At 54.0% G+C, this 57,671-nt stretch carries 51 protein-coding genes and 1 riboswitch (2 of these 52 only partly in view); of the genes, 34 read left to right on the forward strand and 17 right to left on the reverse strand.

Annotated elements, in window-relative coordinates; genetic code table 11:
* Positions 1-272: the final stretch of a WD40 repeat domain-containing protein gene (locus HRQ63_RS22715; RefSeq protein ID WP_172247441.1), read on the forward strand. The gene continues 349 nt to the left of window position 1, outside the view; only the last 272 of its 621 coding nucleotides appear in the window; its start codon lies beyond the left edge, outside the window; the stop codon is at positions 270-272.
* 364 nt (positions 273-636) lie between these two features.
* Here HRQ63_RS22715 and HRQ63_RS22720 read toward each other — a convergent pair whose 3' ends face one another.
* Complete coding sequence (locus HRQ63_RS22720) at positions 637-2,082, reverse strand: sensor histidine kinase (protein ID WP_172247442.1); 1,446 nt, start codon at positions 2,080-2,082, stop codon at positions 637-639.
* A complete protein-coding gene (locus HRQ63_RS22725; protein ID WP_172247443.1) occupies positions 2,066-3,559 on the reverse strand; it encodes a hypothetical protein in 1,494 nt (497 codons plus the stop codon). Before HRQ63_RS22725 ends, HRQ63_RS22720 begins: the two co-directional genes overlap by 17 nt.
* Positions 3,560-4,174: 615 nt before the next feature.
* Between HRQ63_RS22725 and HRQ63_RS22730 the strand changes: the two genes are divergently transcribed.
* The 4 genes from HRQ63_RS22730 to HRQ63_RS22745 all read left to right on the forward strand — a co-directional run bounded on the left by HRQ63_RS22730 (position 4,175) and on the right by HRQ63_RS22745 (position 7,984).
* Entirely contained in the window at positions 4,175-5,125 is a 951-nt protein-coding gene (locus tag HRQ63_RS22730) for a DUF2262 domain-containing protein (protein WP_172247444.1), read from the forward strand.
* A gap of 104 nt (positions 5,126-5,229) precedes the next feature.
* Positions 5,230-5,694, forward strand: a complete 465-nt coding sequence (locus HRQ63_RS22735; RefSeq protein ID WP_172247445.1) for a hypothetical protein — start codon at positions 5,230-5,232, stop codon at positions 5,692-5,694.
* Between the two features lie 162 nt (positions 5,695-5,856).
* Entirely contained in the window at positions 5,857-7,449 is a 1,593-nt protein-coding gene (locus HRQ63_RS22740) for a glycosyltransferase family 39 protein (protein WP_172247446.1), read from the forward strand.
* A complete protein-coding gene (locus HRQ63_RS22745) occupies positions 7,442-7,984 on the forward strand; it encodes a hypothetical protein (RefSeq protein WP_172247447.1) in 543 nt (180 codons plus the stop codon). The genes HRQ63_RS22740 and HRQ63_RS22745 overlap by 8 nt, the downstream gene beginning before the upstream one ends.
* A 113-nt stretch (positions 7,985-8,097) precedes the next feature.
* Here the strand turns inward: HRQ63_RS22745 and HRQ63_RS22750 are convergent, their stop codons facing one another.
* Entirely contained in the window at positions 8,098-9,090 is a 993-nt protein-coding gene (locus tag HRQ63_RS22750; protein ID WP_172247448.1) for a DUF4003 family protein, read from the reverse strand.
* 181 nt (positions 9,091-9,271) lie between these two features.
* Here HRQ63_RS22750 and HRQ63_RS22755 point away from each other — a divergent pair, with 181 nt between their 5' ends.
* Together HRQ63_RS22755 and HRQ63_RS22760 are read left to right on the forward strand one after the other, a co-directional pair.
* Positions 9,272-10,159 (forward strand): fructose bisphosphate aldolase, encoded by an 888-nt coding sequence (locus HRQ63_RS22755; protein ID WP_172247449.1) that lies wholly within the window; start codon positions 9,272-9,274, stop codon positions 10,157-10,159.
* Positions 10,160-10,497: 338 nt separating this feature from the next.
* Positions 10,498-12,201, forward strand: coding sequence for a bifunctional diguanylate cyclase/phosphodiesterase (locus HRQ63_RS22760; protein WP_172247450.1), 1,704 nt, complete (start codon positions 10,498-10,500; stop codon positions 12,199-12,201).
* A gap of 180 nt (positions 12,202-12,381) precedes the next feature.
* Here the strand turns inward: HRQ63_RS22760 and HRQ63_RS22765 are convergent, their stop codons facing one another.
* The gene (locus HRQ63_RS22765; protein ID WP_172247451.1) at positions 12,382-12,909 is read right to left on the reverse strand and encodes a pyridoxamine 5'-phosphate oxidase family protein; all 528 of its coding nucleotides are present in this window, start codon (positions 12,907-12,909) and stop codon (positions 12,382-12,384) included.
* Between the two features lie 241 nt (positions 12,910-13,150).
* Between HRQ63_RS22765 and HRQ63_RS22770 the strand changes: the two genes are divergently transcribed.
* Together HRQ63_RS22770 and HRQ63_RS22775 are read left to right on the forward strand one after the other, a co-directional pair.
* Positions 13,151-14,047: an SDR family oxidoreductase gene (locus HRQ63_RS22770; protein WP_172247452.1), complete on the forward strand. Its 897-nt coding sequence runs from the start codon at positions 13,151-13,153 to the stop codon at positions 14,045-14,047.
* A gap of 133 nt (positions 14,048-14,180) precedes the next feature.
* On the forward strand, positions 14,181-14,753 hold the full coding sequence (locus tag HRQ63_RS22775; protein ID WP_172247453.1) for a hypothetical protein: 573 nt from the start codon (positions 14,181-14,183) through the stop codon (positions 14,751-14,753).
* Positions 14,754-14,866: 113 nt separating this feature from the next.
* Here the strand turns inward: HRQ63_RS22775 and HRQ63_RS22780 are convergent, their stop codons facing one another.
* The gene (locus tag HRQ63_RS22780; protein ID WP_172247454.1) at positions 14,867-15,322 is read right to left on the reverse strand and encodes a GNAT family N-acetyltransferase; all 456 of its coding nucleotides are present in this window, start codon (positions 15,320-15,322) and stop codon (positions 14,867-14,869) included.
* 329 nt (positions 15,323-15,651) lie between these two features.
* Between HRQ63_RS22780 and HRQ63_RS22785 the strand changes: the two genes are divergently transcribed.
* Positions 15,652-16,680 carry a Gfo/Idh/MocA family oxidoreductase gene (locus tag HRQ63_RS22785; protein ID WP_172247455.1) on the forward strand — a complete coding sequence of 343 codons (1,029 nt, stop codon included), beginning with the start codon at positions 15,652-15,654 and terminating at the stop codon, positions 16,678-16,680.
* Positions 16,677-17,663 (forward strand): Gfo/Idh/MocA family protein, encoded by a 987-nt coding sequence (locus HRQ63_RS22790; RefSeq protein ID WP_172247456.1) that lies wholly within the window; start codon positions 16,677-16,679, stop codon positions 17,661-17,663. Before HRQ63_RS22785 ends, HRQ63_RS22790 begins: the two co-directional genes overlap by 4 nt.
* 6 nt (positions 17,664-17,669) lie before the next feature.
* On the opposite strand, the gene HRQ63_RS22795 is transcribed toward HRQ63_RS22790, so the two are convergent.
* The gene (locus HRQ63_RS22795; RefSeq protein ID WP_172247457.1) at positions 17,670-18,464 is read right to left on the reverse strand and encodes a MurR/RpiR family transcriptional regulator; all 795 of its coding nucleotides are present in this window, start codon (positions 18,462-18,464) and stop codon (positions 17,670-17,672) included.
* Between the two features lie 282 nt (positions 18,465-18,746).
* Here HRQ63_RS22795 and HRQ63_RS22800 point away from each other — a divergent pair, with 282 nt between their 5' ends.
* The gene (locus HRQ63_RS22800; RefSeq protein WP_172247458.1) at positions 18,747-19,694 is read left to right on the forward strand and encodes a helix-turn-helix transcriptional regulator; all 948 of its coding nucleotides are present in this window, start codon (positions 18,747-18,749) and stop codon (positions 19,692-19,694) included.
* Positions 19,695-19,841: 147 nt separating this feature from the next.
* Positions 19,842-21,356: an alpha-glucosidase/alpha-galactosidase gene (melA, locus tag HRQ63_RS22805; protein ID WP_172247459.1), complete on the forward strand. Its 1,515-nt coding sequence runs from the start codon at positions 19,842-19,844 to the stop codon at positions 21,354-21,356.
* Between the two features lie 386 nt (positions 21,357-21,742).
* Here the strand turns inward: melA and HRQ63_RS22810 are convergent, their stop codons facing one another.
* Positions 21,743-22,462, reverse strand: a complete 720-nt coding sequence (locus tag HRQ63_RS22810; protein ID WP_172247460.1) for a hypothetical protein — start codon at positions 22,460-22,462, stop codon at positions 21,743-21,745.
* 42 nt (positions 22,463-22,504) lie between these two features.
* Entirely contained in the window at positions 22,505-23,221 is a 717-nt protein-coding gene (locus HRQ63_RS22815; RefSeq protein WP_172247461.1) for a hypothetical protein, read from the reverse strand.
* Positions 23,222-23,328: 107 nt separating this feature from the next.
* Here HRQ63_RS22815 and HRQ63_RS22820 point away from each other — a divergent pair, with 107 nt between their 5' ends.
* The 3 genes from HRQ63_RS22820 (at position 23,329) to map (ending at position 27,456) form a co-directional block, all read left to right on the forward strand.
* Positions 23,329-25,338, forward strand: coding sequence for a GTP-binding protein (locus HRQ63_RS22820; RefSeq protein WP_172247462.1), 2,010 nt, complete (start codon positions 23,329-23,331; stop codon positions 25,336-25,338).
* Between the two features lie 339 nt (positions 25,339-25,677).
* Positions 25,678-26,586 carry an arabinan endo-1,5-alpha-L-arabinosidase AbnA gene (abnA, locus tag HRQ63_RS22825; RefSeq protein WP_229714158.1) on the forward strand — a complete coding sequence of 303 codons (909 nt, stop codon included), beginning with the start codon at positions 25,678-25,680 and terminating at the stop codon, positions 26,584-26,586.
* 120 nt (positions 26,587-26,706) lie between these two features.
* Positions 26,707-27,456: a type I methionyl aminopeptidase gene (gene map / locus HRQ63_RS22830; RefSeq protein ID WP_037284366.1), complete on the forward strand. Its 750-nt coding sequence runs from the start codon at positions 26,707-26,709 to the stop codon at positions 27,454-27,456.
* A 176-nt stretch (positions 27,457-27,632) separates the two neighbouring features.
* Here the strand turns inward: map and HRQ63_RS22835 are convergent, their stop codons facing one another.
* Together HRQ63_RS22835 and HRQ63_RS22840 are read right to left on the reverse strand one after the other, a co-directional pair.
* Positions 27,633-28,181 carry a hypothetical protein gene (locus tag HRQ63_RS22835; protein WP_172247464.1) on the reverse strand — a complete coding sequence of 183 codons (549 nt, stop codon included), beginning with the start codon at positions 28,179-28,181 and terminating at the stop codon, positions 27,633-27,635.
* Positions 28,182-28,407: 226 nt separating this feature from the next.
* Complete coding sequence (locus HRQ63_RS22840; RefSeq protein WP_188525545.1) at positions 28,408-28,761, reverse strand: YtxH domain-containing protein; 354 nt, start codon at positions 28,759-28,761, stop codon at positions 28,408-28,410.
* A gap of 195 nt (positions 28,762-28,956) precedes the next feature.
* Here HRQ63_RS22840 and HRQ63_RS22845 point away from each other — a divergent pair, with 195 nt between their 5' ends.
* The 5 genes from HRQ63_RS22845 to HRQ63_RS26405 all read left to right on the forward strand — a co-directional run bounded on the left by HRQ63_RS22845 (position 28,957) and on the right by HRQ63_RS26405 (position 36,189).
* The gene (locus HRQ63_RS22845) at positions 28,957-32,463 is read left to right on the forward strand and encodes an S-layer homology domain-containing protein (RefSeq protein ID WP_172247465.1); all 3,507 of its coding nucleotides are present in this window, start codon (positions 28,957-28,959) and stop codon (positions 32,461-32,463) included.
* Between the two features lie 145 nt (positions 32,464-32,608).
* Positions 32,609-33,268, forward strand: a complete 660-nt coding sequence (locus tag HRQ63_RS22850) for a M48 family metallopeptidase (RefSeq protein WP_172247466.1) — start codon at positions 32,609-32,611, stop codon at positions 33,266-33,268.
* Position 33,269: 1 nt separating this feature from the next.
* Complete coding sequence (locus tag HRQ63_RS22855; protein WP_172247467.1) at positions 33,270-34,637, forward strand: serine hydrolase domain-containing protein; 1,368 nt, start codon at positions 33,270-33,272, stop codon at positions 34,635-34,637.
* A gap of 149 nt (positions 34,638-34,786) precedes the next feature.
* On the forward strand, positions 34,787-35,599 hold the full coding sequence (locus tag HRQ63_RS22860) for a WD40/YVTN/BNR-like repeat-containing protein (protein ID WP_172247468.1): 813 nt from the start codon (positions 34,787-34,789) through the stop codon (positions 35,597-35,599).
* Positions 35,600-35,964: 365 nt separating this feature from the next.
* Positions 35,965-36,189 (forward strand): MerR family transcriptional regulator, encoded by a 225-nt coding sequence (locus tag HRQ63_RS26405; RefSeq protein WP_172247469.1) that lies wholly within the window; start codon positions 35,965-35,967, stop codon positions 36,187-36,189.
* 89 nt (positions 36,190-36,278) lie between these two features.
* Here HRQ63_RS26405 and HRQ63_RS22870 read toward each other — a convergent pair whose 3' ends face one another.
* Positions 36,279-37,088 carry a polysaccharide deacetylase family protein gene (locus HRQ63_RS22870; RefSeq protein ID WP_172247470.1) on the reverse strand — a complete coding sequence of 270 codons (810 nt, stop codon included), beginning with the start codon at positions 37,086-37,088 and terminating at the stop codon, positions 36,279-36,281.
* Positions 37,089-37,365: 277 nt separating this feature from the next.
* Here HRQ63_RS22870 and HRQ63_RS22875 point away from each other — a divergent pair, with 277 nt between their 5' ends.
* From HRQ63_RS22875 to HRQ63_RS22920, 10 genes are all read left to right on the forward strand, one after another.
* On the forward strand, positions 37,366-37,947 hold the full coding sequence (locus HRQ63_RS22875) for a hypothetical protein (protein WP_172247471.1): 582 nt from the start codon (positions 37,366-37,368) through the stop codon (positions 37,945-37,947).
* Positions 37,948-37,994: 47 nt separating this feature from the next.
* Complete coding sequence (locus tag HRQ63_RS22880) at positions 37,995-38,900, forward strand: ornithine carbamoyltransferase (RefSeq protein WP_172247472.1); 906 nt, start codon at positions 37,995-37,997, stop codon at positions 38,898-38,900.
* Positions 38,897-39,460, forward strand: a complete 564-nt coding sequence (locus HRQ63_RS22885; RefSeq protein WP_172247473.1) for a hypothetical protein — start codon at positions 38,897-38,899, stop codon at positions 39,458-39,460. Before HRQ63_RS22880 ends, HRQ63_RS22885 begins: the two co-directional genes overlap by 4 nt.
* Before the next feature lie 157 nt (positions 39,461-39,617).
* Entirely contained in the window at positions 39,618-40,169 is a 552-nt protein-coding gene (locus tag HRQ63_RS22890; protein WP_172247474.1) for an RNA polymerase sigma factor, read from the forward strand.
* A 5-nt stretch (positions 40,170-40,174) separates the two neighbouring features.
* Positions 40,175-41,545, forward strand: coding sequence for a hypothetical protein (locus HRQ63_RS22895; RefSeq protein ID WP_172247475.1), 1,371 nt, complete (start codon positions 40,175-40,177; stop codon positions 41,543-41,545).
* Positions 41,546-41,652: 107 nt separating this feature from the next.
* Positions 41,653-42,525, forward strand: a complete 873-nt coding sequence (locus HRQ63_RS22900) for a hypothetical protein (RefSeq protein ID WP_172247476.1) — start codon at positions 41,653-41,655, stop codon at positions 42,523-42,525.
* Positions 42,526-42,757: 232 nt separating this feature from the next.
* Entirely contained in the window at positions 42,758-43,063 is a 306-nt protein-coding gene (locus tag HRQ63_RS22905; RefSeq protein ID WP_172247526.1) for a DUF2087 domain-containing protein, read from the forward strand.
* 20 nt (positions 43,064-43,083) lie between these two features.
* Complete coding sequence (locus HRQ63_RS22910; protein WP_172247477.1) at positions 43,084-44,493, forward strand: MFS transporter; 1,410 nt, start codon at positions 43,084-43,086, stop codon at positions 44,491-44,493.
* 165 nt (positions 44,494-44,658) lie between these two features.
* On the forward strand, positions 44,659-45,297 hold the full coding sequence (locus HRQ63_RS22915; RefSeq protein WP_172247478.1) for a histidine phosphatase family protein: 639 nt from the start codon (positions 44,659-44,661) through the stop codon (positions 45,295-45,297).
* 37 nt (positions 45,298-45,334) lie between these two features.
* Complete coding sequence (locus HRQ63_RS22920) at positions 45,335-45,949, forward strand: DUF2087 domain-containing protein (protein WP_172247479.1); 615 nt, start codon at positions 45,335-45,337, stop codon at positions 45,947-45,949.
* A gap of 49 nt (positions 45,950-45,998) precedes the next feature.
* On the opposite strand, the gene HRQ63_RS22925 is transcribed toward HRQ63_RS22920, so the two are convergent.
* The 4 genes from HRQ63_RS22925 to HRQ63_RS22940 all read right to left on the reverse strand — a co-directional run bounded on the left by HRQ63_RS22925 (position 45,999) and on the right by HRQ63_RS22940 (position 51,576).
* Positions 45,999-46,409, reverse strand: a complete 411-nt coding sequence (locus HRQ63_RS22925) for a DoxX family protein (RefSeq protein WP_172247480.1) — start codon at positions 46,407-46,409, stop codon at positions 45,999-46,001.
* Between the two features lie 219 nt (positions 46,410-46,628).
* Positions 46,629-48,323: a cellulase family glycosylhydrolase gene (locus HRQ63_RS22930; protein ID WP_172247481.1), complete on the reverse strand. Its 1,695-nt coding sequence runs from the start codon at positions 48,321-48,323 to the stop codon at positions 46,629-46,631.
* A 271-nt stretch (positions 48,324-48,594) separates the two neighbouring features.
* Entirely contained in the window at positions 48,595-49,704 is a 1,110-nt protein-coding gene (locus HRQ63_RS22935) for an aminopeptidase (RefSeq protein ID WP_172247482.1), read from the reverse strand.
* A 153-nt stretch (positions 49,705-49,857) separates the two neighbouring features.
* Complete coding sequence (locus tag HRQ63_RS22940) at positions 49,858-51,576, reverse strand: cellulase family glycosylhydrolase (RefSeq protein WP_172247483.1); 1,719 nt, start codon at positions 51,574-51,576, stop codon at positions 49,858-49,860.
* Between the two features lie 270 nt (positions 51,577-51,846).
* On the opposite strand from HRQ63_RS22940, the gene HRQ63_RS22945 reads away from it, so the two are divergent.
* Entirely contained in the window at positions 51,847-53,559 is a 1,713-nt protein-coding gene (locus tag HRQ63_RS22945; protein ID WP_172247484.1) for a methyl-accepting chemotaxis protein, read from the forward strand.
* Between the two features lie 327 nt (positions 53,560-53,886).
* Here HRQ63_RS22945 and HRQ63_RS22950 read toward each other — a convergent pair whose 3' ends face one another.
* Both HRQ63_RS22950 and HRQ63_RS22955 read right to left on the reverse strand, forming a co-directional pair.
* Positions 53,887-55,602: an ABC transporter ATP-binding protein gene (locus HRQ63_RS22950; RefSeq protein WP_172247485.1), complete on the reverse strand. Its 1,716-nt coding sequence runs from the start codon at positions 55,600-55,602 to the stop codon at positions 53,887-53,889.
* Between the two features lie 421 nt (positions 55,603-56,023).
* Complete coding sequence (locus tag HRQ63_RS22955; protein ID WP_172247486.1) at positions 56,024-56,494, reverse strand: C40 family peptidase; 471 nt, start codon at positions 56,492-56,494, stop codon at positions 56,024-56,026.
* A 1-nt stretch (position 56,495) separates the two neighbouring features.
* Positions 56,496-56,633, reverse strand: a riboswitch (cyclic di-AMP (ydaO/yuaA leader).
* A 430-nt stretch (positions 56,634-57,063) separates the two neighbouring features.
* Here HRQ63_RS22955 and HRQ63_RS22960 point away from each other — a divergent pair.
* Positions 57,064-57,219 (forward strand): aspartyl-phosphate phosphatase Spo0E family protein, encoded by a 156-nt coding sequence (locus HRQ63_RS22960; protein ID WP_172247487.1) that lies wholly within the window; start codon positions 57,064-57,066, stop codon positions 57,217-57,219.
* A 197-nt stretch (positions 57,220-57,416) separates the two neighbouring features.
* A protein-coding gene (locus tag HRQ63_RS22965; RefSeq protein ID WP_172247488.1) for a CYTH domain-containing protein crosses the window boundary here: on the forward strand, positions 57,417-57,671 show its 5' portion. Its footprint extends 243 nt past the window's final position; only the first 255 of its 498 coding nucleotides appear in the window; it begins with the start codon at positions 57,417-57,419; the stop codon falls past the right edge of the window.

Raw genomic sequence — 57,671 nt, forward strand, 5'->3', positions numbered from 1 at the left:
CGCTGCTGCATGCGCATACCGGCGAGTTCGTGTACCGCCTGCCCGTCTGCGGGACGTTTCGCAGCGCCGTCTACACCGCTGCTTGGCACCCGGAAGGCAATTATCTGCTTTTGGGCCTGGCCAACGGCACGATCGTCGAACTGTCTTTGGACGGCGAAGCCCGTTATTTCCAAGGACTCAAAGGCGGCATCCGGGCTTTGTGTTTTCAAGGCGACCGCCTTTTTGCGACCGGTGCCGAAAAGGCCGTCCGTGCTTGGAGCAGTTTGGAATAGGGTGGACGTCATCTGGAAAATCGACAAAAAGGCGAACCGGAGGGTTCGCCTTTTTGTCGAGAAAGTGGCTTCGACGCGGGGAGCGAGAAGACTGCGAGAGAAATTCGTTTCGGTCGCGTGTTGAAATCGGGAAAAAAGATTGAATTTTAGTGGTATTTTCCCGATTTCAAAGGCGATCACTATCGTTCCTACACTGAATTTCTCTCTCCGTCTTCTCGCTTCCAGTTACGTCGAATTTTCTCGACACGTTGGGCGAACCCGAGGGTTCGCCTTTAATCTGTGAATAATGCCCGATTCGATAGGAAGCCGAGAAGATGGAGAAATTCAGTGAAATCCAGACTTTCGAAGAAACCCTGCGGTCGTCTTATTTGTCCGACGAAGCCAGATGCGTCGCAACTTCCGATCCCGACATGAATTCTTCGACCGCGAGCGGCAGCGTCACGGTCACCGTCGTACCGATGCCGTACTCGCTCTCGATCTTGATCCGTCCTCCGTGCAGGCGGACGATTTCCTTGCTGATCGCGAGCCCCAAGCCGCTGCCGGACATTTTGGAGCTGCCTTTGTAGAAGCGGCGGCCGATGCGTTCGAGGTCTTCGGCCGGAATTCCTTCGCCGTCATCCTGCACGGAGACATGGACCTGCAAATCCTCGCAGGATGCGGTCATGCGGATTTCGCCGTTGAGATCGGAGAACTTGATCGCGTTATCCAGCACATTGACGAAGACCTGCTTCAGCCGATTGAGATCGGCGTGCATCGGCAGCGGTTCGTCGGGAAGGTAGGTGCTCAGCGTGACGCCCCGCTTGTTGCCCGCCCAACTGTACTGAAGGTCCAACTGCTGAAGCAGCAGGTTCAGGTCTACCGGCACGGAGCGCATTTTGATTTCTCCGGCTTGATACTTAGAAAAATCCAGCAGGTCTTCGACGAGGCCGATCAGCCGATCCGTCTCGTTCGTAATGACGCTTAGCCCTTTCAGGGTCGTCTCGTCGTCATCCAATCCGCCGACGACCAACGTCTCGCCCCAGCCTTTGATCGAGGTGAGCGGCGTGCGCAGTTCATGGGAAACGGTCGAGATAAAGTCGTTTTTCATCTTCTCGCTTTTGGATAACTCTTCGTTCATATGGTTCAGCGAATCGGCCAGCGTGCCGACTTCGTCGTCGTTCTGGCGCACGGCTCTCGCGGTAAAGTCTCCGGTCGCCATTTTTCGGGAAATGACGGTAAGTTCCTTGATCGGCCCGACGATCTGGCGGGCGATGATCAGACTGAGGCCGAAGCCGAGCAGCAGCACGGCGGCGCCGATCCCGATCGCCCATACGACCAGCTTGGCGACTTCGTCGTATAAAGGTTCCGTCGAAACGGAGAAGCGCAATGTGCCGATCACTTCGCCGTAGCTGACGAGCGGACTGGATACGGCCATGATGCGCTGTTTGAACGCATTGGAGTAACCCGAGTAACTGCCGACTCCGCCTTGTTGGGCGATACGCACATCCGCGGTCCGGATACGTTTGGACGAGGAGAAGCCGTAGGAATCGACGACGGTGCGTCCTTGCAGATCCAGTACCTCGACGCGGCTGCTTTCGCTCGGAACCAGGTTTTCCAGAATGTAACGGGCCCTCTCGGGCAGCGTGTAGCCTTCCATGAACTGATTGGACAACGTTGCCGCCGTGACGGCTCGGGACTGAACGATCTGTCTGGCGCTGTCGAAGTAATAGGTCGACACGGCTGCGGCAAAGATCACTTCGAGCAGCACTACAATCGTCAGAAGCAGCAGGCCGATCTGAAGCAGAAGCCGTCCCCTAATGCTTTTCAACATCGCCGCTCGCCTCCTCTTCGTCATCCGCGCTGATCCCCGCCAACTGATGGACTTCGGCAATCGTGAGACGGAGCGCTTCATAATCGAGCGCGGCCTTTCCGGTCAAATCTCCGTTACCGTCCGGAAGCAAAGCAACCGTAACCAGGGAGGAGTTGCCCGGGATCACCGAGCCGGTGCTGCCGAGCACGACATATTCGCTTTGCCGACTTTCCAATACGGGTTTTAATGCGTTCCACGCCTCGCTCGTCATTTGGCGCAGAGTCAGCAGGGGCAGAGCAACGGTATTGCCGGTGTCGGTTTTCGCGGAATAGGTAAAGCGTACTTCGCCGGCGGCGTTTTCGCTGCCGGTCGGAAGCTCGATCCGGTATTCGCCCAGCCAGCGGTTCGGAATGCGCAGGTCGTAGCCCCACTGCCAAAACCGGTCTTCGACGAATTCCATCGTTCGATTTCCGTCCCAGCGGTAATACGAGTCGCTCCAGAGCTGCGGCGTGCCGGAAGGGCTTTCGACGCTCGGCAGCGGAGTCGGCAGCGCCGTTTCCAAAATACCGTCACCGTCGACATCCCGATTTTTCGCCGGATAATCGATCCACCACTTGTTTTCCGTCGAGGAGAGATCGGAATTACGGTCGGGAGCTTCCAGTTTCAAGTCTTGTCTGGACACGCGTTCGTCGTAAGATTTTTGCGAAAGGGACAGGATATTCACCAGATCATTATTTTCCCAGGCAAGCAGCACGGCGTAACCGGAGCGGGTCGTGCTCATGATTTGGGCGAACAAGCCGTCGATATTCGTCGCTGCCCGTTCGATCTGCATGTTGGTCACGGATCCGTCGGTTCGACTCTCGGCCAGCAGGGACAGTTTTCCGTTTTTTTCGCCGATCAGCCGAATCTGCGAATGCGTATCTTCGGCATCGACGGCAGGCGGGACGACCGCAATCTGTTCCATGCCGCTGCCGATCAAGTCGCCTACCGCGATCTGGTCGTACGACTCGTGGAAGATTTCTTCGGCTTGGCCGCCGGAGAAGGAGTAGACAAACAGCTCTCGGGGCAATCCCGAGCCGCCGCTGTCGTAACCGAGCAGCAGTTCGGACGACGCGCGGTCCGTCAGCGGCTTGATTCCGAGGTAATCGAGATTCATCCCGCTGCCCGTAATTTGATCGGCCTTTTGCCAGGCGCCGCCGCGCTGGGTCAAGATCATGACATTGACCTCGTAATCGGTATCGGGCTTTTTATAGGAAACGATCAGTTCTTCGTCACCGTCGCCGTCCAGGTCGGCCAGGCGAATCGCGCTTCCCTGGTCCGATTGGTCAGGCGTGGTGAGCTGGTAGCCTGCGGGCAGGAAAGGCTGCACCGCTCGGTACAAAGCTTGTTCTTCGTTCGCGAGGTTGGGAGCGTGCAGCAGATCGCCCGGCGAAGCGATCCGTCCGCATCCGCCGACGATGAGCAGAGATAACAGGCCGGCGATTTTAAGTGCTTTCATGAGCGGGTTCTCCTTAACAGAATGAGCTTTAATCAGAAGATTGCGTTCGCCCCAAACACACACGCTTTACATGCATTTCGGGTGACCGCAACCTTGCGTTCAGCGTTGAAAAGGTACTATTCTTATATATCGGCTTCGGCGCCGGAAATGCGACAAACAAACGGTTCAGCGGTTCATTTTCGCAGTTAAACGCACGCAGGTCAAGAAGAAAATTTCGACCGATTTCAAACTATGAAAAACAACCTCGACCCTCTAAAAAATAAGAGCGCTTTCAATTCGATTTGATTCGTAAAACAAACCAAAAACGCCTGCCCTCAGTAGCTTGACCAAACTTTACATTGAACTTGGTCAAGCTACTAGGCAGACGTTGAACGATGAGAAACCTCAGCATTTTTACTCCTTATAAGGAAGCCGCTACCGAGCTGTGCCATCAACACAGCTTCTGCTCTTCTTATCCCTACTCCAACGAAGCAGCAGCGGAGGGAGAAGTTCAGCGAGAGACGCCTTTGAGCTGTAAAGCCGGAGGCTTTACAAGCGAGACAGCGTCTCGAACGAATTTCTCCCGCAGCGCTCTCCAATGCTATCATAACAACAACCAGAAAGGAGTGTTCCCCCATGTACCACGACACGACCGCAATGCTGCAACTCGTCCAAAACGCCTACATAGGCAACCCTGAAGCCCTCCAAAAACTAGCCGAAATCCCGGCGCTGCATGCTTCCTCGTCCGACGGCGCCGAAGTGGTCCTGATTCAGCCCAAACATTCTTTGCGCCGAACGGACGGCCGAATCCGCGTGCTGAACAAAGAAACGGAGCCCGGAGCCGAATCCTTGCTGTGCGCCGATCTTTGCCGCTGCTTTCCTTCGGACGGATCATCTTGGACGCATATCCCGATCCCGCCGTCTTTTGTTCCGAAGCAACTCCGCTATGAGGAAAACGAAGAGGGCGGAGACGGACGCTTCGTGTTCGAATCGGAAGAAGGGCGCATCGTAAAAGCGACGCAGCGCCAGATGGGCATGGCTTTTCGCGAGTTGGACATTTTGATGACCGGAGCGACGGAAGAGGAGATCGAGCAAGCTTTTTACGCGATGGAGCAGACGGTCGTTCCGCCGCCTCCCGTCAAGCGAACCGCTGCCGACAACCCGCCGATCCCTTGGAACGGCGGTACGTTAACATTCGAACCCGAGTATCAATGGTTCGGCGGAGAAACAAAGCTCGGAGATCGCGCGGTTGCGCTCAACCTGGAGTCGGCCGAAAGGGAGCGGGCGCTCGAACTTGTTCCCGTTTTGCAAAAAGCGACGGGAAATCTATCCTCGTTGGATCTGGAAGCCCGTCGTTATGCGGCCCAACAGCTGCTGGAGCTCAAAAACGACTCTTGGCTGGACGAGGACGAAGAAGAATTGACGGAAGACGATTTTGCCGGACGGATGACGCTCGAATCGCTGACGCTGGATGAAGACGAAGAAACGACGTTATGGTACGAAGACGGCGATTTGTTCTGGGGACATTCGATCTGCGTTCGCCGAAGCGCGGACGGGGAATGGCTGTCGGCGGAAATGATGGGGTAAATGGGACCTGCGGTTCGTTTTTTCGTGCGCCAAAACGGTTACAAATAACGTAATAGGCGCGATGATCGGGGAACGGAAAGAGCCGTCGCGGAGGGGAGACCGATATGTATAGAAGATTGATGGCAGCTTTGGGAATCATGGCTCTGCTCGGCGGCTGCGGGAATACGACGGAAAACGCATCCGAACCGCAGGCTCAAACGGCGAAATCCGATACGGCGCAAGCGTCGGAAATGCGGGACTACGAAGGAGAAGGAGACGCTTGGTCGGCGGAATATTCAATGTACGTACCCGAAGACGGAGGGCGTTTGCGGGCACGCTTGACCGCTTCGTACGAAGGTGCCGGCCCGGCGCCGATCGGCGAGGTCAAATATTCGTACTACGGCGTCGATATCGAATCGGGCAGCGGCGGCATGGTCGTGAAAAAAGCGCCGGAAAACGGCGTATATTTGCTTCGCGACCTGGTCACGACGGAATACAGGCCCGACGAGGCCGGCAGCGTGGAACTTTTGCTGATTTGGAACAACGGCAAGCGCTCGGAGACGATCCGTTTGGAGCCTACTGAAGGTTGAACGTAACCTTGCTTTATAGCGTTGACAAGGTACTCGCGGCATTGTCCGGTTACATCGGCGTGCTGCTTTTTTTCGTTTTGCCGCATTGAATTTCAGCTTATTTTCAGACTTGTTCCCTATACTGGACGTTGACCGAACGAATTTCCGCGAAGGAGCTGGACCATGCCGCAAGTGTTGAAAAAATCCTTTTACCTGATTCTGACCGTATTCTTCGGCTTGTTCGTCGGCTCTTCCTTCTTTGTCCGAGCCGAATATAATTATGCCGCTTACGGCGATAATCCGATACTGAATACCCAACAGCCGATCGTGCTCATTTTGCTGATGATCGTCTTATTTGCGCTGGCCTTGATCGGGTATCGGCTTTGCCGCAAGCTGAATCGCTACCGGGCCCCGCTCATCGTGCCGATCGTACTCGGCGCATCATTGCTGCTGCAACTGGCGTTGATCTTCTTGCTGCCCCGTTTGCCGACCGACGATTCGCAGACGGTGCTGTCGCTCGCGCTCGACATGCTGTACCGGAATGATTATTCGACGTTCGACGCGGGCGGGTATTTGCATATGTTTCCGTTCAACTTTTCCACCGTGATTTACTTGAAAACGCTGCTTGCGATCTTTCCGGATAATTATGTGACGATCAAGGTCTTCAATATTCTGTTTTCGCTGCTGACGACCTTCATGATCTACCTGATCCATAAGGAATTGGTCGGCCGGGAAAAAGGGAACGATTATGTTGTGCTGGTGTTGGCCGCTTTTTACGTGCCGTCGCTGCTCATGCCCAACCTCATCTACAACGACGTTATCGGCACGGCGCTGCTGACCACGGCGATTTATTTTGTTATTCGATTCGTAAAAACGAAAATATTCCGCTATATGGTTTTCGCTGCCGCCCTGCTGGCGCTCGGTAACTATTTCCGGGGGATCGGCACGCTTGTCCTGATTGCCTCGGCCATCTATATTTTGCTCGCGGTTCGAAAAATCGGCATTCGCCGAAGCCTGCTGTCGCTGCTGGTGCTGGGTGCGTTATTCAACGTGCCGGCCTGGACGCAAAGCGTGTCGCTTCAAGCGATGGGAGCTACCGACGAATCGGCATCTGCCGATTCCGCGCCCGTCTATATGTGGCTGAACATGGGCATTAATCGGGAACGCTTCGGATTCTGGGACAATATGGAGAGCTATCGGATTTACCAGAATAAGGCGGATTACGATAAAGCCGAGAGCGCCGAACTGTACAAAGCGTCGATTCGGGAAAAGTTATCCGGGGCGACTCCGGGCGAGCTGATCGGCATGTACTACAAAAAGCTGATTTGGGTCTGGACGGAAGGAACCTACCAGATCGACCGCTACGGAATCGGGAATGCTTCGCCATCCGGCAGAAACTTCGGCGCTTCGCCGATTTCCGGCAGCTATAGCTACGAGACTTGGCTGACCAAGCTGTTCGAAGGCGATTCGGCCGCGCGTTCCGGTCTGCTGTGGGTGCTGTACGCGTCCACGATCTCGATGTACGCGTTGGCGGCAGTGCGATTGCTGACAGGCATTCGCGCCCGGCGCTATGCGGAGGTGCTGCTTGTGCTCGTGCTGCTCGGATTTATCGCATTTTATTTGCTGTGGGAGATCAAGTCCCGCTATCTGTATCCGGTCTACCCGCTGCTGCTTATTTTGTCGTATCTGGGCTTCAAGGATACGCTTGCGCTGCTGGCGAACACCGCATTCGGCAGACGTTTATCGCTGGATAAGGAGGGAGATAGGAATGGATAAAAAAAGAATCGGCGCGTTGTCTTCTGTGCTTGCGCTCTCCGTGCTGCTTGCCGCCTGCGACGCGATTACCGCGCAAAACATTCCGAGCACGACGTCAACAGCCTTTAATAACGGTGCGGGTCTTGGAGGCGCCAATGTTCAAATGGGGATGCCGGGCGGCGGTTTTGGCGGCAGCTTCGGCGGGAACGCGGGAGGAATGCGCGAAGCGATCGACTCGGACTTGATCGGAAGAATTGTGTCCGTGAACGGAGATACCGTGACATTGGAACTGCTGGATCGGGGTTCGACAGTTATGGGAGACGGGGCGCAGTCACCCGGCGGAGCCGCCGAAGGAGAGACGGAGTGGGTGGCGACGGGGGAAGAACGGCAGCTCGCGTTGAGCAGCGACGTTGATATCTCTTTCGGCATGTCGGCTCGGTCCGGCGGTCGTCAAGGCGAGGCGGACGGCATTTCCGAGCTGAAAGCAGGTCAGATCGTCATGGTCTGGCATGCGGAAGGAACACAAACCGTAGAACGCGTCCGCGTGCTGGAATAAGAGATGGATTCATGTTAAAAGTCCCACTGCCTTTGGAACAGAAAAGGCAGTGGGACTTTTTTTGTGCGGCGGCTGACGGGTATCGACGTTTCTTTCGAGGATCGAAGTCCGGATCAGCTCGACGAAGCAGATGAATTCGCCGCCGCGATCACGGTTACGGTGGCGATCGTCGCGGCCTGCTGCGCAATCACCAGATTGGTCAGCGCTGTGGATACGGTTGACGCGGAAAGGCCTTGGCAGGCTTCCCCTACACTGCGCGAGATATATAAGGACGAGATGAGCAGCAGCAATTCCTGATCCAGGATCGACCAAGCACCGTATCCTTTTTGCGCTCGAATATAGGCGATATTTTCTTCGATCTCATCCGCGATCACCCGGACTTCGATCGGAAGCAGAGCGAGTAAACCGAGAGACGGCAGCGTAAAGTCCCGATCCATCCGAATTTTGCGCTGCTTGAATGCTTCGCGCAGTTCGTGCAGACGATCCGTCGCGTTCCGATCCGCATCGCCGAGTACCAGCAATTGAGTCAGGGATTGCAGACCGTTGCTAACGCGCAGCTCGGGTTTCAATTCGGCATACAGCTGTTCCATATGTTTCAATGCCGGCTCCGGTTCGAGGGTGGATAAGCCCAGCATGGCGGAGAATACATAATCGTCATAGGAAGTCAGGAAGCGATGATTTTCTTTCATGCCGTCATAGAAGACTTTGGTGCGCCGGATGACCGCTTCGCGTTGTTCGGGCTGCGCATGCCGGGCGATTTCGTAAGCAGCCATGGCGAGATGATCCGAAGGCTTGAATTTATGTGCTTTCATCTGTTCGTAGGTGTTCAATATATCATCCAGGCGACCCTGCGGATCTTCCGTCAACGACAACATGGCCGCAATCGCGACGGATAACGTACCTCGGAATATCGAGAAAGCGCCGGTATTTTCTTTGATCAGATCGTGGACGTTTCGGAGCGTCGCGGGATCGGCGGTTCGGTCTTCGGCAGCGTAAAGCATGGCGGCAAGCCGGGAAATGCTGATGTTGTGCCAGGCGAACTCCTTTTTGACGGATTGCGTGTTGGCTGCTAATAATTGAAGTCGATTCAGGTCTGTCGGATTCATCGCTGCACCCCTGTCTTCAAAATTTATCGGAGAAAACTCCTTCTTCAAGTGTACCATATCCTCAGTTGGAAAAAGACGGATTCCCGCAGTGGCGCAAGCGGTTCGGGCGGGTAATGGATAGAGGAGTTTGCCCGGCGGTCATCGGCTGCCGCGCGCGTCAAATCGGAAAGGGGAGATCAAGATGAACGAACAACAGCTTGAGCGAATGCGGACAGGGAAAGGATTCGTGGCGGCTCTGGATCAGAGCGGGGGCAGTACGCCCAAAGCGCTGCTGCAATACGGGGTCGCCGAAGACGCGTATACGGACGAAGAAGGCATGTTCACCGCGGTGCATACGATGCGGACGCGGATCATTCAAAGCCCGGCATTCGATTCGGATCATATTTTGGGCGCGATCTTGTTCGAGAATACGATGGATCGCGAGATCGACGGCAAATCGACGGCGGATTATTTGTGGGAAGACAAAGGCATCGTGCCGTTCCTCAAAGTGGATCAAGGACTCGACGTGGAAAAAAACGGCGTGCAGTTGATGAAGCCCATGCCGAAGCTGGACGATCTGTTGGCGCGAGCCGCGGACAAACGGATCTTCGGCACCAAAATGCGTTCGGTCATTCATGAAGCGAATCCGGGAGGGATCAAGCAGGTCGCGGAGCAGCAGTTCGAAGTCGGCAAGCGGATATTCGCGGCCGGTTTGATCCCGATCATCGAGCCGGAGGTCAACATCTTGAGCGAGGACCGCGAAGAATCGGAACGTATTTTAAAAGAAGAAATCATCCAACAGCTTGCGAAGCTTGACCCGGATGTTCGAATCATGCTGAAGCTGTCGATTCCGTCCAAAGACGGCTTTTACAGCGACTTGATGCAGGATTCCCATGTCGTGCGCGTCGTGGCGTTGTCGGGCGGATATCCGCAGAAGGAAGCCAACGAGCATCTTGCGCGAAACCCCGGGCTGATTGCCAGCTTCTCCCGGGCTTTGGCGGAAGGACTGAGCTTCGGCCAAACGGAAGCCGATTTTAACGAAACGTTGAAACGTTCCATAGAGTCGATCTATTCAGCTTCGATTACCTGAAAGATCGAGCGGCACGGTGAAGTTTTGACGAAGCAGCCGTATTTGTTTCCATGCGTGCATGGAGACGGATACGGCTTTTTTCGTTTTCGAAAAAAACGACGGGAGCAACACGGTTAGGGTTACGGATCGAAGCAGGCAAGCCGATAAAAAGGATACACAATTCTTTCGTTGGAAATTGAATTTAAAAGCATTTAAACGTCCGAAGTCGAAAATACAGGAAAAACCGCGAAAAAAGTAGGAATATTTGGTTATACGCGGCGTGACGCTTGCTTGCTTTTCGTTTATAATGGGCTTATGTACCTAAAATCAGTATATCCTTAGACTCATGGAGGCAAAATATGAAACCGATGAAGGAACAGCGTGAAGACTTGATTCGGGTTACGTCCAAGACGCTGTTCTCGCTGCTGCACTCCGTCATCGATGCCAACACCTTTTTCATGGCTTACAACAACGGCAGGCAAAACACGATCTTGAGCGTCTCGAACCGCGACGAAGAGCTGGTTCAAGAAGGAAGCGTGCTGCCTTATTCCATATCTTATTGCAGTCTGGTCGGCGACGAAGACGGGCCGGTTCTGATCAAAGACACGACCTGTTCGCCGCTGACGCGGGAAATGCCGGTTACTTTGGATATCGGCAAAGCCAGCTTTCTCGGCGTGCCGATCCGTTTGAAAAACGGCGATTTGTACGGAACGATCTGTTCGCTGGATCGCTATCATGCTTTTACCGACGAAGACGCGGAGCGGCTGCTGCATGTCGCATCGGTCGTATCGGGATTGATCCAATTGGAGGAGACCACTTATTTCGACGATTTGACCGGTTTTTTGCGTTACAGCGCGCTCGAATCGTTATACGAACGCGAATTGGCCGATCTGCCGACGGCGGTAATCTTTATGGATCTGGACAATTTCAAGGAAGTTAACGACGGCTACGGCCATACGACCGGAGACCGGGTGCTTCAATCTCTCGCGAAGTCGATTCGCAAAGCGGCGGACGACGACTGGCTGCTGTGCCGTTACGGAGGCGACGAGTTCGTGATCGTGCTGCCGACGGACGATGCGCAGCGCGTGCAGGAAGCGGTGGATCGCTTGGTCAGCGAATTTCGGGAAGAAGAGCTGCCTTTGGCCGACGAAGAAGAACCGCCGACGCTGTCGATCGGCGTCTGCCTGGAAGCCGATTCGCTGCGCGAGTATATCGAACGGGCGGATACCGCCATGTACCGGATCAAAAAAGGCGGCAAAGCCGGCGTGAGCATTTTCCGGATCGAGGATCAGCAGGCCGAATTGGATATGCGCCAAGCGCTGCAAGGCGGCGAGTTGGAGATGCATTTTCAACCGATCGTCGAAGGAGAATACGGAAATGCGCTGGCTTACGAAGCGCTGCTTCGCTGGAACCATCCGACGCGCGGAAGCGTGTCTCCCGTCGAAGCGATTGAAGCGGCCGAGAAAGCCGGCCTGATCGAACAGGTCGATTTATGGGTGCTTAGGGAAGCCTGCATGGCGCAGCATGTACTGCGTCCGGCGCAGCGCATTCATGTCAATATTACGGTCAAGTCGCTGCGCGATCCGTATTTCGTCGAGCAGGCGATGAACGTATTTTTGGAAACCGGCTGCTCGCCGAATAAGATCGAGATCGAACTGAACGAAACGACGCAGCGCCTGGACGCTTCGCATATCCTGCCGCAGCTGCTTCGGCTTCGCGAATTGGGCGTGACCTTCTCGCTCGACGACCTCGGCAGCCCCTCCTCTTCGGGAATCGGCCTGCTGCAGGAGCTTCCGGTCTCGACGTTGAAGATCGACCGGATTCTGTCGCAAAACGCGCAAAGCAATCGGATCAGCCGGGCGATGATTCGCGGCGTGGTCGCGATGGCGAAGGAATTGGATTTGTCCGTCATCGCCGAAGGCGTAGAGACCGACGAACAGTATCGCTTATTGCTGACGCTCGGCTGCGTTCATATGCAGGGCTATTATTTTTCGCGGCCCAAACCGCTGGGCCGGCTCCGCTCGGAGTCGGTGCGGATGAAGCACGCGGCATGCGCCAGATGATAGAAGCCAGTACTTTTAGCATCGACAAGGCGCTTGGAACGGAACCTGCTTCTTCGATCGGACGAAGGTCTTTCCATATAGATATAGCAAGCGATAAGCATGACGAAACGGGATCTCCGCCCATGCGGAAATCCCGTTTTTATTTTGCGCCTTTTTCGAAATGCGGAAGTATAAGTTGCCTTAAGGTTTCGGTACGGAAGTCAGATCGACCGTCTCGGTGAGGCCCGGCTCGGACTTCGGATCGGAGCCTTTGCCGACTGCTTTTTTCAGCAGATGGGAGATCATTTTCACGGCGCTGCCGCTTTCCCAATATTCCGCCGTTTCCGCGGTTACGCGGATCAGCACGAGATTGGGATCGTCGTACGGCGTGTCGAGAATCTTCTCGTACATTTTGTTCCATAGCACCTTTTTGCGCGCGTCGTCTTCCACGAATTCGGCGCGGCCGCTGATCGAGACGTACGATTTGCCCGCATAAGCCAGGTTGACGCGCGGGTCTTTCAAGATTTCATCGTATTTCGCCGTATCCTTTTTCGTCAAAAACCACAGATCGCCGTCGAACTCGATATGTTGGGTTTTCATCGGACGCGACACGAGGCCCGCATCCGTTACCGTCGTCAGCATCGCCGTCTCGATATCTCCGATCAGATCGCGTACGGTTTCGACCGCTTTTGGATCGGAGGTCGTGGCATGTTCGCTCAAGTTGGACATGATGAATCGCTCCTTTCCCGAAATCGGGGTTTGCTTTTTCCTTAAACGTTCTGCTTGCCGGATAAACCCTTTTTCATATGAAAGTGCATATAAGCCCGGATATCTTGAACGTTTTTCGAAAAAATAAAATCTGCTCGGGTTACCCCGAATCTGCTCGTTTAAACCCGGATAATGAAGGTTACATAAAAGACGAGAACAAGACGGAACACCCAAATTCGTATACCTGAGGAGGACTTTCAACATGAGCGACATTTACAAGATGCAGGACCCGACGACCCAGTTTACGAAAGCCGGACCGGAATTCGAACAGCAGCAGGAAGGCCCGGGCCTTCAGAAAGATATGACGCCGATTCCCGATTCGGGCGAAACCAGCTACGTCGGCAAAGAACGCCTGGTCGGCCGCAAAGCGGTCGTGACCGGAGCGGACAGCGGCATCGGCCGAGCGGCGGCGATCGCTTATGCGAGAGAAGGCGCCGACGTCGTGCTGTCGTACCTGCCGGAAGAAGAAGCGGACGCGCAGGAAGTCGTGAAGCTGATCGAAGCCGAAGGCCGCAAAGCGGTAGCGATGCCGGGGGACGTGAAGGACGAAAGCTACTGCGTGAACCTGATCGAGACGGCGGTCAAGGAACTCGGCGGCATCGATATTCTGGCGCTCGTGGCGGGCAAGCAGCAGTTCCGCGAAAGCATCGACGAAATCTCGACGGAGCAGTTCGACGAGACGTTCAAAACGAACGTGTACTCCATGTTCTGGCTGTGCAAAGCGGCGATCAAGCATATGAAGCCGGGCAGCTCGATCATCAACACGTCGTCGATCCAGGCTTACAGCCCGTCGGAAATCCTGCTGGATTACGCGACGACCAAAGCCGCGATCAACACGTTCAGCAAAGCGCTGGCGCAGCAGGTCGGTCCGAAAGGCATCCGCGTGAACGTGGTCGCGCCGGGTCCGGTCTGGACGCCGCTGCAAGTCGCGGGCGGCCAACCGCCGGACGCGCTGCCGGAATTCGGTTCGCAAACGCCGCTCGGCCGTCCGGGACAACCGGTCGAAATGGCGCCCGCGTACGTGTTCCTGGCCAGCCAGGAGTCCAGCTACGTGACAGGCGAGACGCTGAATGCGAACGGCGGCATGGTTTCCCCGTAAGCTCGGCATGGCAAGCCTGATTAGACTATGATGATATACGCCCTCAAGACGAACACCGGACAATCCCTGAGGGAAACCGGTGTAGGCTTGAGGGTGTTTTGTTAAAGTTTTTACATAAGGAGATGAAGAAGCGATGAAACGAACAGGACTGCTGGTCGGTGCATTGTTGCTGTCAGTAACCGGATGCGGATCGGAAGAAGCTTCATTTGAACCCAATGTTTTTTCGGAAAAAGATATGTGCGCCGTAAAGGCAGAGAATTTGAAATCGCAGATTTGTTACGGAGCCAGCCGGGAAGAAGCGGAAGCCGTCGTAGGGAATGCAGTCGAAGAAGTTGCTCCGAATCACGTTTCTTACGAGAACGGGATTCGAGTGTTCTATAGAGACGGTCAAGTCGCCGCAATTGAATTGCTGGAAGGATCGGCAGAGCAGTACCAGACGGCTCGCGGCGCGAAAGTAGGCATGTCCCGGGAGGAAATGATCAAGTTGTACGGAGATCAGTATATGGATTCGCCCGGTTCAGGATTTCTGGATTACTTCTACGATTCGGAAAACGAAAAACTGCTAACCGATCCGAAGCAGGATTTGCCGCCGAGAAGCCAAGAAGACGCCGAGAAGATTCGCCTTGTTTCTACCAAACTCGATGCAGACGAACATGCCGAGTATATGATGATCATGGATCGGAGACGGGCGATGTATATGGATTGACCAAGCGCTGGATATTCTCATAGAGCTGTAGAAATGCGCGTCAGACTTAGAAATCATTCTCTTTCATGTACAATGGGATCTATATTAAAGACTTGCTCGAAATTCGTTTGCTTTTACAATCCCTTCACCATAAACAAACTATTCGCATCCAACTCATAATCCCCGAACGGCCCGCACTCCTCAAACCCATACTTCTCGTACAACCTCCGCGCAGGCACGAAAGCATCCATCGAGCCGGTCTCCAAGCTGATCTGCTCATACCCGCGCCCGCGTGCTTCTTCGATAATATGAACCAACAGCTTTTCTGCTACGCCCTTGCGTAGATGTTTGCTGTCCGTCTTCATCGACTTCAGCTCGGCATGCGTCGGGTCCAGCTCTTTGATCGCGCCGCAGCCGAGCAATTCGTCGTTTTCCCACAGTGTCCAGAACGTAATCTCCGGCTTGCGCAGCTTATCCAGATCCAGCGCATGAATGCTCTCCGGCGGCGAGTGCAGGGTCATGCTATGGAGATGATCCTCCAGCAGCGCGGCAATTTCAGGCCCTTGCAGATCGTCAATTCTAATTTTCATCTTCGTACACCCCTTCAAAGAAATGAATCAAACCAATTGCTTGTTTACTCTATCCATAATGTAACTCGAAGCGTTTCGAAAAACAATCGAATAGCTAACATGAGTAACGCTTTTATATTAAAAATGATATTTTTTCTCGGATTCATGATAGATAAAATGACACGGAAGTCTATCGCTATCCTTTTCCGAACTCTCATGAAATTCAATTTCACTCTTCCGCGTCTTTGAAATCAAATTGCGCACTTGCCTGCCAATCGCTGTTCAAATCGCTCTACGACCGCCTTTCCCGTAGTACCATAAGGTCAAATCAGGCAAAGGAGTGAGCAGTAATGTTGAATATTGCAATCGTCGGATTCGGAAATGCGGTGGTGAACTATCATCTGCCTTACTTGGAGAAAAAAGAAAACATTAAAGTGAAAACGATCTTTCGCCGCGAAGAGGATCGGGTGGGCGACACGGAGCGCGAAGCTTACTACCCGGAAATCATATTTTCAACAGACTTCGACGACGTGCTGCATGATGAAGCCGTCGAATTGATCGTCGTCGCCACGCATGTGGACAGCCATCTCCATTATGCGAAGCTGGCGCTGGAGCACGGGAAGCATGTGTTGGTGGAAAAGCCTTTCGCTGCGACTTCGGCGGAAGCGCAAGAAATTTTCGACCTTGCCAAGCAGAACAACCTGATCGCCATGGCGAATCAAAATCGCAGATACGACGGAGACTTCCTGACTTTGAAAAAGGTAATCGAAAGCGGAAAGCTGGGCCATATCGTGGAAATCCAATCGCACTACGATTATTTTCTCCCTCAATATCCGGCAAAAGATTTCGGACTGCTGCATGGTCTGGCCGTGCATACGATCGACCAGCTAATCTCCCTGTACGGTCCGGCAGACTCGGTTCATTACGACGTTCGCAGCCTGGTTGCACCTGGAAAGTCCGACGACTATATCGATATCGACTTCCGCTACGGCAGAATGAAAGCCACGATCAAATGCAGCATGCTGGTCAAGATCGAGCATCCGAAATTCGTGGTGCACGGCGACCGGGGAAGTTTCGTCAAAATGAGCAGCGGCCATCAGTCCAAAAACGGAGAAGGGCGTACAACGGTAGACATCAAACCCGAACCGGAGAGCAACTGGGGAACGTTAAGTTATATCGATGACGAAGGCAGCACGCAAACGGAGCAAGTCCCTTCCGAAGCGACGGATTACGGACTTTTATACGAAGCGCTGCTGCGGGCGATCCGGGGCAAAGGCGACAAACCGGTCAAAGACGAAGAAGTGCTGTATGTATTGGACGTGTTAAGCAACGGGATCGAAGCGGCCAAACAAACCGACGAAGGAGCGAACCAATCATGAACATCGCGACAATAGGCACAGGCTCGATCGTAGATGCCGTTTTGGCGGCGATTGGCCGATTGGAAGACGTAACGTGCATCGCCATGTACTCCCGGAAAAAAGAAACGGCGCAGCCGCTTGCTAGCAAATACGGAGTCGGTACCGTTTACACGGATCTGAATTCGTTATTTGCGGACCCTAACATCGACCTGATCTACATCGCTTCGCCCAACAGCCTGCATTACGAACAATCTTACCAAGCTTTGCAGCACGGCAAACATGTCGTCTGCGAAAAGCCGTTTACGTCAACGAAGCAAGAAGCGGAGAAATTGATCGCGCTGGCAAAAGAAAAGAACCTGTTCTTATTCGAGGCCATCTCCAATATTCACTTGCCGAACATGAAGATCGTGCAGGAACAACTGCATAAGCTGGGCTCGATCAAAATGATCCAGTGCAACTACAGCCAATACTCGCGCAAATACAACGACCTGTTGGCCGGCGAGACGCCCAACGTGTTCAATCCGAACTTCTCCGGCGGCGCGCTGATGGACATCAATATCTATAATCTGCATCTGGTCATGAACCTGTTCGGCAGTCCGGATTCGATAGCGTACACCGCCAACCAGCATACGAACGGAATCGACACATCCGGCGTGCTCGTGCTCAAATACCCGGAGTTCATTGCCGAATGCGTAGGCGCCAAAGATACGACCGGCATGAACTTCGTTCTGATTCAAGGGGAAAAAGGCTATCTTCAGATCGTAGGCGGAGCGAACGGCTGCAAAGAGATATTGCTTCAGCTCGGACAAGAGCCTGCCGAAACCTTAAATGCACAGACGGAAGCCAATTGGTTATTTTACGAATGGCAAGCTTTTAGGGATATAGCTGCAAGTGCGGACTATAATCGATGCTACGAACTCCTCGACCACAGCCAATCCGTCATGAATGTGCTTGTACAAGCGCGCCAAAAAGCCGGAATCGTGTTTGCGGCGGATCACCAATAATAGTGCTTAGAGCGTATCCGTGATACTGCTCATATATAAAATATCGAACAGGTACAGCACGGAAACCATCGACGACATTTTGGATAGCCTCAATTGCTCGTTGTAACCGTGCGTGAGCAGCGTTTCCGTGCAAGAACGGGATAACGTCGAATCATTGGAACCCGTCACGGCCACCACATTCATATTCTTATCGTTCAGCATGCGTACCACTTCGACCATCGAACGATTTTCGCCCGTATGGGAAATGACAAAAGAAAGCGTCGGACTACCCGGCTTCAACGTCAGCAGATAATGCCGATCAGCATCGTTATGCGCAATGGCCGAGATCCCGAGCTCATTCCATTTGGTACACGCCTGCTGCGCTAAGTAATAGTTCATATCGCTGCCATAAATGTCGATACGCGCAGCGCTTTTCACCCATTCCGCGATCCGCACCAAAGCCGAAGGATTCAGCGTACTTCGTGTATCATTCAAAGCTTGCCCATACAAATACGGAACCGACTCGATCGCGGCCACCACATCCCCCCGCTCGGCAGCAAGATCACTCTCCGACTGCAGCGCCGAAGGCTGCTGCCTATAATCCAGCGCAAGCTTAAGCTGAAAGTCCGGGTACCCTCGGGTGCCCAGCTTTTTACATAACCGCACAATCGTCGAAGCACTCGTAAACGTTTGCCGACCCAGTTCATGCGCGGTAGAATGAAAGACAACTTCGGGATCTTTTAAAATATAATCTACAATATGCTTTTCCTGCGTCGTCAACTGAGAAGCATATTTTAACTTTTGCAATAAGTTGAACTCCATGTTTTTCTCATTTCCTTTCCTACCGAACTTTAATAAAACCGATGCTTTGCATCTCAATGTACCGAAAAACCGCAACGTAGCTGGAAGCGAGAAGACGGAGAGAGAAATTCAGTGAAAGACGCCTTTGAACTCGGAAAATTCCTTATTCAAATCCCATCCATTTTCCGAGTGAGACAGCGAATTGAACGAATTTCTCTCGCAGTCTTCTCGCTTCCCCCGCCTACGTAACTTTTTCGAAACGTTGAGATACTCTGCATCTTTTATAAATTTAGGAGGCCCACAATGTCTGAACTCGGCGGAAGCCTGTTCCAACAACAATTGCTGGAAAACGGATACGGCCCCCGTTTCCACGCTTACTATTATAAACAATGGTCCGCCTACGAGATGGATTACCATCGCCATAATTCCACCGAGATCATGTACCTGATGAGCGGAAGCTGCATCGTGGACGTCATGGCGGACGAACGCGAAGAACGGTACCGGTTGAAAAAAGGCGAGCTGATCCTGCTGGACGCCAACGTGCCGCACCGCCTGATCGTCGAAAACGAAGTTGCCTGCCGGATGCTGAACGTGGAGTTTTCTTTTATATCGCTGGAGGCCGGAAGCGAGGCGGCGATCAGCATCAGCGCGCTCGCCAAGGAAGAAGCGGCGCTGGCGGAATTGCTGCAAACTCCTTTTGCCAGCCTGGTGCTGCCCGATCCCGAAGAAGTGCTGCATGCGCTGAAGTCGCTGGTGCTGGAACTGGACCGGCAGCACGGCAAACAGAACGTCATGGTGCGCCTGCTGTTCGCCGAGCTGCTGCTGCGTCTGGCCCGGCTGCACCGGGAGCAGTTGAATCCGAGCCGCCAGCACGCCCACCACTATATTCGCAAAGTGACGGAATATTTGCATCAAAACTATGATCGCGGCATTCGGGTCGAAGAAGTCGCGGCGGCGGTCAATCTGCATCCGGGCTATCTGCATCGGCTGTTCAAGCAGCACACCGGGCGCACGCTGACCGATTACTTGAACGCCCTGCGCATGGACAAAGCCAAAATGCTGCTCGCGGGCAGCGTGATTCCGATTGCCGATATCGCGGATTATGTAGGGATCGGAAGCCGGCAGTATTTCCATCTGCTTTTTCGAAAATACAGCGACTGCACGCCTACGGAATACCGCGAGCGTACCGAACCGGATTCGTGGAAAACGGCTGCTTTGGATCGACCTTTTCCCGAACGCGCAAATTCGTGATGCCTGATAAAAAGGTGAGGATTTTTGACACTTCTTCGCCAAAGTGGTCACGATATTGATAACGCTATCATAGAGCCTCCTGCTAAGATGAACGTGCAAGTTAACCTTGAGGATAGGGTGTAGCTTTTACAATCGGAGGGGATCTTCATGACAAGATTCAAAGTGGCTTTTATCGGTGCGGGAAGTATCGGATTCACGCGGGGACTGCTGCGCGACTTGCTCAGCGTGCCCGAGTTTGCGAATATCGACGTGTCGTTCATGGATATCGACCGCCGCAATCTCGATATGGTGACGGAACTGTGCCAACGGGATATCGACGAGAACGGACTTTCGATCAAGATACGTCCGACGACGAACCGGCGCGAAGCTCTGCAAGGAGCCAAGTACGTATTTTGTACAATCCGCGTCGGCGGGCTGGAAGCGTTCGCGACCGACGTGGACATTCCGCTCAAGTACGGCGTCGATCAGTGCGTCGGCGATACGCTGTCGGCGGGCGGCATTATGTACGGACAGCGCGGCATCGCCGAGATACTGGAGATCTGCCGGGATATCCGGGAAAAGGCGGCGCCGGACGTCTTGCTGCTCAACTACTCCAATCCGATGGCGATGCTCACCTGGGCATGCAACGTCTACGGCGGCGTGAAAACGATCGGCTTGTGCCACGGCGTTCAGCACGGCCATCATCAGATCGCGGAAGTATACGGGCTGGATAAAAAAGACGTGGATATTATCTGCGCGGGCATCAATCATCAGACGTGGTACATCTCCGCTGCGCACGAAGGCCGCGATCTGACGGAAGGGCTGCTGGAAGCGTTCGAGAAACACCCGGAATACAGCCGCACGGAAAAAGTCCGGATCGATATGCTGCGCCGCTTCGGCTACTACAGCACGGAATCGAACGGCCATCTGAGTGAATACGTGCCATGGTACCGCAAACGCAGCGACGAGATTCAGGACTGGATCGATCTGGGCAGCTGGATCAACGGCGAGACGGGCGGTTATCTGCGCGTATGTACCGAAGGGCGCAACTGGTTCGAGACCGATTTTCCGAACTGGCTCAAAGACCCGGCTTTCGAATACGGTGAGGGGCATAGGGGCGAGGAACACGGTTCGTATATCGTGGAAGGCTTGGAAACGGGACGCGTGTACAGAGGGCATTTCAACACGATCAACGGCGGCGTGATTACCAATCTGCCGGCCGACGCGATTATCGAAGCACCGGGCTACGTCGATCGCAACGGTATCTCGATGCCGGTCGTCGGCGATCTGCCGCTCGGAGCGGCTGCCGTGTGCAACGTGAGCATCTCCGTTCAGCGCTTGGCAGTGGAAGCGGCGGTACGCGGCGACGACAAGCTGCTGCGCCAAGCCTTCATGATGGACCCGCTCGTCGGTGCCGTGTGCAATCCGAAAGAAATCTGGCAGATGGTCGACGAAATGCTGGTAGCCGGGGAGAAGTGGCTGCCGCAGTACGGCGACGCCATTGCGGAAGCGAAGAAGCGGCTGGCTTCCGGCGACCTGATCCCGACCCGCGAAGGCAACCAAGGCGCGGCGCGCCTCAAAGTGAAGTCGGTCGAAGAAATGCAGCAGGACCGCGAAGCGGCGAACAAAAACGCGGGCGAGTCGGACAAAGGCAAAGACCGGGAGAAAGTGACGCAGGATTAAATAGGTCGGGACGAACGCCGAGAAAATCCGCAAGCAAACTCCATCAAACGAAAAAAGCGAAAATCCCCGTTTCCGAGGGACTTTCGCTTTTTGGCGTGGATATATCGGACTACGAGTGAATTACAATTCGGTGACTCGTGAAGCGAATCATGAATCAAGTATCTTTAAAATAAATACGTAAATCCAGTTAATTTGGAGTAATGAGTTCTGAGCATAAAATAACGACCCATATCCATTTATTCGAGAAGAATGATTGTGATTTGGCGGAAAGCGCATGATTTAAATGGATATGTGTTTTTATTTTCTCGAAACGATCGAAAACGGCAAAAATAAATGGATATTTGCAGGTATGGATTGGCTGGGTATAGTGGTTGGAATTTTTTTCTTCACGGGATTTTTAAAAAGTCTCGGATATCGTCCTTCACTTGATAGTCGGAGCGAAATCTTACCGTGTCGCCGTCATCTGTCAGATAGAAACGGTATAAGATAGGTTCGCCCGTATCGAAAACGATTTGATACAAGGCGGGTTCCTGTTCGGCGTCGGATGGGTAGTCCGGCGTGTAGACAGCCTGCCGAAGCATTTCGGTCAGCGTCTTGCCCTGCTCGCCGGAAGCGACGCGGATCGGCTGAACTTCGCCGAATGCATAGACGGAGACGGAAGAAGGCTCGGCACGCACAATCGACTTGAAATCCGCCTTCGGCAGTCTGTCATACTCGTCGTTCGCGTACAGTCGGTATCCGCCGATGTCGTTATCCGATTGCACGGCGACCAGGTCCTCCGGCGCAAATCCGTCTACCTGATACAGCTCCGTGCCTTTTTCCAAATAAGCGGCGTCTCCGGGTTTGCTGCGGTAAGCCGGATTATGAACGCTGCCGTCCAATTTTTTACGGACTTCGCCCACGACATCCCGCGTCACGGTATCGGGATCGCGCAGCACGCCGTTCGATACGTTCGTGTATGTGCCGTCGTCGGTTTTGACGAAGTCGACCCAATCGATCACCGTGGCTCGGTGCTGCCAATCCGCGCAGCCGACGATCAGGGTCAGGCAGGCCAGCAGCACCAGAGCGATTGCGCTGCTGTTTTTCGAATTTGTCTTTTTTTTCATCGTTCGTCCTCCTCGGTTACGATAGGTTTCGCGCCCGTTCGATCACGGATTCAAAAACTTCCGGATCGCGCCGTCCAACACCCATCCTTCCTTCAGGCGAACCGCTCCGTCGTCGGCCAGCCAAAAAGCATACAGGATCGGCTCGCCGTTATCCGGCACGATCTGATAATCGATCGGCGTTTTGCCGGCAACGGCCCCGGGCTTGGTTTCGCGAATCGGACTGCTTAACAGCCCGGCGAATTCGGCCGCTTCCGCGCCGGACGTTTCGCGCAGCGGATCGGGCGAACCCGCCGGATAGACGTCGATGGAAGCCGGGCGATCCTGCAGGATGCGATCCAGGTCTTGGCTCGGCAGCGCGTCGAAGCTTTCCTTCGCGTACAGCCGGTATCCGCCGATATGCTGCTCGGACGGTGCGGCCATAAGGTCTTGCGGATCGAATCCGTCCACGCGGTAGAGCTTCGTGCCTTTATCCAAAAAAGCGGCGTCTCCCGGCTTGGCCCGGTAATCCGGATCTTCGATATGATCGTACAACTTTTGCTCGACGGTGAACGCGATTTCTTCCGTGACCGTATCCGGATCGCGCAGCACGCCGTGATCCAAAGCCGTATACAGCGCATCCGGAGTCACGACGATATCGGGCCAGTCGATGTCGGCGACGACGCGGTATGAGGGGCCGGAACAGGCATTCAATACGAAGACAAGCAGGAGGACAAGCGCAGCGGGGAAGGCAGCCGACCGTTTTTCGAGAACCTTTTTCATGGAAGTAACGCCCCCTTTTCCTTTTGTCTTATGAACGCGCTTGACCGCAGGAATGTTTCCTTAGTACGGTTATGAGCAAATACGATTTTTCCAAAAGGAGCTTGGTCATGAACAAAACGATCGGCATGCTGGCTCACGTCGACGCGGGGAAAACGACGTTCGCCGAGCAGCTGCTTTATCATACGAACAGTATTCGGAGCCGGGGACGGGTGGATCACCGGGATGCGTTTATGGACAGCCACGAGATCGAAAAAGCGCGGGGCATTACCGTGTTCGCGGGACAGGCCGTGATGCGGTACAACGAATCGACCTACTATTTGCTCGATACGCCGGGGCATGCCGATTTCTCGGCCGAGATGGAGCGCGCGCTGCGCACGATGGATTATGCCGTGGTGCTGCTGAGCGCGGTGGAAGGCGTCGAAGGACATACGGAGACCGTTTGGCAGTTGATTAAGCGTTACGGGATTCCGGCATTCTTTTTCATCAACAAAACCGATCGGGAAGGCGCGGACGCGGAGCGGGTCTTGGGCGAGATTCGCAGTCTACTGACGGAGGACGCGGCCGACCTGGCGGATGCGCTCCGGATCGGCGGACCCGGCGAACCGCTGCTGATGGACGACTCGCTCAAAACGTTTTTGGCGGAGCGGGACGAGAGATTATTGGAAGCTTATCTGGAAGAACGGTTAACGTCCGAAGAGTGGAACCAAGCCCTGATCGACATGATCCGGCAGGGGCGGATGTATCCGTGCCTGCGCGGTTCGGCGCTGCTGGATATCGGCATTGCCGATTTTTTGGAGAAGTTCGATCGGCTGACGGTAACGAATTATGCGACGCAAGAGCAGGCGGCAGGCGAATCGTTTGCGGGAAACGTCTACAAGATCGGGCATGACGCGGGCGGTACCCGGCTGACGTACATCAAAGCGCTGCGAGGTTCGCTCGGCGTGCGGGAATTCGTGCAGTACGCAGGCAAAGGAAGCGCAAAGGACGGCGAGAAGAGCCTGCTGGAGGAAAAGGTCACCGGCCTCCGGATTTATAACGGGGAACGCTATGCGCAGGCGGATCGCGTCCATGCCGGAGATCTGTTCGCGGTCGTCGGTTTGACGGAGACGCGGGCCGGAGCGGCGGTCGGAGATGACGCCGACGAGCCGCTTCCGTTCGAGATGACGCCCACGTTGACCGCCGCCGTATCGTTTCCGCCGGAGCTGCCGGTCAAGGACGTGCTGCGGATCTTCCGCATGCTCGAGGACGAAGATCCCGCGCTCGGCTTGGCCTGGGAAGAAGAATTGCAGGAGCTTCAGATCCGGGTGATGGGCGCGATCCAGCTAGAAATCCTGACCAGCGTGCTGCGGGAACGTTTCGGCTTGGAGGTGACTTTCGGAGCGCCCGAAATCCTGTACAGGGAAACGGTAGCGGCCGCGGTTCGCGGATACGGACATTTCGAACCGCTGAAGCATTACGCCGAAGTCCATCTGGAAATACGGCCCGGCGAGCGAGGCAGCGGCGTCATATTCGCGGATGCCTGCCATGCGGACGATTTGTCGGTCGGTTACCGCAATCTGGTCGGGCAGCACGTGCGGGAGCGCGAACATCACGGCCTGCTGATCGGTTCGCCGTTGACCGACGTCAAGGTGACGCTGCTGACCGGACGCGCGCACAACAAGCATACCCACGGCGGTGATTTCCGCGAAGCGACGTTCCGGGCGCTGCGGCAGGGGTTGGAAAAGGCGGAGAACGTGCTGCTTGAACCGTGCTACCGTTTCCGGATCCGCGCCGAGCTTGAGCATATGGGCCGCATCATGGCCGACGTGCAGCAGGCGCACGGCATTTTCGATCCGCCGGAGACGAGCGAGACGCATCTTCTGCTGACGGGTATCGCGCCTGCGGCGACGTTCATGAATTACGGGACGGAGCTGGCTTCGTTCACGCGGGGAAAAGGCCTGCTGAGCTTGACTTACGGCGGCTACCGACCTTGTCATAACGCGGAAGAGGTGATCGCGCGCCGCGGATACGACAAAAACGCCGACCCGCTGTACACGTCCTCGTCGATGTTTTGCGCCAAAGGCGCAGGGTATTCGGTGCCGTGGGACGAAGCGGAGGCGGCGATGCATTTGTTATAGTCTGGACTCCGAAAGACCTGATCGGCAGCGAAGCGGATACGCGGAGAATAACGCTTTGCTGCCGACCAGGTTTTTTTGCGCGCGGATCTTTTCCAAATTATAGAATATCGTGTTGACTTTTCGTTCTTACCCTCCTAAAATCATCTATGCAAAGAATTTGATTAATAATTTACATAAAAGTTAACTTAAGTAAATTGACTTTGCAGAGAGGAGATTAAGCGAAACTTTAAGGTTACCGGAAAAATGAAAGCGTTATCTATTCGACGTATATTTCACTGCGGAAAGGAATGAGCGAAGATGAAACGCAAACGGTTCATTTTGTTGTTGGCTCTGGTCGTCATGGCAACCACGTTCAGCGACGTCCGAAGTTATGCGGCGCATTGGGGCTTGAGCGGGGACGTCGGCGTGCACGATCCGTCGATCATCAAGGAAGGCAACAGCTGGTATGTCTTTTCGACGGGCGAAGGTCTGCAAGTATTGCGCTCGGACAACGGCACGGACTTTTACCGCGTGCCGCAGATTTTCCTGAGCGCGCCGTCCTGGTGGAAAACGTACGTGCCGAAGCAGGAGCCGATGGACGTATGGGCGCCCGACGTCAAAGCGTACAACGGCAAAGTGTGGTTGTACTATTCGATCTCGACGTTTACCAAAAACACGTCCGCGATCGGTCTCGTTTCGGCGAGCAGCGTCGGAGCGGGCAATTGGAAAGACGAAGGCGTCGTCATTTCCACCAACGGCACGCAGAATTATAACGCGATCGATCCGGAACTCGTGATTGACGCAAAAGGAGACCCGTGGCTGGCGTTCGGTTCGTTCTGGACGGGGCTGAAGCTGACCAAACTCGACAAAAATACGATGAAGCCGACAGGCAGCCTGTATTCGATCGCGCAGCGCACCGTGAACGACGGAGCGATCGAAGCGCCGTCCATCACGTATCGCGGCGGCTATTATTATTTGTTCGCTTCGATCGACAGCTGCTGCTCGGGCGTGAACAGCACGTACAAAATCATTTACGGACGTTCCAAAAACATCACCGGACCCTACGTCGACAAAAACGGCGTCAGCCTGATGAACAACGGCGGCACGATCCTCGATTCCGGCAACGCGCGTTGGAAAGGCCCGGGCGGTCAGGACGTGTACGACGCCAATCTGATCGTTCGCCATGCTTACGATGCGGAAGACGAAGGCAAGCCGAAACTGCTCATCAGCGACTTGATCTGGGATTCTGGCGGTTGGCCGAGTTATTGAACAGGTTTGTATCCGCGAACGGTTGAATATTGCAAGCGTCCGCGTTGCGCGTTATTCTTGTAGAAGCAAGAGGCATCGGCCTCGAACTCTCAAATCTACAAGGAATCGAGCGATAAATCCATGATTACACTCAAAAGCGAACGCGAAATTCAGAAAATGGACGCGGCCGGCGACGTGCTGGCGGCCTGCCATAAAGAAATCGCGAAAATGATCAAACCGGGCGTGACCACGATGGAGATCGACCGGTTCGTCGAGAAGTTCCTCAAGCAGCACGGCGCCACGCCGGAGCAAAAAGGTTATAACGGTTACGAGTACGCGACATGCGCTTCGATCAACGACGAAGTCTGCCACGGCTTTCCGCGCCGCCAGCCGCTCAAAAGCGGCGATATCGTCACGATCGACATGGTCGTCAACCTGAACGGCGGCTTGGCCGATTCGGCCTGGACGTACGCGGTCGGCGAGATTTCCGAGCAGGACCGCCGCCTGATGGAAGTCACGCACCGCGCATTGGAGCTGGGCATCGAGCAGGCGGTTGCAGGCAATCGTCTGGGCGATATCGGCCATGCGATTCAAAGCTACGTCGAAGCCGAAGGTTTCTCGGTCGTGCGCGAGTTTACCGGACACGGCATCGGACCGACGATCCACGAAAAGCCGCAGGTGCTGCATTACGGCGAGCCGGGCAAAGGCCAGCGCCTGAAAGAAGGCATGGTTATCACGATCGAGCCGATGGTCAACGTCGGAGTCTGGCAGACCTCGCGCGACGACAACGGCTGGACCGCCCGTACGGAAGACGGCTTGAACTCCGCCCAGTACGAGCATACGCTGGCGATTACCAAAGACGGCCCGCGGATTCTGACGTCGCAAGACTGAGGCTGAAGCCGGACGGTTTTGCGTGAATCGGGAACTGCGGGCTTGAGCGGCTTATGGCCGATCAGGCTTGTCGAAGAATGAAAAAGAGCACGGGAAACCGATCATCATCGGATTCCGTGCTCTTTGCTTTTTTCGCAAATTCGAAAATCGAAGTTTGCCTGTAAAAACTGCCTGAATCAACCTTCTTCGATGCCCAACTGCTCCCTCAGGTGCGCAATCACCATTTCTTGATCGAATACTTCTTCGTCCGACATCGCATGCGCGTAAACCAACGTGCGGCCGTTTACGTCGAAGTAGTCGGCATGCACGTAAAAATCAGGTCCGTTCGGAACGGAAGGCCGTTCGTCGATCGTGACATAGGCGCTTGCGAAGACATGCTTTTCCGTATAGCTTCGCTCGCCCCAATCCTTCAGAATCGGCAGATAGACGGACGCGAATTCGCCGTCCTGCGGGTTTTCAAGAATAGAGACGATCGGGTCGTGTTCCCACACGCCCAGGCCTTTGCCGTCAAGCACGACGATGCCCATCTGCTGCTCGTTGGCAAGCAGCATCAACTTGGTCGGATGCTCGGCATCCGTCGAATAACCTTCATCCACGATCGTATCGTCGGCGTGAAAGCCGTACGTGCGCAAATTCGAGGAGAGGTTGAAAATAAAGAAGTAAGAAAAGAGCAGGGCGGCAATCGCGACGACAAGGGTGAGCTCAACGCTCCGGCGTACTCTCATGTTATCCCTCCTTTGCTGATCGGGGCAAAATGAGCGGTCGTTCCGAGATGAAAAGCCCCTCGCTTTCATTGTAAAGGTCTGGAGCTTGAAAGGCCAGGGATTTTGCGATTTTAGACGAAAAAAAGCCGCTTATCGGCAAAAAACGCCGTTAGCGGACTTTTTTGAGTCATTATTGTGACAAGGCGCATTCCTGCTTGTTCGGAAGCGAATTATCGCGCTTCCGTCTTTACATGCTTCCCGCGCTTCCGTCCGTCGGCTTGCCGCCGACGCCCGAGGTGCGCAAAGAATCTTGTACGTCGGATTTGACGTCGCGGGCAGCCGAGACGGATTCTTCTTTCAGTTCTTTCACCGCGCCGAGCGTTTCCTTAACGACGCCTGTTACTTCCTGGCTTTTTTCCACGAGGGCATGACCTCGTTCATTGATGGCAGGCCCGTTGTCGCGCAGCGCTTCGATCGCGTCCATCGCTTGATAGCGAATCCGTTCGCCTCGTTCGGTAGCGACGATGACGGCGGCTCCGGCTCCGATCAGGGCACCTGCGGCGGCGCCGATTGCGGCAGTGGTAATAAAGGATTTATCCATGAGTAGTTCTCTCCCTTCAATATAAAATCTCTGTTCGTTATTACCCGAAGCTGAGCGGTTCTAACAATATGAATAGAGATACAGTTTCATTCTTTACATAAAAAGCGATCGTTTCAAACTTCCTCTTAACATTTCATTGGTATTCTGATACCCGACTGGAGAGGGGTTTCCAGAATACGGATCGGGGAGCGAATCATGCTTAAAACTTGGGTACGCGCATTATCTGTCATGTTGGCTTTTGTTTTATTATTGGGTGTTTTGGCGCCGGGCTTGTCCATGCGTCATGCCGCCGCGGAGGGCGAGGCAGCGGCGAACATCTTTTCTGAGGAAGGATCGCAGTCGTATACATATGCCGAAAACGATTCGCAGACCGTATCGCAGGCCGTTTACGAAAACGTTTATACGCCGGAGTCCGTCGTACTGAGTTTTAACGGCGATCCGTCCACAAGCATGGGCTTCGCCTGGTACGCATCGGAAAATGTTACGGCGACCAAGCTCGAAGTGATCGAAGCCGCTCAATTGGAAAACGGCGCTTTCCCGGCCTCCGGAGCGAAATCGTATGAAGGAACGTCGGTCACGACTGCCGTCTACGAAAACAAAGCCGCTAAAGATATCGGAGTGAAAACAACCTATACCAGCCATAAAGTCGTTGCGGATAACCTGATTCCGGGCACGACCTACGCTTATCGCGCAGGCGACGGCATGACTGATCATTGGAGCGAAGTTGCCGAATTCACGACCAAGAAGTCGGGTAAAGAAGACTTTGATTTCCTGTTCACGACCGATTCCCAAGGAACGACGCAAGAAGATTTCGAAATTTGGAACAATGTGCTTGAAGCCGGAGTTAACCGGTTCCCGAAATCCGAGTTCATCGTGATTTCCGGCGACCAGGTCGATCACGGCGATCGCGAAGAACAGTGGAAATGGTTTTTCGGAGAAGCGCGAAATATTTTGACCCAGCTGCCCCTGATGCCGGTAGTCGGTAATCACGAGAGCAAAAACTACGATAATTTCGCGACGCATTTCAATCTTCCGAACCTGTCGAACACGGGCGCGAAGCCGGACGGTTCCGTGTACGCGTTCGATTACGGCCCGATTCATTTCATGGTGCTCAACACCGAATATTCGGGAAGCAGCAGCAATGCGGAGATTAAAAGCATTTACGAGAATCAGGTTCAGTGGTTGAAAAACGAAGCAAGCAATACCGATCAAAAATGGAAAGTGGTCGTGCAGCATAAAGCGCCTTATTCGGTAGCGAGCCACGTGGACGATACCGACGTTCAATACTTCCGCCAAAATCTGACGAAAGTATTCGACGAATTGGACATCGATCTGGTGCTGAGCGGACACGATCACACGTATACGCGCAGCTATCAAATGAAAGATAACGTACCGTTGACGGATATCAAGCCGGGTACGGACGGTTTCGTCAACAATCCCGAAGGCACGCTGTACCTGATCACCAACGCGGCGGGCAAAAAGATGTATCAACCGAAACCGAACCGCACGTTCGATTATGCGGCGAAATACGGCCAGCCGAATCTGCCGATGTTCACCGGATTCCGGGTGACCGGCGATACGCTCAGCTTCGAAACGTATACCGTCAACGATGACGGAACGTCCAAAATTTATGACAGTTACGGCATTCGCAAATCGGAACAACCGATCGAAACGCCGAAAGTAAGCAAAGTAACGGCGACGTTCAACGGCGACAGCCAGACGTCGAAAGGATTTGCCTGGTACACGCCGGCTTCCGTAAAAGGCACGGATGTACAAGTGATCGAAAAAGGCGCTGCTGACTTTGCGCAGGCGCTGCAATTTACCGGAAGCAGCTATACGTCGACCAATTCGGCTGAAGAGACGGTGCATAAAGCCGTGGCTTCCGGTCTGACGCCGGGCAAAACGTATCAGTATCGCGTCGGAGATGCTTCGCTGAACGTATGGAGCGAGACCGGCACTTTCCGCACCGACGACGGCAACAACGCCTTTACCTTCATCGATTTGGCCGATACGCAGGCGAAAGAAGAAGAGGAAGCGATGCTGTCGGCCGAAACGCTGCAAAAAGCGCTGCAAACCGTGCCGGACGCCGAGTTCGTGGTGCATAACGGCGATATCGTCGATACCGGTACCAAAGAAGAACAATGGAATTGGCTGCTTGGCCATTCGCAGGAGAGTCTGCTGCAAACGACCATCGCGCCGTCCGCAGGCAACCACGAAGACGAAAACTATGCGTTTATCGACCACTTCAACCTGAATACGCCGGAAGGATCGGCAACCGAGACCGGAGCTTACTACTCGTACGATTACGGCAACGCCCACTTTATGGTGCTGAATTCGAACGAAGATTCCGCGGAATACGCCAACTTCTCGGCCGATCAAGTGGAATGGATGAAAAAAGATGCGCAAGCCGCCAAAGCGGCAGGTGCCGAGTGGATCATCGTCAACATTCACAAAGGTCCATACACGACATCCAACCATGCGACGGATAAAGACATCATCGGCGAAAACGGCGTGCGCAGCAAAATCGCTCCGTTGATGGCCGAACTTGAGATCGACTTCGTTTTGCAAGGACATGACCATATCTACGCCCGTACCAAGCCGATCCAAAGCAGCGGCAAAGCCGGAGAGGCTTCCGTTATTAAAGAAACCGTCGGCGGGCAAAGCGTCGAATACACGGTCAACCCGGACGGCAGCATCTACCTGATCCCGGCTACCGCAGGAGCGAAAGTCTATTACAAAAATCAAAAACCTGCGCTCGGCGATGCTTACTACAATTTGTTCGAGCGGGCGGAAGAAAATCATGCCGCGAAATACGGTCCTGATCCGTCGAACAATACGCGTCCCGTACGCGGACAAGTGCAGAATTTCGTCGCGATCACGATCGACGGCGGTCGTTTGACGGCCACCACGTATGAAATCGATCAGAATATCGACAATGCCGAACCGTTCGTGATCGACCGGTTCGGCATATTGAAACAAACCGAATCGCCGGGCGGAGGTACGCCTTCGATTCCTTCCGAACCGTCAAACCCGTCGCCGACGTTCCCGGTTCCTTCGCCTGCGACTCCGGTAACGCCGACGCCTGCCGTTCCGGCGCCGACCACGCCGGCACCGACAACACCAGTACCGACAACACCAACGCCTCCTGCGGATAACGCATCCGTGCCGCAGCCGACGTTTGGCGACGTTGCCGGACATTGGGCGGAATCCGCCGTACTTCGAGCGGTATCGGCCGGATTCGTCACCGGCTACGCCAACGGCGATTTCCGTCCGAATGCGAAAGTCACGCGCGCGGAATTCGTGACCATGATCGTTCGTGCGCTGGATCTGCCTGTTCAAGCAAGCGCACCTTCTTTCACGGACAATAACCGTGTCGGAACCTGGGCGGTTCCTTCCGTAGCGGCAGCCGTAGAAGCCGGATTGATTAGCGGATATGCCGACGGCACGTTCCGTCCCGGCAACGCGATGACCCGTACCGAATTGACGGTTACGATCGCGCGTGCAGCCAAGCTGCCGATCGATCCTTCGGCGAAGCTGTCGTTCGGCGACGCGGCGGATATCCCGAAATGGGCCGTTCCGTACATTGCGGCCGCCCAAAAAGCCGGCCTTGCGGGCGGCGTAGGCGGCGGACGCTTCGCTCCGAACCAGCAAGCGACCCGCGCTGAAGCGGTGAGCATGATCTTGGCGATGTTGAACAAGTAACCGACATCCTGCTTTTCATGGCAAGCCTCAGAACCTCGTCTCCGCTCGAATGCGGAAGCGAGGTTCTTTTTTTGTAATCAAAGCTTAAAAAAAAGAAATTCGCTATACTGAAAGCATAGAGACAAGCAGCCAAAGGAGCCCTCCCATGAACATCCGACACAACGACCAAACCATCGAATTCCACGTCGAATACGCCAAACGCAAAAAGATCTACGTCCAGATCGATTCGAACGGCCTCGTTACCGTCAAAGCGCCGAACGGCATGCCGGAAGAAGCGATCTGCCAAGCCGTGGCGCTTCAAGGAGACTGGATTCTGCAAAACAAAGCCAAGCAGGACAAAGCGCGCGAGGCACCCAAACCGAAAGAATACCGCGAAGGCGGCGAAGGAGATTTTCTGCATCTCGGCCGCCGCTGCCGGCTGGACGAGCTGATCCCGACCGAAGGCCGGACCGAAGAGCAGCTGCGCGCCGACCTCAAGAAGTTCTATTTTTCCAGCTGCAAAAAAATCGTGAACGAACGGATCGGCGCTTACGCCAAGCAGCTCAAGGTCGAGCCGAAATCGATCGAGATCATCGAATCGACGACCAAATGGGGCAGCTGCGACTCGAAAAAAAGGCTCAACTTCAATTATCTGCTGGCGATGGCGCCCGTGCAGGCGATCGATTACGTCATCGTGCACGAACTGTGCCATCTTCATCACATGAACCACGACCGTTCGTTCTGGCGCAAGCTGGGCAGCGTGCTGCCGGATTACAAGGAACGCGAAGCGTATTTGAATCGGTACGGGAATTTTATGGTGATGTAAGATGAAGCGCGAAGAAGAAAAGCAATTGTCTGCCGCTCCCAATCCGTACGCCGAACTCCCTGCTTTTATCGAACGTTCCGGCCTTGAAGTCAACGGTCTCGTTCTGCTGCAAAAAGGTCAACCTGTGCTGGAGTGGTATCGGAAGCCTTATCGACGCGGCATGCCGCAGTTGCTGTATTCGCTTAGCAAAAGCTTCACTTCGATCGCCGTAGGCATCGCTTGCGACCAAGGAATGCTGAAGCTGGACGATGCCGTGATTTCCTTTTTCCCGGATCAAAGGCCCAACGAAATCACGCCTCACTTGCCTGCCATGCGTATCCGGCATTTGTTGTCGATGACCGCGGGACATGAAGAGGATATTTATCCGATCGTGAGGTCGCGGCAAGACTGGGCATCCGCCTTTTTGGAGCAGCCCGTGGAAAAGGAGCCGGGCACGCATTACCGCTACAGCACCATGTCCACCTATATGCTGTCGGCGATCGTCGAACGCGTCTCGGGGTTGAATCTGGTCGATTTTCTGATGCCGACGCTGTTCGAACCGCTGGATATCGTCCGTCCCGTCTGGGAAACTTGTCCGCTCGGCGTGACCGCCGGGGGGATGGGCTTAAGCTTGCCTACGGAGGACGTGGCGAAGTTCGGACAGATGCTGCTTAACGGCGGAATGTATAACGGAAAAAGGATCGTCTCGGCTGAATACGTCACATTGGCTTCCGCGGAGCAAAGCGACAACCGTCTCGGCGTTTCGCCGCAGCGGATCGATTCCCGGCAGGGATACGGCTTTCAGTTCCATCTTTGCCGCTTCGGCGCATACCGGGGAGACGGATCGTTCGGTCAATTGTGTCTGGTTTCGCCCAAGCACGATCTCGTTGTTGCGGCTAATTGTGCTTTTCCGAGCATGACCAAGCTGCAAACGCTGTTGGATCGGATTTTCGAGTTGTCGGGGGAGATCACGGAACTGCCTTTTCATATGGATCAAACGTATGCGTTGGACGATAATCCTGCGAATCTGCACGCTGTTACGTTCCGCCCCCTGCCCGATGGTTTTGATCTGACGATGGAGTATGGAGGAACAGGGGCACGCAGCGAAACCCTCCCTTTTGCATATGACCGATCTGTGGAAACGGAAGGCGTGTTCGTCAAAGACTTGATGCTGCACCGCCAGCGTGTCGTGACTTCGGTTGAACGAATCTCGGAAGATACCGCCGCGTTACGACTCACCCTTCGCTATATCGAAACGCCTTACGCAGTGACTTATACGGTTCAGGCTGTAGAGGAACACATTCGTTTGAGCTTTGCGGTCAATGTTTCTTTCGGATTCAACAGCTATGAGGCTTCGGGAAAGATAAGCGGCATCCCCCTGGTGCGTTAACCGTTTTGACTCGATAATTCGGCACGGCAAAACCTTCCCGAGCGTATTTGTTACCGAATTTTAACCTCAAAATGACAATGTAGGTGCGTGCTGTCACTTTCCGGCTTCCATAGTTTGCTATACTGGCGGCGAACGAGGAGGTTAACATCATGAAGACACCGCATCGCTTTTCGATAAATGCCAGCTGGCTGGCCGCTTTGGTTCTTGCAGGAGGTCTGCTCGCAGGCTGTACGGTCGGAGCCGGACTTTCGCAAAAAAGCACCTCGCCGCTGCCCGTACCCCCTTCTTCCGTGGTCTACGAACCCGCAGGTAAAGAAGCACCGTCTCTATCAAGCAAAACCGAGGCCGCCAAGCCGGAGCCTTCGCAAGAACTGTATTTGGATAACGGCCTTACAGGTTGGAAAATAGAAGCACGAGTCGATGACGCATTCCGCGTGGACAATACGATTTACCGGACTGAAGACAAAGGCGCAACATGGACCGAGCTTGACGATTCGCAAAAAGGCTCGTTTCCGACAGGAGCCGTCAGAGCCTTCAGGTTCGCGGACGATACCCGAGGCTGGGTGTCGGTCGATACGCTTGAATCAGGCGATCCGCGTCTTTACGAGACGAAGGACGGAGGAGTCAGTTGGAGCAAGACCGAACTGAAAGTTCCGGCCGATTTCCGCGAAGCCTGGTTCGAACCCAAGGCCCCGATCCTGTTCGAAGGCACGCAATTGGGCGTATTTATTGCACAGACCGGATATGCAGCCGACGGGCACGACGTTAATCCGTTATTGTTTTACGTAACCGCCGACGGCGGAGCCACCTGGTCCGATCCGCTGCAAAGCGAACAGGGGGAGCTGAACGGGTTGATCTGGAAAACCAAACGCCTCTCCGACGGAGTGGGTCGCAGCTGGTCGATCACCATCGAAGGCCGCACCTGGACGTTTGAACGTAGTGCGACAGTTGAAGGGGGATAGTAGCCGGATAACCGACTCTCGGGTTGCTCTCGAAAGTCAATTCGGCGGGGGAAGCGAGAAGACTGCGAGAAAAATTGCCAGCATACGCTTCCGAAGTGCATTTCTTCGAAATGCTTCACAAGACGCTGTCTCACTCGGAAAATGGATTGAATGTCAATAAGGAAGTTTCCGAGTTCAAAGGCGTCTTGAACTGAATTTTTCTCTCCGTCTTCTCGCTTGCAGCTAGGTTGGACTTTCTCGATACTCCAGGAGCCGGTTATCCGGCTCCTTTTTTGATAGATTTTTTGAGGTTGACCTGTCCCCGGAGAGCGGGTTTAGGATAAAAGTAGACTCAACATGGAGGCGATGATAGGCAGATACGCGAAGTGTGCGAGGCTTGCGGACTGACTCGAAAAGCGGTGGATTATGATGAACGACAAGGTCTGATTCACCCGCGATACGCGGAGCACGGTTATCGGAATTTTACTGAACAGGATCTTCTCCTGGCTCAAACGCCCATCCGTGCAAAACGCCATGCAAGGCGTCACCGGCTTCGTCCTCCTCGGCTTCGGCGTAAAGCTAGCGTCAGAACGCCGCTCTTAAATTTTTGATCTTGTCTTTCTTTTGCCTTTTCTTTTTTCTTTCTCTTAACTCCCACCACGAAGCGCCAAATTTCTCCCGAAGCCCCTCGCGCTTCCCCTCACCCGTCCAACTGTTTCGTTTCCCCGCCCCGAATCTCAACCGTTTGCCCGTCCGCCGTGATCCATACCGCGATCGCGGACGGATTATGCACGATCGACCCGCTCACCGAGAACTCCAATCTCCGCAGCGCTTCCAAATAATCCGCGATTTCGATATTCGTCGCGTACCAGATGTCTTCGCGTCCCGACAGATCGGCGCAGAATTGTTCGATCTCCTGCCAGTTATCGTCGTTGTCGAACTCGAAGCTGTGTCCCCATACGTAAAGCAAAGTCAGATTCGCATAGTGGGCAGGCGGCGACAGCTCCAGGAATTTTTCCCCGTACTCGCGCATCTGCTTGTGATGACAGGTCGGATGCCAAGTCAGCGGACGGACCGGCACATGGAACTGTCCGGTCGACTCCACCGTCCGACAGTAGCGAATCCCCAGCGAACCGAGCGTCTGCGCGACTTCTTTCGTATACGTACCGAACGGATACGACATGCCGCGCACCGGATAACCGACCAATTCCTCCAACGCGCCGCGATCGTCCATCACCTCCATAATCAGTCGCTCCCGCGGAATCCGTTCCAGAAACGGATGCGTCACGGTATGGGCCGACACTTCATGTCCGGCGTAGAGCGAAGCAATCTCTTCGTACGCCACATAATCGGGTTCGTCGAATTTGCCGGAGTTCAAGTGGAAGGTTGCTTTCAGCTTATGGCGATTAAAAATTTCGACGAGGCGCCGGTCCTGCGTGCGTCCGTCGTCGTAACTGAACGTTAACGCTTTGTGCCGTCCGCCGGGAAAAAGGTTCAAGCTGATATTCATAAATGCCTCCTTGGTTGGGCAAGCTTTAGGCGGAATCCATATGAGCTAAGCTTGCCTTTTATGCGGATTGCTCCCGATTCCACGAATAGAATACGCTTACGGCCCGGAACGGTCAATGATTGAAGAACATGAAAATTCGATATTCTTTGTAAAAAGTGAACGCAGAACCTCGTAATCCGCTCTATAGCGGGTAAAATAACGGTAAGAGGAAGAAGGCGAGTCGGCGCTCCGGCAGCAGGCCCCTTTTCCGAATCACCCGAAACGGGAGGGATCGTCCATGTGGAGACTGTTTATCAGACCCGAGAAGAAGAAGCCCAAGCGTCATGTGCCGACGAAGGAAGAGACGGAAGAATTGTGGTTCCGCTATTTTTACGAAACCCATCCCCGGCTCGAACTGAAAGAATGGGCGCGCCGTTTGCATATTTTTCGTTTTTGCCGCGCCAATGCCGATCAGACGGGGGATCGCGATCGACTGATGGCCGCGCTGCGCGTAACCTCGTTGGAGGAATTGGAACAGACCTGCGCCAAGCTGGGCATTACGCTGGAACGACTGCCGGAGACGGACGAAGCCAGCGCGGCGGCGGACGGATTCCGTATTCCGAGCTATATCAACCTGCGTCAGCCCGGTCATTTGAAGCTGTTCGGATTGCCCGCGCATGTGTGGGTTCGCCGCGAGCGTCTGGTGATTACGATCTCGGATGCGGATAAGCCGTTCGACGTCACGCCGCGCACGATCAAGGCGGTGGAGAAGATCGAAGCCAAACTCCGGGAATTGGGGCTGGTGAGCCAGATCGTCGATCCTCCTTTGAATGACAAACATTGCCTGGCTCCGAAGTTTTATCCCGAATATTTTTCTTGATGCGGCTTTGAATCCGTCCCGGGACGATAGGCGAAAAGGAGGAACGGATGACGAAACATCTGATCAATCTGTACGATTGGACCGCCGACGAGATCGAAGCTTTGTTCGAGTCGGCGGATCGTTTGCGTTCGCGCCCGAAGCGTGAGCGAATGCTGGAAGGACGAACGTTTTTGCTTTTTTTCCCAGAGTCCAGTTTGCGCACCCGATTGACGTTTGAGCGCGGTATTCGGGAGCTGGGCGGGGATTGCGTAATGTTCCCGCCGTCCACTTTGGATAAACGCGAAGAACTGCGGGATGTCGCCGGGTATGCTGCCAACTGGGCGGATGGCTTGATCGTGCGGCATGCGGATGAGCCGCGTCTGCGCGAGCTTGCCGAATCTTCGCCGATCCCGGTTGTCAACGCCATGACCTCTTTAAGCCATCCATGCGAAATTTTGGCCGACCTCTATGCGTTAAAGCAGCGGCGTCCGGATTATCGGAACCTGATTTACGTTTACGTGGGGCCGATGAGCAATATCGGACGAAGCTGGGCGAACGCGGCACAGGTGATGAATTTGGAATTTCGCCATGTTTGCGCGGAAGGCTACGAGCTCGAACCCGGCGAAGCGTACCCGAATGACGTCGCTACTCTCCGGAATTATAACTTTTACACGGATATCGAACAGGCTTTGAACGGTAGCGACGTGATTCTGACCGATTCGCTGCCGGATGATCTGCGTACGCCGGATTATGCGGGAAAATATCAGGTCACGGCAGAACGGTTGCGGCTTGCGAATCCCGGAGCGCTTCTCAATCCTTGTCCGCCTTTTTATCGGGGCGAAGAGGTATCTGACGATGCGATCGAGTCTGAACAGTTCGTGGGGTATGCGTTCAAGCGCTACTTACTGACGGTTCAGCAAGCGATTATTTTGTCCTTGCAGCAAACCGGCAAAAAGGAGGGCGGCGCGAAATGAGCGGATTATGGAAAAGGTCCGACGACCCGCGCGGCGACTTCCAAGTCTCGCCGGAAGAGCGTTGGCTGCGTTATTTGTATGAGCGGCATTCGCCGGAAGAGCTGGTCGAATGGGGAAAAAAGCTGCGTTATCTGCGCTATCGCCGGGCAAGCGGCGGACACGCGGGCGACGGAGACCGGCTTGCCGCCGCGATTCGCTTCGAAGGACGCGAGCAGTTGGAGTCGGTCTGCGAAGCGCTCGGAATCGTTTTGCGGCCGCTCGCGCCAGGCGAGGAAGATCCGGTTTGGCGTCCCTGCGTCAAAGATTACCCCGATCTGGGTCAACCGGGACATACGGAGATCGGAGGCGTTCCGGCTTTCGTCTGGATTTATCGCGACCGCTTGGCGATCAGCGTGTCCGATCCGGACAATCCGTACGAGGTCAGCGCGCCTACGGTCGATGCGGCCGCGGGAGGGCTGGAAGAGCGTCTGCATCCGCTGCGGGAGCTGTTGATCCAGCCGCCCGACCCAAGCCGGAATTGCGTATGTCCCGAGCATTACCCCGAGCTGTTCGAGCCTTGAATCTTCATAACGCGTGAAAGGCAGGTTTTCGCATTCGGCGGGAATCTGTCTTTTTTGCTTTTCGAACTTTTTTTCGGGAATAATTGAGAAAAAGGGAAAACGCGAACGAATACATAAACGAGCACGATGATGAAGGAACAGGAGAGGAGGTCGGCCAGTGATCGATGATCGAAAAATTCAGCAAGCGCTGATCGCGCGGGAACCGCAGGCTTTGGAACAGGTCATGGACGCTTACGCCGGGCTGCTGTGGTCCGTGGCGCAGTCCGTGTTACATACCGATTCGGCGCAGGAGATCGAAGAATGCGCGGCGGACGTCTTTTTCGAATTGTGGCAAAAGCCGGAGGCTTACGATCCCGAAAAAGCAAGCCTGAAAACCTATCTGGCGACGGCGATCCGTTACAAAGCGATCGACCGCTGCCGTAAATTGAGCCGGGACTCTACTTTTTCGCTGCACGAGAATGACATTTACAACGAGAATATTGCAGAGGCTTTGGAACGAGAAGAAGCAGCGGAAGCGTTGAAACAAGCTGTACAGGAACTGCCCGAACCGGAACGGGAAATTGTGCGTCGACGTTTTTACCAGGGACAAAAAGCCGGAGAAATTTCCGACATGATGTCATTGGACGTCAGGCAGGTGCAAAATCGATTGTATAGAGCCAAGCAAAGACTAAGGCATTGGTGGATCAAGAAACAAAGAGGAGAGGAGTAGGATCTATGAGTGCAAGAAAAGAAGCAGAATTTTCGGCAGAAAGCCTGAAACGTATTAAGCAAGATGTTTATCAACGTGCGGGTCTGGTCACTGCAGAATTACCGGTACGATCTAAACGAACAAGACGAAATTTAGGTCGAAAAGCCGGAATTGCCGCGTCAGTCGTGCTCGCACTTGTCGTAGCAGCTGGAGCCGCCAATGCGTCCGGTTGGATCGACCTTAGCCGCGTTCTCGGGTATATCGGTGCAGACCGAGTGGGATTATTAAAATCGATCAATCAAAGTAGTGAGGATCAGGGAATCGTAATGAATGTGCTTGGAGCCGTGCGAGACGGAGAGGCGGCAGAAATTTATGTGAGTTTGCAGGATAAAGCCGGCCATCGTATAGATCCTACATTGGATATCTATGATTTCTTTGTCGAAGGAGCTTCCTCACACAATGCGCAAACTATTCATTATGATTCCCGAACGGGACAAGCAACCGTACGCTTTTTGGTTACGGGAAAGATGCAAAATCGGATGACCTTGCGAATCACCTCTTTTTTGCGGGGAGCCCATAGGGACGAACATTATGATCCCCGGCTGGATCTAACCCATTTGCTGAAATCGCAGCCTTCGCAGCCTCATGAGGTTTTGAAAAATTTGGACGGCGTCGGAGGCATGGGCGGACCGAAAATGCTCGAAGCAAAGGAAACGGACGAACTGCATGTACTTCCTCTGAATAAGATGTCCGTGCCTTTACCGGGAATGGATTGGATCAAGATTTCGAACATAGGTTTTGTGGATGATAAGCTGCATATTCAATTAAATCGCGAGGGAAAGATGGCCGCTTACAATCATGGTTACTTCTATTTTTCCGAAAAAGAAGCAAGTGCAGAAACGAATTACGAATATTCTATATCGAGAGGACTTTATAAACACGCTGACGGGAGCCGGGCGGGAGATTATGAAGAGTATGTGTTCGATATTTCGAGCATCGAGCAGCTTGAAGAGATGAAGCTTCAGGGTTATTTTGTCGAGTATGAGGAATGGATCCAAGGGGATTGGGAAGTGACTTTTGATCTGGAACAAGTATCGAAGAAGCTTGAAGGCAAAACAAAGTTCGATTGGGAAGGTGCACAGGTGCATGAGGTCGAAGTGTCGCCGCTTGGGATCATATTAAAGGGCAGCAATTTTGACAATATCGACTGGACAAATCCTGATCTCGTACAAAAGCTGGGTTTAGTAGTCCATTTTAAAGACGGCACTGAAATTCCGGCGACCTCTGGTTTTATTCAACACGATGAAGGTCCTGTCAAATGGATCGCCTCTGAACCCTTGTCCGTGAATGATGTGACCTCCGTCAGCTTAAACGGTCAGAGCATCATTGTGAAGTAATACAAGCGTGAACATAGACAAATTCCTTTTCCAACCTCCCTCTACGTGTTAAAATACATCAGTTATCTACAGACACAGGCAACCAAGCATTAGGGGGAAAAGAAAGCATGACACTCGCACCACGCATTTACGCTACGATCCAGCATTTGTTCATGAAAGGCATCATCGAAACGGTCGAACTTCGGGAAAAGCCGGAGCAAGGCGAAGAAGGCAAGCGCACGTATCTGCTCACGGCGGACGGGAAGCCGAAGTACGCGCTGCGCATGGATACGCCGGAGAACGTCGCGATGACCGAGCAACTGCACAAAGCTTATCCGGACAGCGCTTTGCTGCCGAAAATTCTGTACGCCGATCCGGTCAAAGGGTATCTGGTTCAGCCTTACGTTGCGGGAACGACGGGACACGACGCTGAAGGCCGCGGTTCGAAAAAAGTCTGGCTGCCGCTGCTCGTGACCGAGCTGCTGAACCGTTACGAAGCGGACGAAGCCGGAGGCAAATGGGGACGCCTGACCGAACCTTGCTCGTCCTGGAGCGAATTCAACGAGCGCGAGCTGTCGAAGGCACGCGAAAATTTGAACGGCTTGCAGCCCGCCGAAGATTGCGAACGCGTAGCATTGCTGCTCGAGCCGCTCGCGAATACGGGAAGCAAATTCTTATTGCACGGCAACATGGACGCATCGAGCTTCGTTTTCCAAAACAAAGAACTTGCAGGCGTTTTGGAATCGAAGCCGACGGCGGGTCCGGTTCTGTACGATCTGGTGCAGGCTTTCTGCTCGACGCCGGACGATTTGTCGCTGGAAGTGCTGTTCGAAGCCTATTCGCTGCTGGACGAGAAAGCCGTGGATCAGGAGCGGCTGGTGCAGGAAGCGCTGCTGCGCGTCTACTGCCGGATGGGCCAATGTGCCGCGGAGAATCGCAATGAGCTGAACGAATACGCAGCCGCTTGGCAGTTCTGGCGGATGCTGCTGCCGGAAGCGTGAACCCTGCACGACATACAGGTTAAAAAACAGAAGAAAGCGTTGGCTGCGATGCAGCTGGCGCTTTTTTTGCGTTGACAAACATAAGGACAGCTATTATGATCTATTTTAACAAATGACTAATTAGATAATTGTTAAATTAAAAAGGCGGATTTGATCAATCTGCCCTACCCAGGAGGTAAACAAGATGGTAGAAGAACATTCCAATCAAGCGATTTCTCCGAGCCTAATCCGTTTGTCTGAACAGCAGCATAAGTTAAAAAATTCCGCCATCCGGAACTTTTTCGACAAAGAAGGCCGACTGAAAAGCATCCCGTCCCAATTGAAAAAGAAGTTGATCGTGTTGGAGCACTTAGTCGATCGGTTGGACATGGAACGAGGATACGAAGAAAGCGAGATCAATGCGTATATCCGCTTGTACCACGAAGATTTTGCCACGATCCGCCGGGAATTCATCGTGCAGGGCTTTATGACCAGAGAAAATGACGTGTACAGGCGAAATGCCCGGTCGGCCGTACGCCGCTGGGAGGAGTTGTCTTAGCCAGATAGCAGGAGGGAAGCATGAACGAACTGATTGGATTGTTAAAAAAAGAACCGGCCTACCGCAAGCTTGCCGCTGCCAACTTCGTCAGCGGCATCGGCGATTGGTTCAGCAGCGTGGCGATTTTGAGCCTGTTGCTTCAATTAACGGGCTCGGGAATGGCGGTCGGCATCACCTTGGCGGCAAGAACGCTTCCTTTTCTCGTGATGGGCCCGGTCGGAGGAATTCTCGCCGATCAACGCAATAAAAAAGCGATCCTGATCGTATCGGACTTTTCGCGGATCATGCTGGCTTTGTCCCTGCTATGGGTGGATTCGCCGGATCGGGTGTGGATCGCTTATGTCGCGACGGTCGGGTTAGTGGTATTCTCGGCGCTGTCTTTGCCCGCGCGGCAGTCGCTTATTCCGAGGATCGTAAGGGGCGAAAATCTTCAGGCCGCCAACGCGTTCGACCAGACGTTGGGCGGCATGAACATGACGCTCGGAGCGATGCTTGGCGGCGTGGCGAGCGCGGCGTTCGGACCGCAGTGGTCGTTCCTGCTGAATGCGGCGACGTTTTTGGTTTCAGGGTTGTGGGTCTGGCGCATGCCTTATGAATCTCAGCCGGAAGATTCGACGAGCGCCGACAGCGTCGCCACGGCATCCTTGCCGACCGCCTTGAACGCGGAGAAGCAGAAGGTTCGGAAAAGGTTATATGGACGGCTTCGCGAAAAGAAGGCTGCCCGACGGAAAGACGCACCTGATCCTTCCGCATTCTGGCGAACGTTTCGCCGCTCCGCCTTGATGAAGGTAGTCGCGGTCCAGTCGATTGCTTGGCCGATCGGCGGCGGGGCGATCAATGTGCTGATTAGCGTTTACGGGTATCAGGTCTTCGGCGCGGGCGATCGCGGGGTCGGCGTTTTGTACGGCTCGCTGGGTATCGGTTTTATTTTGGGCGGGATGTTGGCTCCGTCGTTCAAACGTTGGCCGGTGCAGGCGGTCATTCTCGGCGCTGCCGTAGAAGGATTGGCGCATATCGGGGTTAGCGGCGCGCCGAATCTGGTCTGGGGCGCAGCATGTATTCTGCTTGCGACGCTTGGCGGAGGTGTCGGCAACACGGCACTGGCGACGCTCATGATGCGTGCCGTGCCGCAGCAGGTGCACGGACGCGCCTTTGCGCTGAACGAGACGCTATCCAACGTCTCGATGGGCGTCTCGATGCTGGCGGCGGGTGTTTTGCTCGACTATTTGCCTGCCAGAGTCATCGGGTTGATCGCAGGACTTTTGATTGTCGCTTCCTGCATGCCGTCGTTGGTTCTGCTTCCGCTTCGAAAGCAATTGAATGCGCAGGCCTTGGTTTCCGGCGGCAAGAATGACGAGGCGCCAGGTCAACCGCAGGGACGCGAATCGGCGGGAACAGGAGTCTCGGGTTGCGCGGGGGGCGACGCTTAGATTCGCGCGAGGCGTGACGAATTCGCCAGAAATGTTGCAAGGCTCCATCATTTTGACTGCCGAACGTTGAATAGGGCTTGATCAAGCTGCAAATGATGGAGAACTGCAACATTTTTCGATTGTAGATCTCACACGCGTCTGGGATCGCGGAGAGGAGAAAAAAAGATGAGCGTTACGTTTTGGCTCGTTCGTCACGGATTGAAAGAATCGGCCTGCGGCGACGTGCCGCTGACTTCGGCAGGGGTACGGCAAGCGCAAGCCACCGCCGCTTTTTTAAAATCGAGACCATTATCGGCCATTGTCGCAAGCCCGTTGAGACGAGCCCGGGAAACCGCCGAATTGTCGTCTCGCGAGATCGGACTTCGGCCTTTCGAAGACAAGCGGCTGCGCGAACGGATGAATTGGGGCGATGTGCCGGGTCAGACTTTCGAAGAATTCGCTGCCGTGTGGGAACGCTGCACCCGCGAGCCGGACCGCGCACCGCCATGCGGCGGCGATTCGGCCAGGCAGGCCGCAAATCGAATGCGCGATGCGCTGCAAGATTGGGCACAGCGCCAGGCTCCGGGCAGCGAGATCGCATTTTTTACGCACGGCGGATTGATCACTGATTTCCTGGCTTTGATGCTGGATGTTGAGCAATTGAATGCGGTAAATCCCGATTTCATCGCTGTCCAAAGTCTGTTGATTCCCGAATGCTCGGTCACGGAATTGATCGTCGAAAAAGGAAAATACCGCTTGGGAAGTTTTGCTGACACGCGCCATCTGACCAACTTGCTTCCTTCGCCGGATTCATGCTCTAATTGAAGAGTAACCAAATCCATCCGAGAGGAGTTCGGTTGGCATGCAATTGGAGAAATTGGTCGCGTATCACAAGGCGCTGGCCGACCCCACGCGTATCCGAATGTTGATCCTGCTTCGCGAAGGCGAATTGAACGGGCAGGCGTTGGCTCAACGATTAAGCGTCACGCCCGCTACCATTACGCATCACGCAACCAAGCTTCGGGCAGCGAGCCTGATCCGGGAGCGGCGGGATAAAAATACGATTTATTTTTCGCTGGACGATTATTTTATTCGCACCAGCGGTTCGGCCACGGCGGATCTGATCTATCGTCACGGTGCGGAAGGAGTTTCGGCCGAAGCCGATCCCGCGATCACCGAGCAGCAGGAGAAGACCCGTGCCTCCGTGCTGAAAAGCTTCGTCGCGTCGGACGGGCGTCTGAAAAGCATCCCGGCGCAGCTCAAGAAAAAGCTGATCGTGCTCGAAGACATGGTCAAGCGGCTTGAGCCGGGGCGCAAGTACGAGGAAAAAGAGATTAACGAGTTCATCAAGACCTTCCATGAAGACTTTGCCACGTTAAGGCGGGAGTTCATCATGCACCAGTACATGTTCCGCGAGGACGGGATTTACGAACTGAACCCGCCGGAGCTGTGGGAGCGCTGGGAGACGTTGAAATAAGAAGCTGCCGGGCTTATGCTGCCCGGCAGCTTTTTCATTTAAGCTTTATTTAACGCTTATCCTTCGGAACCGAGGTTGCCCACCAGATCCACCAGATGAACAACGGCTGCACGAGCAGGCGGAGCCACAGATAAATCGGCGGCGTATAGTGCTGGCCCGGCATAGGAATATTCATGATCGCGGAGTAGATGTTGGCCGGGAAGATCGCGATCAGGAAGATCGAGATAATAATGCCCATCTTTTTGCGGATCGGCGGCACGAACAGCAGGATTGCCAAGATCCATTCGGCTACGCCGGAGATCCAGATGATCCATTTTCGCAGCGGAACGAAGTCGGGCAGCATGGCGGCGAATCCGATCGTTTCCCGGAAGTGATAAATGCCTGCCGCCACGAACAATAGCGCGAACAGGATGCGTCCGATCGTGCGCGGGACGGTCGTCGGGGGATTGCGGTCGTTCATCGTGATCAGCTCCTCGTAGATGGGGTTGCCGGGTACCCTTAGCGTTGACAAGGTACGGGTTGCGGCTTCGATTGATGGAATGGAAAATGCTGCAAGCTATTTTTTATTACCCTTGTATGGACGGCCATACGCCAAGCCTCGCAAAAAAGCGTAACGGTTTCGAACGGCCGATGCCGCCGGAAACGTTACGCTTTTCTTTTCATGATCGAATTGCCGAGCTTAAGAAGCCGTACCTGTTACGTTCGATCCGTTTTTGTTGATCGTGTACGTCACTTTTTCGCCGCTCCAGAAGTGGAAGGTCAATTTGACCGTGCCGTTATTCGTTTCGTTGAAGAAAGCCGGTTGCAGCTTGATCGCATTGCCGGTTGGGCTAAAAGCCGTTTCGAATTCTTTGAACGAAGTCCAGTTCTGCGGGCCGGCGCTGCCGCCGCTTGCGTACACGGCTTCCATCGTCGCCAGCTGATCGCCGTTGAATGCCGTCGGAATCGAGAACGAGGAAGTCGTGCCGCTCGCGTTCGACAGTTTCGGCGTTTGGTACAGCACGACATTGAACTTCCAATCCGCGCCGCCGTTGAATTTGGCCGTGATCACGGCGCTTTTGCCCAGGTTGCCGGAAGAGGTGAGTTGGCTCAGACGGGAAGCTTTGAACGTCAGATTGCTTCCGCTCAGCGTGTAGTCCGTGCCGGATTGCAGCGTCGTGCCGTTGACCGTCAGCGAAGACAGGGTGCGTCCGTTCAGGTTGAGCGTTACATTCTTGTCCTGTGCGGAAGCGCCTTTTTTAACGTAGATCAGATCGCTGGAAGCCGTTGCGGAGCGTCCGCTCCAGCTTGCCTTGATCATATTGAACAGATCGGCATCGGACCAGGCGTACTGGGTACGGCTGAAATGCTGACCATTGTCCCAAAGCATGGTCGCGATTTGTTTCTGCTTCAGGTATTGTCCGAAGAATTCGAAGAATTTGAGTTTCTCGCCTTGTTCGATGACTCCGGTGTTTTTGTCGAAGCCTAGCAGGCCGTATTCGCCGACAATGACCGGAATTCCTTTGGCCACGAAAGTGTTGTAGACGTTGTCGAAGGTTGTGGTGATGTCGTTTTGCACTTCTTGATTGAAGGTCGTATAACCGGCGATGTTCACGCTGAACGGCCAGAAGCCGTAGTAGTGGACGGTCGCGATAATATTTTTGTCGTTCCATTTGGAAATCGCGTTGTATGTCGCCGTCATGCGCTCCTGCGAAGGAGAAGCTTCCAGCGTCGAGATGACCAGCGGACGGGTCGTATTGCCGCCGCCGGAAGAACGTACGATATTATGGAACGAATTGTTCAGCTCGTTGAGCAGCGCTTGCTGCTTGCCTTCGTCCGTCGTGCCGCCGTCCGTGAAGCGAGGCTCGTTCACGCTTTCGAACATCAGCTTGTCGGGGCTGTTTTTGAAGGCGCTTGCAATTTGCGTCCAAGCCGCGTTATAACGGGCCAGCGTCTGATCGCGATTGTTTTCCATTTTGCTCAGCCAGACCCAGGAGTCGTGGTGTACGTTGATCATGACGTAGAGATTGGCGTCAAGCGCCCATTGCGTGACTTCTTTGACCCGGTTCATATAAGCCGAGTCGATGGCATAATTCGGCGCGCTGCCGATATGAGCATCCCAGGTTACCGGAATCCGGATACTTTTATAGCCTTGCGCCGCGATCTTCTGAATCAGTTCCTTCGTCACGCGAGGATTGCCCCAAGCCGTTTCGTCGGCGCCTACCGCATCGAGCGAATTACCGAGGTTCCAACCGGGCTGCATGGCTTCGACGTAAGATTGCATCGCGCTTTGCGGAGCTGCGGCCGATGCCGCGGAAGAGACCGGAAGCAGCGACAAGAGCAGGACCGCGGCCAGAGCCAGTGCAGCGATCGGTTTAACGGATCTTTTTTTCATGATCAATCTCCTTTTCGTAAAATGGGTAAACAAAAATGTAAATGTAAGCGTTTGCTGATACTAAAATATCATATTAAATAATTTGGAAACACCCCGAAAATCAGCTATAAAATCATATGGAAATTAGAGGGGATGAAAATTGGCTTGTGTCGTCTTGGGGCCGGGGAAGAGAAAGAAGCTGTTCGTTTAAGGAACAGCTTCCGGAGGATTGAGGTTTTACGTATATTGGTGGGCGGGGTTGAGACGGGAAAGGGTGCTGAATCAACGGGATTTAAATCAGGTTTTCCGGGTTCAGGCCTTTCAGGGAATCAAGGACGAAGAGGCCGTCTTTGCTGATCAAGGTGTCGTCGAAGTAGATTTCGCCGCCGCCGTATTCGGGTTTCATTAGCAAGACGATGTCCCAATGGATGTCGGAACGGTTTTGGTTGTCGGCGTTTTCGTAAGCTTGGCCGAGTGCGAAGTGGATGCTGCCGTTGATTTTTTCGTCGAAGCCGATGTCGTTCATGATACGGTCGATATGCGGATTGACGCCGATCGCGAATTCGCCGATATGTCGCGCGCCTTCGTCGGTATTCAGCAGTTCGTTCAGCTTGGCATCGTTGTCGCTGCGGCAATCGACGATGCGTCCTTTTTCGAACGTGAAGGCGACGTCGCTGAAGTTCTGGCCGAGGTAGGAGGCACGGGTGTTGAAGGCGATCGTGCCTTCGACCGAATCGCGGACGGGAGCCGAATAGACTTCGCCGTCGGGCAAGTTTACTTTCCCGTCGCATTTCACGGCCGGTATATTTTGAATAGAGAAACTCAGATCCGTGCCCGGCGCGACGATGCGCACGCGGTCGGTATTCGTCATGAGCTCGGTGAGCGGGTCCATGGCTGCGGACATCCGGCCATAGTCCATGGTGCAGGTGTCATATAGAAACTGAGCGTAACTTTCCGTGCTCATCTCGGCCAATTGCGCGTAAGCCTTGGTTGGATAGTTGAACAAAATCCATTTCTTCTTTGTTTGTTCATCCGTAACCGGACGATACCATTTGCGGAACGCGTCTCGTTTGGCTGCCGGGACGTCCGCATATTCGGAAATATTGTCTTCGCCGAGAATCAGGACGACCGCGTCCATCTGCCGCATCTGCTCCAGCTTCATGGCGGCATCGAGGCGGAACTGCTCTTCCGTGCCATGCAGCATCATGCGCCGGTTCACGGCATAATCGGTATAGTCGATAAAAGCGTGCCCTCCGGCCGCATGAATTTCGTCGATAAAAGGAGCAAGAACGGCGGAGTCGCGTACGTCGAGCGCTCGGATAAGCACCTTTTCGCCGGGTTGGACGCTTGCCGAATAATGAACGACGGTGCGTGCAAGTTGTTGTAATCGCGGATCGGTCATGGTAAAAGTTCCTCCTGGTCATCTGTTCGTCTCTTCGTATCATCATAAAATAAAAAGACCCTGTTGTCTTCCGGTAAAAAGAAAGCCGCCCGAGGAAACCGGAGATCCGGAATCGGGCGGCTGAATCATTCGGCGTACATACTGCGCAAAAGCTTACGAAGTCGGTTGTCCGCTGATGCTTGTTCCGTTTTTCGTAACCGTATAGGTAAGCTTGTCCCCGCTCCAGAAGTAGAACGTCAGCTTCACGGCTTCGCCCTCGCGGAATGTATCAAGCAGAGCTTTGCGCAAGATGATGGTTCCGTCGCTGTAATTCGGGCTAAACGTCGATTCGAATTCTTTGAAGGATGTCCAGTCGTTCGGACCGGCGTTGCCGCCCGACGCGTACACGGCTTCCATCGTCGCCAGCTTGTCTCCGTTCCAAACGGTCGGAATGGCGAATTCCGCGTCCGTGCTTGTCGCTGCGCTCAACACGGGCGTCTGGTGGACAGTCAAATAGAAGTTCCAATCCGGGCCTTTGGTGAAGCCTGCGGTCAGCACGGCATTCACGCCGAACTCGCCCGAAGCCGTCAAACGCTCAAGCGTCGCTGCCGGAATCGTCAGCGTCTCGCCGCTTAGCTTGTAATCCTTGTTTCTCGTCAAACGTTTGCCGTCCGCCTTGAGCGAGGTCAGCTTGTTGCCGTTCAGTTGAAGCTGCACGACTTTGTCGGTCACGGCTTCGCCTTTTCGCAGTTGAATCAGATCGGATTCGGCTACGGACGAACGCTGCTTTTGACCGGAGCGGATGATTTCGTACAGTTCGGGATCGGACCAGGTATACTGCGTGCGGCTGAAGTGCTGCCCGTTGTCCCACCACATCGTGGTGATATGCTTTTCTTTCAGATAATAGGTCAGGAATTCGAAGAACTTCAGCTTTTCGCCTTGTTCGATCGTATCGGTATTCTTATCGAAGCCGAGCAGTCCGTATTCGCCTAGAATAACCGGAATGCCGCGAGCGGTGAAGGTATCGTACACATTGTCGAAAGTCGTGATGATATCGTTTCGCGTCGTGTCGTCGAAGGTGGTTGTGCCTGCAATATTGACGCTGAACGGCCAGTAACCGTAATAGTGCACGGTCGCGATCAGGTTTTTGTCGTCTTTCAGCTGCTCGAACGTTTTGTACAGCTCGTCCATGCGCTCCTGCGACGGCGACGATTCGAGCGTCGGCAGAATGAGCGGGCGAGTCGCGTTTTTGCCGCCGGAGTTACGAACGATCTCGTGGAAAGAGAGGTTCAGTTCATTCAGCATCGCTTGGGCGACCGCTTCGTCCGTCGTGCCGCCGTCGGTGAAGCGAGGCTCGTTGACGCTCTCGAACGAGACTTTGTCGGACTCGTTTTTGAACTTGTCGGCGACCTGCGTCCAGACCGCGTTGTAGCGGGCCAGCGTCTCGTCGTGATTGGTTTCCATTTTGCTGATCCAGACCCACGAATCGTGGTGAACGTTGATCAGCACGTACAGATTCTCCGAGCGTGCCCAACCTACGACTTCCGCGACGCGGTCGAGATAAGCGGGATCGATTTTGTACTCGGGCGCGGGTCCGATATGGTTATCCCAAGTCACCGGAATCCGAATGCTGTTAAAACCTTGCCGGGAGATCTGCTTGATCAATTCCTTCGTCACGCGAGGATTGCCCCAGGCCGTCTCGTCTTCGCCTACGGAGTCCAGCGTATTGCCGAGATTCCAGCCGGGCTGCATTTGGTTCACGTAAGTCTGCATTTTGCTCTTCGGCGGATTTTCCGCGGCGGAAACCGTACCTGACGCTGCCGGAAGCAATGGGAGGAGCAGGATGACGGCAAGCAGCATGGAAAAAGCGGGCTTAAAGCTTTTTTTGAACATGTGAGCCTCCTTGGTATGTAGAAATGGGCGGCATAAAATCAAAATTTTGTAACCGCTTTATCCTTTACCCGAACAGCATACCGCTGAACATAAAACGTTATCGGGAAAAGAAATATTTTTGAAAAAGTCGTTTTGATCTATGTAAAAAGCGGCTTATTGAAAATCTGATAAAGGGGCTTTATTTTCGTAAAGGCTTTTCCGATAAACAAATTACTGGAATACGTTTATCATTTTATAGAACTTATTTACAACAGGGAGCGTGCAGCATAGATGAAAAAGGTCAGATTCACGATCGGAGCCAAAATCGGCCTCGGTTATTTGCTCGTCATATTGGCGCTGGCGGCGGTGATTCTCGTCGTCCGCGGCCAAATCGACAAACTGGAAGAAGAAATGAATTTTATCGCGGGTCATGATATGGAAGTGCATGAACGCATCAATCAGATCTCGAAAAATGCCGTCGATATGGAAACCGGGCAGCGCGGATTCATTATCACGGGCGAGGACAAATACCTCGATCCGTACAATGCGGGCAAAACGCAATGGGACGAAAATTATGAAGCGCTGTATCAGCTGGTCTCGGACAATCCGGCCCAGCAGGACAAGTTGGACCAGATCAAAGCGAAGATCGAAGACTGGATTCAGGTCGCCGGCGAAGCCACGATCGCGATGAAGCGGGCGGACGATTCCGCGGCTCTGGACCAATTTTTCGTGGATGATCCGGGTAAGGCGGACATGGATGCTTTCCGGGAACTGGTGGATACGTTCGCGACTACGGAAAAGAATTTGACGACCCAGCGCGTCGACGATTTGCATAACAGCAATCAGACCTTGAAAAATCTTCTGTTCGTGCTGCTCGCCGTCGTGGTGATCGCGGCGCTGCTTCTGGCGTGGTTCACTTCTTCGAGAATCGCGCGCAGCCTCAAATCCGTTACCGCCACGATCGGCGACATCGCTTCTTCGGGAGGAGATCTGACCAAACGGATCGAAGTCCGCAGCAACGACGAAGTCAAAGACCTGGGCGAAGCGACCAACCTGCTGCTGGTCAGTTTGCAGGATATGATTCGCGATCTGAAAAACAATACGGTACAGTTGGCCGGCGCTTCGTCTTCGCTGCGCCAAGGCGCGCAGGAAAATTCGCGAGCCGTAAAAGAAGTCACGACGTCGATCCAGCGCGTGGCGGAAGGCTCGGAGCGGCAGGTCGTGCAAACGGAAGACATTACCGCCGTCATGAAAGAAACGATCGCGGGACTGGAGCAGGTAGCCGAAGCCGCCGCGGAAGTCGCGGGATTGGCGCAACAGACGCAGAGCATGGCGGCGGACGGGGAATACCGCATTAAGCATAGCGTGGAAGAAGTGCAAAGCGTCGCCGACGCCTTCTCGTCGATCCGGGGCAGCGTCTCGGAACTGGCGGAGCGCTCGAACGAAGTGCTGTCGATTACCGGCTACATTTCCGAGACGTCCAGCCAAACCAATCTGTTGGCGCTGAACGCCGCGATCGAAGCGGCCCGCGCGGGAGAGCACGGTCTCGGCTTCAGCGTCGTCGCGTCGGAAATTCGCAAGTTGGCCGACCAGTCGTCGCGTTCGACGGGCGAGATCAGCCGGATCATTACGGCCATGACGTCCGGCATCCGCGATATCGTGGAGCTGGTCGAATCCAGCACCGGCAGCGTGGAGCACGGCGTCGCATCGCTGGGCGAAGCGGGAAGCTCGTTCGAATCGATCGTCGAGCGGATCGGTTCGCTCAGCGCCCAGGTGGCCGAAGTCGCGGCCAACGTCGAACAAATGTCCCAAGGCTCGCAAAGCGTCGGCGAATCGGTGACCGAAATCACGCGCGTGACCGAAGAAATGGCCGCGCTCACGCAGGAAGTATCCGCGATGAGCGAAGAGCAGTCCGCGTCGATGATGGAGATGGAAAACACGTCGGCCAAGTTGAACGACATGGCGGATTCGCTGTCGCAGATCGTGGAGAAGTTCAAGATTTAAGCGTAACCGTTGATCGATTGATCGGGCAAAAGAAAAAAGCTTCCGGCTGCTGCCGGAAGCTTTTTTCTATCCTTCGGACCTATCTATCGAACGGTAAACGGTCCTTCGCTAGATAAGCGACAAGCGGAGGGAGAAATTCAGTGAAATACAGGTTTTCGAAGAAAACCTGCGGTAACATATATGAAAATGTTGGCCTTTGAACTCGGAAAACTCCTTATTTAAATCTAATTCAACTTTTCCGAGAGAGACAGCGTCTTGTGAAGCATTTCGAAGAAATGCACTTCGGAAGCCTATGCTGGTAATTTCTCCCTCCGCCCTCAAGCTTCCCTAACGAATAGGACTTTCCCCGTCCTTACTCCACAACTCCCGGAAATAAGCGCTGCGTTCCAGCAGCTCCTCGAATCTCCCTTGATCGACCAACTCGCCTCCGCGCATCAGCAGAATCCGGTCCACCTGCCGAATCGCGTGCAGACGATGGGCCACGACAATGAGCGTCCGCCCGCGAAACCGCTCCGACACCGTCTCCATGATCCGCCGTTCGCTGATATTGTCCAGTGCCGAGACAGGCTCGTCGAGCACAACCATATCGCGGCTTTGCGCCAGCACGCGGGCAAAGGCCAGTCGCTGTTTCTCCCCGCCGGACAGCTTCATGCCGCGTTCGCCCACGGGCGTGTCGAGTCCTTGGGGCAAACTGCGTACCTGATCGCCCAGCAGCGCGTCGTCCAGCACCTCGTACAGCTGCGCGTCTTCGATCGCCTCGTCGAACGCCAGATTCCCCCGCAGCGTATCGTCGAACACCGGAGCATCCTGCGAAATGTAGGAAAGATGCGCATACAAGCTGTCCAGTTTTATCCCGTCGATGTCTGTCCCGTCGATCGTCAAACGGCCGGAATTTTTTTTGAGCAGGCCCAGCAGCAGTTTGACCAAAGTCGACTTCCCGCTGCCGCTGAGTCCCACGATAGCGGTCGACGAACCCGCGGGCAGCGAAAAGGAGACGTTCCGCAAAAGGTTAGGCTGATCGCCTCCATAGCCGAAAGAAACCTTTTCAAAAACGATCTCGCCTTTGATCCGCGCAACGTCGACCCCTTGTTCCAGATTGGAGTCCGAAGGCGCATCCATATGACGCTCGAAACGGTCGTAGGCGAGCCGATCCAGCTTATAGTCGACGTAGATCACGTTGAAAATGGCGATAGGCGAATACACTTTGTCGATCAGCAGCAGAAGCGCCAGCGTAATCCCGATGGTGGAACGTCCCGCGGCGATATCCGTGATTCCGATCGCCAGCACCGCAATCTTGACCGCGATGACCAACAATTCGAACAAGGCAAAAAAAGATTCGTGGATCATGCGGATTTGTACGTTTTTGCGCACGATGTCTTCCGCGGTTCCCGTCAGCTTCTCGATTTCCCGTTTGTACCGGCGGTTCAGTCGAAATACGACCAGCTCCATAAAGCCGCGCACCGAATAACGGGACAGCTTTTCCTGGCTGATCAACAGGGATTCTTTGACCGAATAAAGAAACCGGAGCAGCAGACGCGTCAAAAGGAAGACGATCAGGTAACCGCCTGCGATAACCCACATGATTCGAGGACTGTACAGGCCGATGAAAAGCATGCTGAACACCAATGTCGGCAAAAGCTCGGAGAAAATGCGCAGGCAGAATCCGTGCACGATGCCTGATCCGGCCCGCGCGCCGTTATCGATGGTCTGGATCAGCTCACCGGTTCCGAGATTGCCGTAAGCACGGTAATCCATGCGGGAAATGCGGCCGAGCGCCAGCAGCTTGAGCCGTTCGGCGATGCCTTTGGGAAGAGCCGTCTCCGGATATTCCAGCACGTAATTGAGAACCGCGCACGCCGCTAGCAGGGCTCCGTACAGGATCAGCAGTCCGCGAAGCTCACCGAGCCCCGCTAACGCGGAGACGGAATCCAACAAGCGTTGAAAGGTCCGGACGCCGTACGCGCTGAAGAATTGCAAAGCGAAACCGAGCCCTATATATAGAAGAATTAATTTTTTGAACGCGAAAACAGAAGATTTTAACATGGCAAAGCCGCCTTTCGAAACAGGATGGGACGCCACGAGCCGAAAAAAAGGCGCAGCAAAAAGAGAATGACCGCCGAACGTCGAGCAAGTAACTGAATTCGAGACAAGGTACCGGGCAGAGCGGCCCGAAAGACCCACTACCCCCTTGATAGCCGGTACGCGTTTTGATCCGGCCCGAAATTCAGTTACTTCGAACGATGCGGCAGAACATTCTCCGATTCACCCCGTTTAGAAAAGTTAGGTTCACTATACCAGATTCGGCGCGCGAAAAAAAATAAAAAAAATTTCGCGAACATGCAACTAAATCCGAACCCCGCGCGTCTTATAGATAACAAAAGGTTCCCGGAAACGATAAAACCCGTTCCCCGGCTCATGCGCCGAAAGGAACGGGTAAATGGAAAGGTTGAAATTTTCGTTGAAATTAGCTATCCGTCATTTGTCCGTATGTCCATTCGCTGGTGACGCGCTTGGCAGTGACATAACGGTTAGCCCAATACGAGTTGGACAGGCTTGCGATGCTGACGCCTTTGCTGCTGGACGAGTTAGCGAATTTGCCGTTACCTACATAAAATCCCACATGGGAAATGCCGCGTCCCGTCGTATTGAAGAAAACAAGATCGCCGACACGAAGATTGGATTTGGATACCGTTGTGCCTTGCTGCGCTTGGCTTGCCGCCGTGCGGGCGAGGGTCACGCCGAATTTGTCGAAGATGTACCGGGTGAATCCGGAACAATCGAAACCTGCTGTGGTTGTACCGCCGTATTTGTAAGGCGTTCCCGATACTTGACTGACTGCGGAATTGATCGGATTGGAGCTGGCGGCATATGTACTTGCTGCCCCGGATGTAAATACGATTGCTGCACCCAATACGGAAATAACGAGCTTCTTCAAAAATTTTTCCCCCTGATGCCTACGGAGTTAGCTAAGGGTTCGGTGGTAGGAATTTCCCTATACTCCCTCTGGAACAAGAATAATTCACCCGCAATGGTTCCCCCGTTTTCTTGCAAAAGAAATTCGGCATTTATTAATATTTTGTAACTATTGATACTCTACCTTATTGCCTGCTGATTTGTCAAACCCTTCGCGAAACTTCCCGACACCGCATGATTATAACAGCCTCAAAATGAAACACAAGTGACAAATTTGTAATTAAGACTAGGAAAAACGTGCGAATTTGTTACAATTGAGTCGAAACGATTCAAGTTTTGCCCAAATTCTACAACTTCATGTATGATAAAAGAATTCTTACGATGCGAAAGAAAAACGAAAGCGGAATCGGAAAATGTAACTTTTGCGCAGCGGCGACGAAGAACGCGCCTTTTATTTCTTCGGCAAGTCTAAACGATTCGAAAAGGGATTTTGCGAAAAAATTCGGATAAAATTTTAAGATTTATCTCTCGGGGAAGCGCTGATTTGCCGATTTTAATTTATGGAGGATTCGAGCGTGGGAGGGCGTAGCGATGAACAGCCAGGATATTCAAAACGAGATGGAACGCCAGCGGGTAATTCTTCATCAATTAGCAGACGAGTTTGGATTTTTGGATGAGAGGGTTCTGGTGCAGTCGCAAAAACTGGACGAATGGTTGAACGAGTACGAACGCCAGAAAAGCAGGTAAACCTTTTGATCGGCTTTTCATGCAAACGCTTGCTGAGTTATTGAATATCCCCCGGTTCTTCGCGTGCATGTTCCCCGCACGCTTTTTTTGTTTTTCCGGTTCCGGCCGGCCGCTTCCGGGGCTGCAAGCTTTCGGAGTATACTGGGAGGGTACGCAAACTTTAAAGAATGAAGCAGGCCGCAAAGGAGGATTTTCATATGGCAACGGAAATAGAACGCAAGTTTTTGTTGGATCGCACGCCGGAAGAACTGATCGCCGAGGGCGCGTTCAACCGCCTTTCGCAGCATCGGATCGATCAGACGTATCTGGCACTCGATGAGCAGCAGGAGGTTCGTGTACGTCGATTGGTGGACGAAGATACGGGTGCGGTCGAATATACGCATACCTTTAAACAAGGCAACGGAATGAGCCGGGAGGAGATCGAATATTCCATTACCGAGAGCATTTACGAG

Source organism: Saccharibacillus endophyticus, assembly GCF_013185185.1.
GTDB lineage: Bacteria > Bacillota > Bacilli > Paenibacillales > Paenibacillaceae > Saccharibacillus > Saccharibacillus endophyticus.

What these genes read in the sequence shown, in the direction of transcription:
- HRQ63_RS22835 (WP_172247464.1), bottom strand. Translation starts at nt 28,181, where the DNA reads ATGAGAGTACGCCGGAGCGTTGAGCTCACCCTTGTCGTCGCGATTGCC.
- HRQ63_RS22760 (WP_172247450.1), top strand. Translation starts at nt 10,498, where the DNA reads ATGAAACCGATGAAGGAACAGCGTGAAGACTTGATTCGGGTTACGTCC.
- HRQ63_RS22840 (WP_188525545.1), bottom strand. Translation starts at nt 28,761, where the DNA reads ATGGATAAATCCTTTATTACCACTGCCGCAATCGGCGCCGCCGCAGGT.
- HRQ63_RS22920 (WP_172247479.1), top strand. Translation starts at nt 45,335, where the DNA reads ATGCAATTGGAGAAATTGGTCGCGTATCACAAGGCGCTGGCCGACCCC.
- map (WP_037284366.1), top strand. Translation starts at nt 26,707, where the DNA reads ATGATTACACTCAAAAGCGAACGCGAAATTCAGAAAATGGACGCGGCC.
- HRQ63_RS22850 (WP_172247466.1), top strand. Translation starts at nt 32,609, where the DNA reads ATGAACATCCGACACAACGACCAAACCATCGAATTCCACGTCGAATAC.
- HRQ63_RS22750 (WP_172247448.1), bottom strand. Translation starts at nt 9,090, where the DNA reads ATGAATCCGACAGACCTGAATCGACTTCAATTATTAGCAGCCAACACG.
- melA (WP_172247459.1), top strand. Translation starts at nt 19,842, where the DNA reads ATGACAAGATTCAAAGTGGCTTTTATCGGTGCGGGAAGTATCGGATTC.
- HRQ63_RS22795 (WP_172247457.1), bottom strand. Translation starts at nt 18,464, where the DNA reads ATGGAGTTCAACTTATTGCAAAAGTTAAAATATGCTTCTCAGTTGACG.
- HRQ63_RS22845 (WP_172247465.1), top strand. Translation starts at nt 28,957, where the DNA reads ATGCTTAAAACTTGGGTACGCGCATTATCTGTCATGTTGGCTTTTGTT.
- HRQ63_RS22745 (WP_172247447.1), top strand. Translation starts at nt 7,442, where the DNA reads ATGGATAAAAAAAGAATCGGCGCGTTGTCTTCTGTGCTTGCGCTCTCC.
- HRQ63_RS22785 (WP_172247455.1), top strand. Translation starts at nt 15,652, where the DNA reads ATGTTGAATATTGCAATCGTCGGATTCGGAAATGCGGTGGTGAACTAT.
- HRQ63_RS22790 (WP_172247456.1), top strand. Translation starts at nt 16,677, where the DNA reads ATGAACATCGCGACAATAGGCACAGGCTCGATCGTAGATGCCGTTTTG.
- HRQ63_RS22780 (WP_172247454.1), bottom strand. Translation starts at nt 15,322, where the DNA reads ATGAAAATTAGAATTGACGATCTGCAAGGGCCTGAAATTGCCGCGCTG.
- HRQ63_RS22895 (WP_172247475.1), top strand. Translation starts at nt 40,175, where the DNA reads ATGAGTGCAAGAAAAGAAGCAGAATTTTCGGCAGAAAGCCTGAAACGT.
- HRQ63_RS22775 (WP_172247453.1), top strand. Translation starts at nt 14,181, where the DNA reads ATGAAACGAACAGGACTGCTGGTCGGTGCATTGTTGCTGTCAGTAACC.
- HRQ63_RS22950 (WP_172247485.1), bottom strand. Translation starts at nt 55,602, where the DNA reads ATGTTAAAATCTTCTGTTTTCGCGTTCAAAAAATTAATTCTTCTATAT.
- HRQ63_RS22925 (WP_172247480.1), bottom strand. Translation starts at nt 46,409, where the DNA reads ATGAACGACCGCAATCCCCCGACGACCGTCCCGCGCACGATCGGACGC.
- HRQ63_RS22960 (WP_172247487.1), top strand. Translation starts at nt 57,064, where the DNA reads ATGAACAGCCAGGATATTCAAAACGAGATGGAACGCCAGCGGGTAATT.
- HRQ63_RS22725 (WP_172247443.1), bottom strand. Translation starts at nt 3,559, where the DNA reads ATGAAAGCACTTAAAATCGCCGGCCTGTTATCTCTGCTCATCGTCGGC.
- HRQ63_RS22930 (WP_172247481.1), bottom strand. Translation starts at nt 48,323, where the DNA reads ATGAAAAAAAGATCCGTTAAACCGATCGCTGCACTGGCTCTGGCCGCG.
- HRQ63_RS22885 (WP_172247473.1), top strand. Translation starts at nt 38,897, where the DNA reads ATGAGCGGATTATGGAAAAGGTCCGACGACCCGCGCGGCGACTTCCAA.
- HRQ63_RS22910 (WP_172247477.1), top strand. Translation starts at nt 43,084, where the DNA reads ATGAACGAACTGATTGGATTGTTAAAAAAAGAACCGGCCTACCGCAAG.
- HRQ63_RS22730 (WP_172247444.1), top strand. Translation starts at nt 4,175, where the DNA reads ATGTACCACGACACGACCGCAATGCTGCAACTCGTCCAAAACGCCTAC.
- HRQ63_RS22855 (WP_172247467.1), top strand. Translation starts at nt 33,270, where the DNA reads ATGAAGCGCGAAGAAGAAAAGCAATTGTCTGCCGCTCCCAATCCGTAC.
- HRQ63_RS22770 (WP_172247452.1), top strand. Translation starts at nt 13,151, where the DNA reads ATGAGCGACATTTACAAGATGCAGGACCCGACGACCCAGTTTACGAAA.
- HRQ63_RS22755 (WP_172247449.1), top strand. Translation starts at nt 9,272, where the DNA reads ATGAACGAACAACAGCTTGAGCGAATGCGGACAGGGAAAGGATTCGTG.
- HRQ63_RS22935 (WP_172247482.1), bottom strand. Translation starts at nt 49,704, where the DNA reads ATGACCGATCCGCGATTACAACAACTTGCACGCACCGTCGTTCATTAT.
- HRQ63_RS22810 (WP_172247460.1), bottom strand. Translation starts at nt 22,462, where the DNA reads ATGAAAAAAAAGACAAATTCGAAAAACAGCAGCGCAATCGCTCTGGTG.
- HRQ63_RS22880 (WP_172247472.1), top strand. Translation starts at nt 37,995, where the DNA reads ATGACGAAACATCTGATCAATCTGTACGATTGGACCGCCGACGAGATC.
- HRQ63_RS22900 (WP_172247476.1), top strand. Translation starts at nt 41,653, where the DNA reads ATGACACTCGCACCACGCATTTACGCTACGATCCAGCATTTGTTCATG.
- HRQ63_RS22820 (WP_172247462.1), top strand. Translation starts at nt 23,329, where the DNA reads ATGAACAAAACGATCGGCATGCTGGCTCACGTCGACGCGGGGAAAACG.
- abnA (WP_229714158.1), top strand. Translation starts at nt 25,678, where the DNA reads ATGGCAACCACGTTCAGCGACGTCCGAAGTTATGCGGCGCATTGGGGC.
- HRQ63_RS22875 (WP_172247471.1), top strand. Translation starts at nt 37,366, where the DNA reads ATGTGGAGACTGTTTATCAGACCCGAGAAGAAGAAGCCCAAGCGTCAT.
- HRQ63_RS22940 (WP_172247483.1), bottom strand. Translation starts at nt 51,576, where the DNA reads ATGTTCAAAAAAAGCTTTAAGCCCGCTTTTTCCATGCTGCTTGCCGTC.
- HRQ63_RS22735 (WP_172247445.1), top strand. Translation starts at nt 5,230, where the DNA reads ATGTATAGAAGATTGATGGCAGCTTTGGGAATCATGGCTCTGCTCGGC.
- HRQ63_RS22815 (WP_172247461.1), bottom strand. Translation starts at nt 23,221, where the DNA reads ATGAAAAAGGTTCTCGAAAAACGGTCGGCTGCCTTCCCCGCTGCGCTT.
- HRQ63_RS22870 (WP_172247470.1), bottom strand. Translation starts at nt 37,088, where the DNA reads ATGAATATCAGCTTGAACCTTTTTCCCGGCGGACGGCACAAAGCGTTA.
- HRQ63_RS22720 (WP_172247442.1), bottom strand. Translation starts at nt 2,082, where the DNA reads ATGTTGAAAAGCATTAGGGGACGGCTTCTGCTTCAGATCGGCCTGCTG.
- HRQ63_RS22765 (WP_172247451.1), bottom strand. Translation starts at nt 12,909, where the DNA reads ATGTCCAACTTGAGCGAACATGCCACGACCTCCGATCCAAAAGCGGTC.
- HRQ63_RS22800 (WP_172247458.1), top strand. Translation starts at nt 18,747, where the DNA reads ATGTCTGAACTCGGCGGAAGCCTGTTCCAACAACAATTGCTGGAAAAC.
- HRQ63_RS22915 (WP_172247478.1), top strand. Translation starts at nt 44,659, where the DNA reads ATGAGCGTTACGTTTTGGCTCGTTCGTCACGGATTGAAAGAATCGGCC.
- HRQ63_RS22860 (WP_172247468.1), top strand. Translation starts at nt 34,787, where the DNA reads ATGAAGACACCGCATCGCTTTTCGATAAATGCCAGCTGGCTGGCCGCT.
- HRQ63_RS22945 (WP_172247484.1), top strand. Translation starts at nt 51,847, where the DNA reads ATGAAAAAGGTCAGATTCACGATCGGAGCCAAAATCGGCCTCGGTTAT.
- HRQ63_RS22740 (WP_172247446.1), top strand. Translation starts at nt 5,857, where the DNA reads ATGCCGCAAGTGTTGAAAAAATCCTTTTACCTGATTCTGACCGTATTC.